Origin of the sequence: Paraburkholderia sp. OAS925, from assembly GCF_040543975.1 — a bacterium.
Lineage (GTDB): Bacteria > Pseudomonadota > Gammaproteobacteria > Burkholderiales > Burkholderiaceae > Paraburkholderia > Paraburkholderia graminis.
This window is the reverse complement of record NZ_JBEUNO010000002.1, coordinates 2,298,658-2,356,001: the sequence shown is the minus strand read 5'-3', so window position 1 is coordinate 2,356,001 and position 57,344 is coordinate 2,298,658. Positions and strand designations below refer to the sequence as shown.

Here is a 57,344-nt window from a genome sequence, read left to right as displayed (position 1 = left end):
CCGCCGACGCCGACGCGGCGGCGCATGCCTGAGTGGTTTCGCGGGGCGCTTGCGCGGCCCGCGCGGGTCGTCGGCGCGCGCCGCGTCGAATTGAGCACCGCGCTGTTTCAGCACAGCACGCAGGGCAGCGCATCGGGGCCCGGGGATCACGCGCCTGGGGAGCGCCGCTTTCCGCCTATCACCACGGCGAGACATGCGCGGCGCGGGACCGATCCGTTGGCGGATATGGCACTGCTGGCCGCGGGTGCTGGTGGTGCTTTGGGTACGCGCGAAGGTGGCGCCGTCGCGCATGACATAGATGAAGCGGATCAGGCAGCGACGTCATCGCGGCGGATTCCGCTCGATGCCATCACGACACGCGCCGGGCTTGTTGGGTATGTGCAGCGGCTATTTAACGACGGCTTCGAGCAGCCAGTCGATGCAGCGGCCCTTGCTGATCGTTTGCATCGACTTTGCTCGGCTGAGGAGCGGGTCGGTGCTGCCTCGCTCTCCGCTTACGGGACGGCCAATGAAACCCTCAGCGGTATCGCAAACCACACCGCCAATGCGACCACCAGCGAGACCGCCAACGACATTGCGAACCGCGCCGCTAACAACACCACCACCAACACCACCACCAACGAAATCGCCAACGAGCTTGCGAACGACATCGCGAACAATACCGCCGACCACGCCACCGATCTCAACGACATGCAAGCGGCGCTGCGGGGCGCACTGTTAGCCGACGCGCTCGCCCAAGCGGGCGCGGCCGATTGCCGATCCGCGCATCTGATGATCGAGCGCATCGGCATGCTCGACTTCGCGGCACCGCATCTGCGGCGTTCGGCGAGCGACGCCGAGCGCGACGCATGGCGCGCGGCGCGCGTGCTCGCGCGCTCCGGCGAGGGCCGCGCGATACTCACCGCGCTGCGCAGCGCGACGCTCAATCCCTACGACAACGACCTCCATCGCTTCGGCGTCGAAGCGTTGTTGACGAGCGCCAATGCACTCAAGCCGATCCACGCAGACGATTCGACCGCAACCGACGATCCCGCGCCCGGCGCACTCGCGGCCCGCATAAGCACGATCGGCGAAAATCCGCGAGCCGCGGCTGCGCCCACAACGAATAGTGCTGGCGCCACGACGCTGGCCGCACGCGCATTCGATGCCGCATCGACCCTGCTGACCCACGGGCGCGACGCATTGACCGCCGATCAGCGAGGCGCGCTGTTCGCGTGGCGTCAGTCGTTCCGTGGCGACGGGCGCCACAGCGAGTTGTCGCAAACGAAGCAGCGCCTCGCGCGCTTCACGGAAAACACGATTCCGCGCGTCGGCGAAAAACGTTGGAAGACGTTGCTGCCGCGCATGTTCCGCGGTCGGCACGGTTCACCGCTTTCCGCGCTGCGTCTCGGCACTCAGGGCGTGCCGCGCCAAACCATCGCCGCCGAAGAGGCGAAGGTCCGCAAGCACTTGCAGGCGGCGCTGCCGCAGTTGCTAGAAAGCCCGGCGATGGATCCGCGCGCGGCGCTCGCTCATGCACGGCCCGAGGCGTCGCTCGCGGAACTCGCGGCGCTAAGCGTCTGGCTGGAGCGCGGCGGCTTTCCACCCGGCCGTCCCGATGACGACACGCTGCGCGCGATCGCGCAGCGCGCTCACGCGATGTGCGAGGAAGCGACGCAGCCGGTGCAGGCTGGCGCGAATTCATCCACATCGGCATCAGCAGCCCACGCCCCGATGCCGCGCCGCCTCCGCGCCAGCCTCCGCCGAACCACCGCCGCCTGGCTCACAATGCCGCCGCAGCAGTTCGCGAAAACGCGGCCATTCCGCTTGATCGCGAAGCGCCCGTTCACCGTCGAACGCCTTGCGGTGTGGGGCAAGGTGGCGGGCCTGCCCGACGACGCGCCGTTCTGGCACACCGTGAACGAGTTGCGCGCGGCCACGCAGCATGCGCCGGACATGCGCGCCGCGAACAATGTCGACGATGTGCGCGAGACGCTGGTCGACGTGGCCGCGAATCTGCAATCCGGGCAGCGTCTGCGCCTCACCGACGGCGGGCGGCAAGGCATCAGCACGCGCGGCCTGAACATCACCGTGGAAACCGTTCTGCGCGGACACGGCATGCCGATTTCGCCGCGCCTCGATCTGCGCGCGTCGCGCACCCGCGAGGCGGTGATCGACATCAGCCGCTCGACGCATGGCGCGGCGCTCTTCATCGGCACTGCGAAGTCGAGCATGCGGCACGTCGGCGCGGGGCTGCTGGTCGGCTATGACGTGAGCACCGCGTTGACGGCGCTGCGCGCGGGACTCGTCGCGAACGCCACGCTGCATGCGCGCGAACTCAGCGAGCCGCGCGGCGTGACGCTGCGCGTCGCGCGGCGGTTGCTTCCCGACGGCAGCGGCTACGACGACGCGTCGCTGCGCGCGAAGCTGGCCGGCATCGTCGAGCATCTGTTCGACGAATCGGCCAGCGCGCACGACGACGGGCCCGAAGGCGTCTGGAATCGCCTCGCGTCGCGCTACTGGGACGACGCGGACGTGTCCATCAGTTGGACCGATGCTCACACGCTCAACCGCCGGCGCGGCGTCACGCTCGACGCGAACGCGACGGCCAGGGTCGCGAGCTTCGGCCGCGACACCGTCGTCGATCCGGGAAGCGGCGAACGCACGCGTCCGTTGTCGGTGCGAACCGGGCCGTCGGCGGGCGGCGGCTGGCAGCGCTCGCGTCAGAGCGCGGAAGTGGTCGAGCGCAGCGGCCGCGTGCAGGTCGAAGAGCATCGTGTCGGCATCGGCAGCCATTGGCAGTTGCGTGGCGGCATCGCGCCGGGCTTTTCTCATCCGCTCGATGGCGAGGGCCGGCACACGGTGGGCCTCTTTTCTATCGACGCGCCCGCCGCGACGATGACCCTGCGCGAGCGCAACCGTTCCGCGAAGCTGCTGCTCGTGCGCGAGGATGGCCGGCTCAATCATCGCGGCTCGATTCTCGACATCGAGTATCTGGACGCGCGGACCTACACGCGCGCCGTCGATGACGCTCGCGGCGAGCTCGTCGCGCTCTTTGCCGCCGAGGCTCTCGCGCGCCGCGAGCGCAACGAGGCGCTCGGCAAGAGGGGTCATGCGAGTCATGTGCGTTACGAACCTTCGCCGGACGCGCAGGCGGCGGAGCGCATCGACGAGCATCTGGCGAGCGTGCGCAAGAACCAGCGGCCGAATTTGACGTATGTGCAGCGCTATCGATTGCGGCGGCAGGCCGCATTGCGGCTCGACGCGAATCACGCGGCGCTCGCGCAGGCGGGCGGCGACGCTCGGCTTCAGACGCGCATCGCCGCGGCTAACGCGACGATCCTGGACGACCCCGCTTCGTGGATGGCCATCGAGCTGAAAGTGAAGGAGCGCAATGCGAGCGCGCGCAGCTTCGGCCCCAACGCCGTGCTGCAACTGACGACAAGGACCGGCGCTGTGGGCGATCGGGAGATTGTGACGGAGGGTGTGCCGTTTGAGGTGCTGGAGGCGTTGGATCGGTGAGGGTGAGCGAGAGCGCGGTGTAGAAGGTGCTGCAAGCGTTGATCGCTGAGTGCGGTCGCGGGCGCGACGTTCCAGACCTTGCAAGCGTGGGATCGATGAGTTCGCCGAGGACGCGACGTCCAGGACGCTGAGCGCGATCCCGCTTCGCGTGTGCGATGGAGGGTTCGCATCGGCGGATATAAGTCCTTCGCAGGAAGACGACAATCCGCTGATTGAGCCGTTCCGCGGCACAGGAGGAATCATGTCGACTCCCGTTGGCGGCAACCCGCCATTCTCCGATCCGCGCATCGGCAACGGTCAGTATGGTCCGCAAGGGCCTGACGATGCACATTCGCCAGCAGGTCCGCACGCGCCAGGCGGCGCTCGGGCCCGGCCGGGCTCGAACTCGCCTATCGATGGTCTTCCGCACGCGGCAAGCGGTACGTCCGGGGACGGTGCGCGAAGGGTGCAATGGGGCGCGAGCGGGGGTGGTGGTGCTGCAAGCGTCAGTGGTGCCGGTGTTGGTAACGCCGGCGCCGCTGGCCCCTCTCCCGGCGCTTTCGGCGGGCCGAGTTCCGCCGCTGCCGGGCAGCCTCACCCTCCGTATCCGCCGCATCCACCGCACCCGCCGCACGCCCCGAATTACCAGCCGCCCGCGCAAGGTCTTACCCAGCCGTGGCAAGGCAGGTCCAGCATGAAGGGTTGGGCCGTGGTCGCGGGGCTGATGACGATACCCTCGGTGCTGTCGCTCGGAATGATGGGCGGCGGCATGTCGTTCGGCGCGATGAGCGCGCTGTTCGGACTGAGTTCGATTGCGGAGATGGGCGTGCTCGGCATGCTGCTGTTCCGCAGCAGCAGCGGCGCGGGACAACTCGGCGCGCGTTGGCGTCAATATGGGCAGCAGTCGGCGCCGTACGCGCAGCCCTGGCAAGGAGGGCCGCAGGCGCCGTATTCAGGCGCGCCTGGTCAGCCGCCGTTTTCGCCACCGCCTTATGCGCTGCCGACGGGTTGGGAGGGTTATGCGGCGGCGTACGGCTGGCCTTCGCCGGGTGCGCAGCCTTATTCATCGCAACCGATGAACCCCGCGCCGCAGTCTGGATGGGGGCAGCCGCCTCCTGGACATGCGCAGGGCTATCCGCCTGCGTCAGCGCAACCGCAAAGCTATCCGCCCACGGCGGCACAACCGCAAGGCTATGCACCCGCGTCGGCACAACCGCAAGGCTATCCACCCGCGCCCACCCAACCGCCGCCGAGCACTGGCTGGGCGCAGCAGCCGCATGGACATGGCGCCCCGCCACCTATGCGCCTGCCGTACCGGCCTCGGCCTGCGTTGCCGCCCGGTCCGAACGCAGGTGGAGATGACGTTACTGGTTGAGCGTTCTGGCCGCTAGGCAAGCGGGTGCCTGGCGACTCCCAAAGCGGGAGCGGCATCGAAATCGGCTTACGCATTGGCACTGTGGTCGGCTTGAGCATTCGCAGCGGCTTCAGCTTCCACTTCGGTATCGGCGTTCGGTTTCGCTTCGGCTTCGGCTTCGGCTTCGGCTTCGGCTTCGGCTTCAGCTTACGTTTCGGCTTCGGCACCCGCTTAGCTTCCGGCTTCACTTCGCATCGCATCGGCATCGCCCCACTCCGCCCCCCCCACTTCGCATCCCCACTTCCCCCTTCGCGCCTGCAAGCCATCTGCATGGACCGGTTTCTACGCTCGATCAGGTCATCCCCGACCGGACGAAGCCATGTCGCTTGCCCCCAGCGTGCAGCAGTTCCTCGCGCGTCGCACGAGCGCCGGCGCGCAGACTCTCGACGCCCTCGAGCTGCGCACCGCGCGGCAGCGCTTCGATTACTACACGCCGCTCGGCGACGTGCCGCCGCGCGCGCTCGCGGCCGTCGAAGACCTGACGATCGAAACGCGCGACCACGCCCGGCTGGACGCGCGCGTCTACTATCCGGCGCCGCCGTGCTGGGCCGATCCGCAGCCCGCCTTGCTGTTCTTTCATTCGGGCGGCTATGTGGTCGGCAGCGTCACGACCGCCGACGCGCTATGCCGCGCGCTCGCCGACGAAGCCGGCTGCGCGGTCGTCTCGGTCGGCTATCGGCTCGCGCCGGAATACCGCTTCCCGCATGCCGTCGACGATGCATTCGACGCCCTCCGCTGGCTGCATGCGAACGCGGCGTCGCTGGCCATCGACGGCACGCGGCTCGCCGTCGGCGGCGAAAGCTCCGGGGCCACGCTCGCGACAGTCTGCGCGGTCGGCGCGCGTGACAGCGGCATCCGTCTCGCGCTGCAACTGCTGGTTTATCCGGCGCTGTCGGCGGGAATGGAAACCGAAGCGCATCGTCAATATGGCGACGGCTATTTTCTGTCGCTCGACATCATCCGCTGGATTCAGCGGCATTACCTCGCCACTGCGGATGACCGCCGCGACTGGCGCTTCGCGCCGCTCGACGGCGAGCGCGACGCCCCGCGCGACTGGAGCGGCCTCGCGCCCGCATGGATCGTCTCGGCGGAATACGACCCGCTGCGCGACGAACACGCGCGCTACGTCGACAAACTGAAGCGCCACGGCAACGAAGCGAGCGTCGTCTATTACCCAGGCATGATCCACGGCTTTTTCTCGATGGGCGGCATGATTCCCGAGGCGTCGCTCGCGCATCGCGATGCCGCCCGCATGCTGCGCTCAGCGTTGGGCATCCCGTGAATCGGACACGCGCTCGATTCCCGCGCCACTATCTCGCCGCTCGGGCAGCACGTTCCAGCCGCGCAGGATCGCCGCGATCTGCCGCGCGTAGCGGTCGCGCAATGCCGGCGTCGCCGAATGGTAGGCGCCCACCGCCGCCCACGTATTGCCGTACCTGACGATCTGCCGCCGCAATTGCCACGCGGCGATGTAGATGTTCTTGCACGGCGTCATCAGTTCGTCGCGCGTGATGCCGTAGCGCGACAGCGTGCGCAAATGAATCGAGTTGATCTGCATGACGCCGTAATCGGTCGAGCCGTTCGCGTTCGCATGCGTCGCGCCAGGCTGGTTGCGCGACTCCTGCCACGCGATCGCGCGCAGAATCAGCGGATTGACATGCTGATAGGCGGCGGCATCGTCGAAACAGTTGGCCTGCGCGGGCGTTGCGGCGCTCGCCGCGCACGCAATCGCCAAGCCGACGGCACACGCATGCACGCGCGATGCAGCATGCGCGCGCAGGGCTCGCGCATCGACGCGACGAGTCGGGCAGAAGGCGGAAAGCACTGACGTCACGATTAAAACGCGTCTGGTGAACCGGGGCTCTCATCATGCCCGGAGCACCGTGCGCCGCGTTCCGTTCGCGCGAACCCGCGCGCGGCGATGCGAAGCGCGCCGTCGCGTCTATTCCATCCGCGCTGATTTGCTTACGGCGAAAGATCGGTTCGTCAGGCTCGCGCCCGCGGGTACGATGGATCGGCCCATGCATCCCTAACTTTCTCGCCTGCCATGTCCACGACAACAAATCGAAACCACCGCCGCTCGTTCATCAAACTCTCCGTGGGCGCCGCCGCGGCAGCCGCATCGGTCGCCGTCTCGCCACTGGTATCGCCGCTCGCGTTTGCGCAGGGGCCGTCGCAAGGCGCGCCGCGCTCGCTGCGGATCGGCAATCAGAAGGGCTACCTCAATCTGCTCAAAGGCCGCGGCACGCTCGAAAAACGGCTCGCGCCGCTGAATGTATCCGTGAGCTGGACGGAGTTTGCCGCCGGTCCCGTGCAACTGGAGGCGTTGAACGTCGGCTCGATTGATTTCGGCGATGTCGGCGAAGCGCCGCCCATCTTCGCGCAAGCCGCAGGCGCGCCGCTCGCCTATGTCGCGGCGACCGTGCCGCGCCCGCAATCCGAAGCCGTGCTGGTGCCGCCGGGCTCGTCGATCCGCTCGGTGGCGGATCTCAAGGGCAAAAAGATCGCGCTCAACCGGGGCAGCAACGTCCACTACTTTCTCGTCAAGCTGCTGCGTCAGCATGGCCTGCAATACTCCGACGTGAACGTGGCTTACCTCGCGCCCGCCGATGCGCGCGCCGCGTTCGAACGCGCCTCCATCGACGCATGGGTGATCTGGGACCCGTTCTTCGCCGCCGCGCAGAAGACGCTCGGCGCGCGCGTGGTGGCGGATGCGAGCGGCGTCGTCGGCAATCGCGGCTACTACTTCTCGTCGCAGAGCTATGTGGCGAAAAATCCCGACGTGATCCGGATCGTGATCGAGGAAATCGAGAAGGTCGACCAATGGGGCAGCCGCAACAAGGACCAGTTGTCGAGCGAACTGGCGCAGCTTTGGGGCTTGCCGAAACCGGTCGTGGATGCCGCCGTGGCGCGTCAGCAGTTCGGCACCGAGCGCATCACGCGCGCGATTCTCGGCGAACAGCAGCAGATCGCGGACGCGTTCCTCGACCTCGGCCTGATTCCGAAACACGTCGACGTGCTGAGGGCCGGACCGCCGAATCTGGCCTGAGCAGGAGCTTGCAGACACTGCGGCCAGCGCTTAAAAGCCGTGTCCCGGGATAGCTTCCTGTAAAGCCCGGCGAAACTCCGGGTTGCTCTCGCGGCTGCGGTGGACTAAATCTAAAGCCGGGGCGCGCTCGGTGGATCCAGCGCGCACAGCGCAACGCGGCGGTCCCACGCCGCGCCACGCCCCGAGCCAGACAGAGGAGATACCGTCATGGGCATGCGCCCCGATCCCACGTTCCACGCCTCGCCGCGTCTCGCGATGGATGCGCCCGCGGAAGAATACGCGTACACGCTGCTGCTCAGCCCCGACTTTTCGCAGCCGGACGCACTCGCCGTCATCGACGTGAAGCCCGGCTCGCCGACTTATAGCCAGGTGGTTCACACGGTGCCCGTGCCGAACAAAGGCGACGAATTCCATCATTTCGGCTGGAACGCGTGTTCGTCGGCGCTCTCGCCGCTCACCGGCCACGCGTTTCTCGAACGGCGCTATCTGATCATTCCGGGCATGCGCTCGTCGCGCATTTACATCGTCGATACGAAGCCGCATCCGACCGAGGCGAAGATTCACAAGATCATCGAGCCCGAGGAAATCTTCCGCAAGACCGGCTATTCGCGTCCGCACACGGTTCATTGCGGACCCGAAGGCATTTACGTGAGCACGCTTGGCGGCGCAGGCCCGGACGGCACCGACGGCCCTCCCGGCATCTTCATCATGGACTGCGAAACGTTCGAGGTGCTCGGGCGCTGGGAAATCGACCGCGGTCCGCAGCAAAAGCACTACGACTTCTGGTGGAATCTGCCGCGCGACTACATGGTGTCGAGCGAATGGGCGTTGCCGCCGCAGTTCGAAAACGGCATCGTGCCTGAGGACCTGCTCGCGAACAAATACGGCCACGCCGTGCACTTCTGGGACCTTCGCGCGCGGCGCAATGTGCAGACGATAGATCTCGGCGCGAATCACCAGATGGCGCTCGAAGTGCGGCCCGCGCACGACCCGAGCCGCGAGTACGGCTTTATCGGCGTGGTGGTCGACACGACCAATCTCGAAGGCTCGATCTGGACCTGGTGGCGCGAAGGCGGACAGTTTCACATCGAGAAGACGGCGACGATTCCACCGGAGCCCGCCGACCCGGCATCGCTGCCGCCGCTGCTGCAAGGATTCGGCGCCGTGCCGCCGCTCGTCACGGACATCGATCTTTCCATCGACGATAAATTCCTTTACGTCGCCTGCTGGGGCACCGGCGAAATGCGCCAATACGACGTAACGGAGCCGCGCAAGCCCAAGCTCGCCGGCTCGGTGCATCTTGGCGGCATCGTGCGGCGCACGCCGCATCCGAACGGCGAGGCGTTCACGGGCGGCCCGCAGATGGTCGAGATCAGCCGGGACGGCAAGCGCGTCTACTGGACCAACTCGCTTTACTCGACGTGGGATAACCAGTTCTATCCGAACGGCGTGCCCGCCGCGCAGGTGATGGCGCATGCGGACCCGGCAGGCGGCCTCGCGCTCGCGGACGATTTCTGGGTCAGGTTCCCCGACGGCTACCGCGCGCATCAGATCCGTCTGGAAGGCGGCGACTGCTCGACGGATTCGTTCTGCTATCCGTCGGTGGGCGTTTGAGCGCAGGCTGGTCGCACGCGGGCCTGTGGCTCGCGGTCGTCGCAAGCGGTTGTTATCACGGCGCAAATCCGGCGATTGGGATGGCCGCTCGCCGTATCGAGCGCATTGATGCAACGGAAAGCGTGCGCGCTTGTTAGCGCGCTGCTGTGGCTCGCGACCGGCCATGTGCTGGCGATCTTCCTGATGGTGACGCCGTTCGCGATGCTCGGCGCGCTGCTCGCGTGGCAGCGCGAAATCCAGGCCGGCGCGAGCGCGCTCGTGATCGGCTTCGGCGTTTTCCTGCTGCTGTGGCGGCGTCATCCGCGAGTGCTCGCGCGCATTGCGCCGTCGCGGCTCGCGCTGTGGTCGTTCGCAATCGCGCTCGCGCACGGCGCGGGACTGATGCTCGTGCCGATCTACCTGGGCCTGTGCAGCGCGAACGATCTCGACCGCGCGCACGAAGCCGCGCAGACGCTGATGCAGTCGCGGCTCGGCATGGCGCTCGTCGTGTCCGGCGTGCATGCTGCGGCGATGGTGCTCACGGGCGGAGTCATCGCGTGGCTTGTCTACCGTTATCTCGGGCTCAGGTTCGTGTCGCGAAGCTGGTTCAATCTCGACGCGATATGGGCGTTCAGTTTTATTCTCGTCGGCACGCTTGCGCTCATGCTGAATGCGCGCGATTTTGCGTGGTCGTGAATGGATGGACCGCGCGCCGAAACGCGCGGCGCGGTCCATTCACGTTATCGCGCTACTACGCTGCTGCGAGCGCCGCATCACGACCGCAGGGACGCAGCGACGCATCATGGACGCAGCACAGCCGCCCTATTCCACGTTCGAAGCCTCCCGAACCACAGACGACACACTGTCGAAAGAGCGATCACCCATTCGTTTGAGCACGGCCAGAACTTCGCCGTCCGCGCCATTGCGCTGCGCAAGCTCGACCAGCTTGTCGCGGGTGGTCGGAAACTCCGCCCCTTCGAGCGCGCGTTCGATTTCCTCCATGCGCGGTTCGTCGGGATGGCGGTGGTTCTGCGAGCGAGCGGGATGCTGAGCCATATTCATCTCCTTGCCGGTGGAAAAGCCTGGTCTCAACGGTTTCGCATAATGTGTGCCGCGCGCTTATTTGCCCGCCGCGCCCTGCGTTCTGAAACGCCACTCGGTGACTTCGTGGAACGTCTCGCCGGGCCGCAGCACCGTCGACGGAAACGCCGGCTGGTTCGGCGCATCCGGAAAATGCTCGGCCTCGAGCGCGAACGCGTCGCCCTGCCGGTAGGTCTTGCCCGATGTGCCGACCACGCTGCCGTTCAGGCCGTTGGCGGTGTAGAACTGCAAGCCGGGCTGCGTCGTATAAAGCTCGAGCACGCGGCCGCTTGCCGGATCGACGGCGCGCGCCGCAAAGCGCGGGGGCGCGTTTTCGCTGGACTTGTCCGCCGCGTTGCTTTCCTGCCGCGCCGCATCAAGCACCCAGTTCTGATCGAAGCCGTGCGCGTAGACCAGTTGCCTGAACGACGAACGCAGCCGCTCGCCGATCGCGGTCGGCTTGCGCAAGTCCATCGGCGTGCCGGCCACGCTCGCGAGTTCGCCGGTTGGGATCGACGTCGAATCGGTCGGCGTGTAGCGCGACGCCCCGATCTGGATCGTCTGCCGCTCGATGCTGCCGCTGCCCTCGCCCGCCAGATTGAAATACGAGTGATTGGTGAGATTGACGACGGTCGGCTTGTCGGTGCTCGCCTGATAGTCGATGCGGAACACGTCGTCGTCCGTCAGCGTGTAGGTGACCCGCGTGGTGAGCGTGCCCGGAAACCCATTCTCGCCGTCGGGGCTCACGTAGCTCAGTTCGGCACTCGCGCCGTGGGGCGATTCGACCGGCTTCACGGTCCATATCTTCGCATCGAAACTCGACGGACCGCCGTGCAGCGTGTTCGGCGGATCGTTGACGGGCAGCGTCCACGTCTGGCCGTCGAGGGTAAAGCGTCCGTTCGCGATGCGGTTCGCATAGCGGCCGATCAGCGCGCCGAAATGGATGTTGCCGTTGAACTTCTCATAGTCGGCAAGACTCGCGAAGCCGAGCACGATGTTGGCCATGCGGCCATGACGGTCCGGCGTGCGAAGCTCGCTGATGACGCCGCCATAGCTCAGAAAGCTCACCGTCAAGCCGTGCGCGTTCGTGAGCGTGTAACGCGTGACGGGATGACCATCGGCGGTAACGCCATACGGCGCCTGCGTCAGCGAGCCCGCGACGGACACGCATGGCAGCCACGCGCACGACAGCGCCACGAGCGTCGCACCGCCAAATCTCGCCGTGCCCGCTTGCACGCGGTTTTTTGCGCTGCGGGGCGCGCCTTCGCCGGATCGCGCGACGACATGCGGTGCCTGCGAATTCATGCACGACTCCTGGAAGCAAATAGGTGGCCGGTTGCAAAGCGCATGCCTCGCGCGTGCGCAAGGCCTCTCGCGAGGCTTTAAACGGTCGCAGCATTATGTCTGCCAAATTTTCAATGGACGTAGAGCAAATACACGCCGCCCGCCGCTTGCAATAGCGGCGAGCGCTGTCACACGCGGTCGAATGCACCCGGCTGACATGCCGTGGAATGCGACTTGCATGCCGGTTGCCACTGACCGTCGCACGAACCCGCTGCCCGAACCTGTAACACGAACCCATTGCACAAACCCGCAGCACACAAACCCGCCGCACGCGCCGCCATGAGTGAACCCGACCCGATGCAATCCGAACTGCTCGACCCGCCGTCGCGCGATACCGCCGACGCGCCGCCCGCCGTCCCGAACGGCGCGGTGATGGACACCGGCTCCACCTGCGAATGGATTCTCCAGGCGCACCGCGCAAGCGTGCTGATCGACGCGGCTTCGTACTACGCGGTCCTGCGCAAGGTGATTCCGCGCGCGCGTCATTCGGTGTTCATCCTCGGCTGGGATATCGACAGCCGCATCGAGCTGGTTCCCGGCGGCGTCGACGACGGCTTTCCGCCGAAACTTTCCGAGTTCCTATGCGCGGTGCTCGACGCGAATCCGCAGTTGCGCATCTATCTGCTCGGCTGGGATTTCGCGATGCTGTATGCGTTCGAGCGCGAATGGCTGCCCTCGTACAAACCGGCGTGGCATGCGCACCGCCGCTTGTGGTTCCGGCTCGACGGCCGGCATCCGCTCGGTGCATCGCATCACCAGAAAATCGTCGTGATCGACGACAGCCTCGCGTTCACCGGCGGCATCGACCTCACCGGCTCGCGCTGGGACACGCCCGAGCATCGGCCCGACGATCCGCTGCGCAAGAATCTCGGCAAGACGAGCTACGAGCCGATGCACGACGCGCAACTGATGTTCGACGGCCCCGCGGCCGCCGCCATCGCGCATCTGGCCCGCGAGCGCTGGCGCCGCTCGCGCCGCAGCGGCAAGGCCGGCCGGCCGTTCAACGGCAAGTCGCCGCCGCGCACGGATTTGTGGCCGTCCGACATCGAGCCGGATTTCGCCGACGTCGATCTGGGCATCTCGCTCACGGAGCCGGCCTACGACGGCCGGCCCGCGATCCAGCAGGTGAAGGCGCTGCATCTGGCCGCCGTGGCCGCCGCGCGCCGCAACATCTATATCGAGAACCAGTACTTCACGGCGAATTCGGTCGGCTCGGCGCTGCAAAAGCGTATCGCGGAACCGGACGGCCCCGATCTCGCCGTCGTGTGTCCGTACCGGCAGAGCGGCTGGCTTCAGGAAGCGACGATGGGCGTGCTGCGCGCCCGTCTGCACAAGCTGCTGAAAACGGCGGACAGCAACGGCCGCTATGCGATGTACGCGCCCGCCGTCGATGCGCCGAACGGCCGCTTCATCAACGTGCACAGCAAGATCATGATCGTCGACGAGCGGCTGCTCGTGATCGGCAGCGCGAACCTCAACAATCGTTCGATGGTGCTCGACTCCGAGTGCTGCATCGTGATCGACGCCCGCGACAATCCCGAGCGGCAAGCGGCGATCGCGCGGATTCGCAACCGCCTGCTCGCCGAACATCTCGATTCGAGCGAAGCCGACGTGGACGAGGCGCTCGCGCGGCATGGCCGGCTCAACGCGGCGATCGCGAGCATCAAGAGCAACAGCGATTCGGTGCGCACGCTCGAACCGTTGACGCCGGAAGTGCCGCCCGAACTGCGCGACATCGCGGATGGCGTTCACGTGCTCGACCCCGAAGCGCCGATCGCCGCCAATGAACTGCTCGCGCAGTTCCTGCCGGAGCCGACACATCGTCCGGTGATTGCGAAGTTGCTGGTGCTCGGCGCGCTGGCGCTCGGCGTCGTCGCGCTCACTGTCGTCTGGCGCTTCACGCCGTTCGGTCACGAACTCAGCTTCGCGAAGCTCACCTCGGAGACGCAACGGCTCGCGGCCACGCACTTCGGCCCGATTGCGGTGGTGGCGATGTACGTGGTGGCCGCGCTGCTTTCGGTGCCGGTGACGTTGCTGATCGCCGTGACGGGCCTCGTGTTCGGCGCGATAGCGGGCGCCGCCTATGCGCTCACGGGGACGCTGATCGCCGCGGCGGCGGGCTGGGCGGTGGGCGCCTGGCTCGGCCGCGACGCCGTCCGCGAACTGGCCGGCGCGCGCCTGAATCAGCTCAGCGAACGCTTGCGCAGCAAGGGACTCGTCGCGGTGATCCTGTTGCGGCTCGTGCCGGTCGCGCCGTTTTCGATCGTCAATCTCGCGGCGGGCGCATCGCATATCCGCTTCTGGGATTTCATGGCGGGCACCGCGATCGGCATGGCGCCGGGCGTCTTGCTGGCGACGTCGTTTGCTCGCCAACTCGTCACGGCGGTCAGGCATCCGACGCCGCTTTCGTTGCTGCTGGTGGCCGCGATCGGCGTGGCGCTGGTGTCCATGTCGCTCGTCTTGCGGCGCATGCTGATGAGGCGGCAATGAGTGGCCGCGCCAACGAAACCGTGACCCTCGAAGAAGCGCAGCCCGTGCCGCGCGTGCGTACAACGTCGGCTCATACACGCGACGCGGGGGAGCCGCTGCGCATCGTCACGTACAACATTCACGGCGCGGTGGGCACGGACGGCAAACGCTCGGCGGCGCGCATCGCCGAAGTGATCGCGGCCTTGAACGCCGATGTGGTCGCGTTGCAGGAAGTGCCGCTCGGCGGCGCGGCGAGCATCGACGTGCTGCGCGAATTGCAGGACCTGACCGGCATGCACGCGGTGCCCGGCCCGACGCTCGACGGACCCGACCGGCGCTTCGGCAACGCGGTGCTGACCAATCTGCCGGTGCGCGCGGTGCGCACGCTGGACCTGTCGTTCGGCAGCCGCGAAGCGCGCGGCGCGCTCGATGTCGACATCGACACCGGCAATGGGTTGATGCGGATCGTCGCGACGCATCTCGGCCTGTCTGCGCGCGAACGACGCGCCCAGGTGCGGCTGCTGCTCGAAGCGTTCGATACGCCCGATCTTCCCGTGATCCTGCTCGGCGATCTGAACGAATGGTTCGTGTGGGGATGGCCGCTGCGGGCGCTGCTCACGCGCTTTGGCCGGGTCGCCGCGCCGCGCACGTTTCCGTCGCGCTTTCCGGCGTTTGCGCTCGACCGCGTGTGGGTGCATCCGGCCGCGCGTCTCGTCGATATTCAGGTGGATAGAAGCAGGCCGGCGCGTATTGCGTCGGATCATCTGCCGCTGGTCGCGCGGGTGTTGCGCTGAATTGAATGCTTGTGGCGAACGGCGGGTTGTTGTCGTTGTTGCGAGGGCTTGATGGAACGGCGCGTGCTGCGTTTGCCGTAGACATTGCGATTGGTGTCGTTCGCTACGGACTGGCACCGCCCTCAGCTTGCAATCTCAGCCAGGAGATCCCTCATGACCGAGCAGCCCGACCGTTCTTCCACTTCGCGTTCTTCCAGTCCGAATAACGAGCCTGCCGCGCCGCCCTCGCCGTCCACGCCTTCACGGGAGGGCATGTCGGGGCCGGGGCCGGCTCAGCCGCAACCGATTCCGTCGCCCGCGCCCGGCACGCCGCGCACGCCAGGCGGCAATCAGCTCGACGCCATCGACGAAGCCGACGCCGACAAGGTCGTGCCGAAAGATCCCAAAGAGACGCAACTGCGCGACACGATCTCGCCGCCGGGCGCGGGCAGCCATAGCGTCGACGACGACGGCTCGCCGCCCAAGCCGTTATAAATCGGCGCGAGCGGCGCGGTCAGTCCGTCAGTCGATCAGGCCTCGATCTTCGACATCACCGCGGTTGCCGGATCGTAGCGATAGCCCTTCTGCTCGAGACGTTCGGCGAGCGTCGCGCTGATGAATTTTTGCTGCGCGTCGCGTGAGATCAGATCGTGGTCCGGCTTCAGCCGCTCCAGTTCCGACGAGAGCCTGCGCAAGAGCGCGACTTCGGCGGCGCTGCGGGCGTCGAGGAACGTCACTTTCTGATTGGTCGCGCTCAGGCGCTGCTTGAGTTCCTTGGCATGCGCGATCCACTGCTCGGCGAGCGTGCGCAGTTCGGCGTAGGCCTTTTCGTGAGCCTTCGCCTGACTCGTCATCTGGCGGCGCAGCGACGCGATCTCGTCGGCCATTACGGCTTCTTTCGACTCATCGTCGGCGGACAGTCCTTCCGGCGACGCGCCCTGCTGCTGCGCGTGCGCCGTTTCGAGTTCGGCAAGCTGACGCTCCAGTTCCGCGACGCGCTGTTCGGCCGCCTGCGCGCGGCTCGTTGCCGCCGACGCATCCTGGGCGAGCCGGGTCGTTTCAGCCGTCGCCGCCGCGTTGGCCTCGCTCATCGCCGCAAGCTGCCCGCGCGCGGCGGCGAGTTCGTGCTGCACGCGCTCGACTTCGGCGCGCTGAGCCGCGGCTTCGTCGCCGTGAGCCGCGTGGGCGTCGCGCTCTGCCGCCAGTTCGGCGCGCGCCTGGTCAAGCTCGGTCTGCAGCGCGGCGAGTTGCGCGAGACTTTCGCTGGCTTGCAACGCGGCGTCCTGTGCACGCGATGACGCCGCGTTCGATTCGTCCGTCCATCGTTGCACTTCTCTCGCGTGGGCCTCGCCGGCTTCGCCCAACGCGGCCGCTTTCTCGTGCGCGGCGTCGCGCTCGGCGATCAGCCGCGCGATTTCTTCGTCCCTGGCGACGGTCGCGGCGTTCAGCGCTTCGCGTGCGCCGCGCTCTTCGGTCAGCGACGTTTCAGCGGCTTCGAGGCGCGCTTGCACAGCCGACGCGTGTTGCTCGGCTTCGGCAAGGCGAGCTTCCGCCGTCGATGCGCGTTCCTCGGCGTGAGCCACGCGGCTTTCGGCGTCACGTACGCGCTCGTCGGTCTCGGTCGCGCGAGCCTCGGCGGCCGATGCGCGTTCTTCGGTTTGCGCGACGCGAGCTTCAGCAGTGGATGCTCGCTCTTCAGCTTCCGCGATCCGCGCTTCAGCGGCCAACGCCCGCTCTTCCGTTTGCACGACGCGCGCTTCGGCCGCCGATGCCCGCTCGTCAGCCTCCGCAATACGCGCCTCCGCAGCCAACGCCCGCTCCTCCGCCTCCCCGACACGCGCCTCGCTGGCGGCCTCGCGTTCCTCCGTCTGCGCAACGCGCGCCTCCGCCGCCGCGGCGCGGTCCTCGAGTTCAGCGACGCGATCCTCCGCGGTCTTTGCACGGTCCCGCAGCGCCGACAGTTCGCTCGCGAGGCGATTCACGGCCTCTTCGGAAATGCTCAGCGCGTTCGTGAGCGTCGCGACGCGTTCGCGCGCGAGTTCGGCCTCGGCGAGCGTGTTCTGATACTCGGCGAGCGCCTCGTCACGCTCGGCGGCGAGCGCCTCCGCGTGGCCGCCCGCCAGCGCGAGACGCTGATTGACGACCCGCTCGGCTTCCTCGCGCGCGCTCGCCCACAGATTGCCGGCAGCGCTCAGCATGGTTTGCGCGACGTCGTCCGGCAAGCCCGTCATGACCGAAGCCGGCGCCTCCGCCGACGCTGGCTGGCGCGCTTGCCGCCAACGCTCGACGGCCGCCGACACGGCGACGATCGAACCGCAGCGCAGTTCGCCCCAGATCGCCAGCGCGGACACCTTCTTGCCTTCGCCGGCCATGCGGTCCGCGATTTGAGCCACCCGTTCGTCGGTGACGATGTCTGTTTCCATGGACATGAACGCCTCGAAAATCAAAGTAAGCAGGCGGGGATGGAGCGTTCCGCGCCGTCGTGAGTGGCAGGTATTTTACCGGGCAATGCGGCAATGCCGCGAGGCCGCGGCGGCCTGAGCCGCGCGCGCGCCGCGGCTCGAACAGGCCGCATCGTCACTTGCCGCTATACACCACCTTCCAGACCACGTTGCCGACATCGTCGGCGACATACAACGCGCCGGCCTTATCGACGGCGACGCCGACGGGCCGCCCGAGCGCGTGGCCATCGGCGCTGAGAAAGCCGCTCAGGAAAGTCTCCGGCATGCCCGCCGGCCGCCCGTGCTCGAACGGCACGAAAACGACCTTGTAGCCGCTGTATTCCTTGCGATTCCACGAGCCGTGCTGGCCGACGAAAGCGCCGCCCCAGTAATGCTGTGGAAAGCTCCTGCCGGTATAAAACGCGAGTCCGAGCGATGCCGTGTGATTGCCGAGCGCATAGTCCGGCGTGAGCGCGCTCGCCACCTTGTCGGGCCGCTGCTCCTTCACGCGGGTATCGACGTGCTGGCCGTAATAGCTGTAGGGAAAGCCGTAGAAGCCGCCGTCCTTCACCGCGGTCATGTAGTCGGGCACGAGGTTGTCGCCCAATTCGTCGCGCTCGTTGACGGCGGCCCACAACGCGCCGCTCTCCGGCTGCCAGTCCATCCCGTTCGGATTGCGCAGCCCCGCTGCGAACACGCGCGAGCGCCCCGTCGCGGGCGTGAATTCGAGGATCATCGCGCGGCCCTCTTCGGCCTCGATGCCGTTTTCCCCGACGTTGCTGTTCGAGCCGACCGTCACATAGAGACGCTGCCCGTCGCGGCTCGCCACGACATTCTTGGTCCAGTGATGATTGATCGGCCCGGCCGGCAGATCGGCCACCTTCTCGCCGGGTGTTGTGATCTGCGTATCGCCCGCGCGATAGGGGAAGCGCAACAGCGCGTCGGTGTCCGCGACATACAGCGAGTCGCCAACGAGCGCCATGCCGAACGGCGAATGAAGCCCCGAGATCAGCACGCTGCGGCTTTGCGCGGTGCCGCCCTGGCCGCGCAGCAGCACGATCCGGTCGGGACTCGGCACGCCCGCGCCCGCGCGCTTCATCACGAACTTCATTACCTGCTTGCGAACCCAGCCGACAATGCCGCCGTGCTCGTCGTGCTGCGCGGGCGCATTGCTTTCCGCGACCAGCAGATCGCCGTCGGGCAGCGGATACACCCAGCGCGGATGCTCGAGCCCGCTCGCGAATGCCGTCACCGTGAAGCCCGGCGGCGCGGTGGGGATGCTCTGGCTCGGGCGCGTTTGCACGGGCGCGATGTTGATGGTCGGCAGCAGCGAGGTTTGCGGCGACGGCAGTTCGGGACGCGGACCCAAACCCGTGTCGCCGATGTCCTCCGTCGTCGACGCGCAGGCGGCCAGACTCAGCGCGAGCATCGCGGCGACTGCGCCGAGGCGCGCTTCGGCCCATCGCGTGTGAAGCTTGTTCATTACATTCGCCTCGCAGGTTGCGGATTTTACGCGCGTGCCTAGACCTCGCCGCGCCGTAGCAGATAATCGAGCCCGCCGACCCGAAACCATCGATACCCATACGGCTCGAGCACGACCGCATGACGGCCGTCGTCCTTCTCCTCGCTGTGATCGTCCGAGAGCAGGTTGATGAGCCGGTTCTGTTCCGGCTCCTTGCAGCCCGAGCGGAATTTCACCGTGCATGCCTGCGCGCCGAAGTTATGCAGGCATATCACCGAGTTGTTGCGCCAGTCGTAGCGAAGCGCGAGCACATCGTTGCGCGAGGTGCGCAGCACGGCGAAGTCGCCCCAACTGATTTCCGGCACTTCGCGGCGCATGCGGATCATGCGTTCCATCCAGTTCAGCAGCGAATTCGGATCGCGCCGCTGCGTCGCGACATTGATGCGCTCGAACCCGTAAGCGCCGCCCGTGATCACGCGGCACGGCGGCTTCGGGTGCTTGGTGAAGCCGCCTTCCGGTTCCGTCGACCATTGCATCGGCGTGCGCGCGCATTCGCGCTCGGGCAGGCGCAGGTCGTCGCCCATGCCGATTTCATCGCCGTAACGGAACACCGGCGTGCCGGGTAACGTCAGCATCAGACTGTAGGCGAGTTCGAGCCGGCGCCGGTCGCCCGCGAGCATCGGCGCAAGCCGGCGGCGAATGCCGCGCTCATAGAGCTGCATGTCGGGCTCGGGCGCGAACGCGGCAAACACGGCGTCGCGCTGCTCGGGCGTGAGGCGGCCAAGATCGAGTTCGTCGTGATTGCGCAGAAACACGCCCCATTGCGCGGTCGACGGACGCGGCCGCGTTGCCGTCAGCGCTTTCTTCAGCGGCGCGGTATCGCCGGTTGCCAGCGTGTAGAACGTGTGCTGATTGAGCTGGAAATTGAACATCATCTGCAAACGCTCGCCCTGATCGCCAAAATATTCGAGGTCGGTATTGGGCAGCACGTTGGCCTCGGCGAGAATGATCGCATCACCCTGACGCCATTGCAGGAACTCGCGAAACGCGCGCAGCATGTCGTATTGCTCGACGGGCTTCTTCACCTTCGGGCCTTTCGTCGCGATCACGAAAGGCACCGCGTCCATGCGAAAACCCGACACGCCGAGCTGGATCCAGAAGCCCATGATCTTCAGCAATTCCGCGCGCACGTACGGGTTCGCCGTGTTCAGGTCCGGCTGAAAGTCGTAGAAGCGATGGAAATACCAGCGCTTGGCCTGCTTGTCGAACGACCATGTGGACTTCTGCACGCCGGGGAATACCACGCCGTCTTTCGCGTTCGGCGGCTGCCTGTCCGACCAGACATACCAGTCGCGATACTGCGACTCAGGATCGCTGCGTGCTTCCCTGAACCACGGGTGCTGATCGGACGTGTGATTAATGACCAGGTCGATCATCACGCGCAGGCCGCGCTCGCGGCACGCATGCGTGAACTCGGAGAAGTCGCCGAGCGTGCCGTATTTCGGATCGACGTTGTAGTAGTCGCAGATGTCGTAGCCGTTGTCGCGCCCCGGCGAAGGCTGGAAAGGCATCAGCCACACCGTCGTCACGCCGAGCCCCTGCAGGTAGTCGAGGCGGCGCAGAAGGCCCTTGAAGTCGCCGACACCGTCGCCGTTCGCGTCCATGAACGTGCCTACCGAGAGGCAATACACAATCGCGTTCTTGTACCAAAGGTCATTGAGCATGCAACCTGCGCCTTGCGCCATAACAATCGATCGTTGAGAGGACTTGCAATGTCGGAACTGGCATGGTGGCAACGCGGCGTGATCTATCAGATCTATCCGCGCTCGTTTCAGGACAGCAACGGCGACGGCATCGGCGATCTCGCGGGCATGAACTCGCGTCTGCCGTATCTCGCCGAACTGGGCGTCGATGCAGTGTGGGTGTCTCCGATCTACCCGTCGCCCATGGCCGACTTCGGTTACGACGTCGCGGACTACTGCAACATCGACCCGATGTTCGGCACTCTGGCCGACTTCAAGCAATTCGCGGACCGCGCCCACGGACTCGGCATGAAGGTGCTGCTCGACTTCGTGCCGAATCATTCGTCGGACCGGCATCCGTGGTTCGAGGAAAGCCGCTCGTCGCGCGACAATCCGAAGCGCGACTGGTATGTGTGGCGCGATCCGGCGCCCGGCGGCGGGCCGCCCAACAACTGGCAGAGCCGCATGGGCGGGTCCGCGTGGGAATGGGACGAGCGTACCGGCCAGTACTACTATCACGCGTTCCTGCGCGAACAGCCGGATCTGAACTGGCGCAACCCGCAGGTGCGCCGCGCGATGGACGACGTGCTGCGGTTCTGGCTGGCTGGACGTGCTGCGGTTCTGGCTGGGATCACGGCGTCGACGGCTTTCGTGTCGACGTGCTGTGGCTTCTCATCAAGGACGCGCAGTTCCGCGACAATCCGCCGAATCCCGCCTATGAGCCGGGTCAGCCGGACCATCACCGGCAATTGCACACGTACACCGAAGACCAGCCCGAAGTGCACGACATCGTGCGCTCGATGCGCGCCACGCTCGCCGAATACGGCCAGCGTGTGCTGATCGGCGAGATCTATTTGCCGGTTCCGCAACTCATCCGCTATTACGGCGCGAACGGCGACGGCGCGGACATGCCGTTCAATTTCCAGTTGCTCAACGCAACATGGCATGCCGGCGAAATCGCACGCATGATCCGCGATTACGACACCGCGCTGCCCGAACATGCATGGCCGAACTGGGTGCTCGGCAATCACGACAATCCGCGCGTCGCTTCACGCGTGGGCCTCGCGCAGGCACGCGTGGCCGCGGTGCTGCTGCTGACGCTGCGCGGCACGCCGACGCTTTATTACGGCGATGAAATCGGTATGACGGATGGCGTGATTCCGCCGGATCAGGTGCAAGACCCCGCTGAAATCCGCCAGCCTGGCATCGGCCAGGGACGCGATCCCGAGCGCACGCCGATGCAATGGGACACCTCGCTGCCGAATGCCGGTTTTACAACCGGCAGGTCATGGTTACCGGTAGCGAGCGAGACGAGCGTGCATATCCAGAACGGCGATCCGTCGAGCATGTTGTCGCTTTATCGCCGGCTGCTTAAATTGCGGCGCAACAATGCGGCGCTCGTGCAAGGCGCGATTGAACACGTCGCGGCTTATGGCGATGTGCTGACATACGAGCGGCATCACCGCGGCCAGCGTTTGTTCATTGCGCTGAACATGGGTGCAGCGGATGCCGAAGTCGAATCGCGTGAGGGCGTGGTGTTGCTCTCCACATTTGCGGGCCGCGACGGCCAGCCGCTTGTACAAGGCGCGAATCGTCTTGCTGCGGGCGAGGCGCTGATCGCGTCGGTGTGATGGCTATTCTGCGCTTGCGGCCAGCGCTTCTTCAGGACTCTTCGGCAGCACCACTCTGAAGGTCGAGCCGTGCCCAACTTCGGAGCGCACCTCGATGCGCCCGCCCTGCTTCCTGACGATGCCATACGAAATCGACAAGCCGAGCCCCGTGCCTGTGCCGACCGGTTTCGTCGTGAAAAACGGATCGAAGATGCGGTCGCGATGTTCCGGCTTGATGCCCTGTCCGCTGTCTTCCACTTCGATCCATACGCTCGTTTCGTCATGACCTGTGCGCACGACGATGTGCCCATGCCCTTCGATGGATTGCGCCGCGTTCATCAGCAGATTCATGAAGACCTGGTTGAGTTGCGACGGAATGCATTCGAGCTCGGGAATCGCGCCGAACTCGCGCTTTAACTCGGCCTTGTACTTCAGCTCATTCCAGACGATGTTGATCGTCGTGTCGAGATTGCTCTCGAGATTGGCCCACTGCTTCTCGGCCTTGTCGACGTGCGAAAAGTCCTTCAAGCCCTGCACGATGCGCTTGACTCGCTGCAAGCCTTCCACGGATTCGGAGAGCAGCGTCGGAATATCGCTGCGCAGATAGTCGATGTCGATCTCGCGCTTCAGTTCGATGAGCGCGGCCCGCGACTCCGCAATCAGCTCGGCCTCGCTGCGCTCATAAGCGGCGAGCGCGGTCAACAAATCCGCCATATAGCGTTGCAGCGTGCCGAGGTTGGCATTCACAAAGCCAACCGGATTGTTGATCTCATGCGCAACGCCCGCGGCAAGCTGACCAATCGACGCGAGCTTTTCCGACTGCAACAACTGGCTATGCGCTTGCGCAAGCTCGTTGATGAGCGCTTCCTGACGCGCCTTTTCTTCACGCAGCGCGGCGTACGCATGCGCAAGCTGGCGCCGGTCGTCCTGGAACTGTTCGACGGCGCGCGCCATTTCGCCGATCTCGTCGCGGCCCTTGACGATGCGCGAGACGTGCTGCTCATCGGCCGGGTCGCCGCTGCGCAGATTGCTGCTGACCACTTCGAGCCGCGCGAGCACATGCTTGCCGAGAAACGCATGCGCGACGAGCCACGCAAACAGCAGGCTCACGGCGACGAGGCCGGTAATCCAGCGCTCGTGTCGCGCGGATGTCGCCGCGAGCCGCTGCACGGCCTGCTGAAACTCCTGCGTGCATCGGTCGGATTGAAGCTGCGCCGAGGCGACCATTGCGCTCGCTTGCTGACGCAGGCCGTCGCTGAATCGATCGCGTGAAGCGAGGGTTTGCGAATCGGCTCGCGCGGCCGTGCTGTTTTTATCCGCCACGTTAGGCGCATGCGCAATCGCCGCGCTCAACTCGCTCTCGCGCAACTGCGCGACGATGTTCACCGTGTTGCGAAACAACTGGCTCGCCTGATGAAGGTCGAGCACGCTGACGTCGTCGTCATTGGCGGCGGCGAGCCGGTCCGACAGGCGGTCGAATAGTTGCAGTTGCCTGATGATGTCCGCGTAACTCGCACGCATTGCATCGAGCGAACCGGTGCTCGCGAGCCGCGCCGATTCGCGCTCGATCAGCAACGTGTGCTGCACCAGCGTGTCGGCGGCCTGCATGCGCGTGAGTTCGCCGGTGGCGAGCAGGCGCGTCTCGTTGGTCGCCACCCGCAGCGTGTAGACGGCGGTCAGGCCGCTCGTCGCGATCAGGAGCGTGAGCACGACCGTCGCCAGCGTGAACTGCCGGCGCAATGAGCGCGGCAACAGCTTCAGGCGTCTCGCCGCTAGTCGCATGAACTGCGCTCCGGGTGCGTTGTTTTGTTCATCGGCGCGTTCATCGCCTTTATCGCTTCCAGATGCCGCGATACAGGTTGCGATAGCCGTTGCCAGGATCGAACTGCCCTTGCAATCCGCCATCGAACGCGATGTTTGCGGCCGTCACCAGATGCACCGGCGACACATAACCCGTCACCGGCTGATGCGCGAGCAGCCGATTCAATTCGTCGACGAGTTGCCAGCCTTGAAAGTTGAGCGGCTCGGCGACCGTGCCGGTCTGGAACGTGCCGGCCTGAATGCGCAGGAAAGCGGCCGCGCTGCCGTCGCCCGCGGACAGCATGCTCAGGCCGCGGCCCATGTTGCCCGCGCGCGTGAGCGCGGGCGCCGCGTAGTCGAAGTAGATGTCGTTGATCGCGAGCGCGTAGTTCCAGCTCTTGCCGTATTGCGCGAGCAGTTCGTCGGTGACCGCGGGCATCTGCTCGGCGCTTTTCGAAATCGCCACATCGCGCACCGCAAGCAGACGGCAATCGCGGCATGCGCGAATCACGTCAAGCATGGCTTGCGCCTTCGCGCTTGCGATCTGGAAATTGCCGTCGGTAAACACCACGACGCCCGCGCGCGCGCCTGACTGAATCACCGCGGCCATCGCCGTGAGGCGCGCGACGTCGAGCGGATTGGTCGACACGTTCATCGCGACCGGACTGTTCGTCATTGCGCCTGCAATTGGCCCGACATGCCAGCCGACGAGCGGAATGCGGCGCGCGGCGAACGGCTGTAAGTCCTGCTTCATCTCGCCCGCGTCGACGCCGACGAGGATCGCGCCGTCCGGCTGCAATGAGAGCGCCGCGGCAACGGCCTTGCTGCGGCCTTCGGCGGTTCCGCGCGCATCGTAGACACGCGTATTCCAACCGATCGCGTTGGCGGCTTCCTTGATGCCTTTCGCGACGCCCAGCACGCCGCCGTTACGCAGGTCCTCGCTGATGATCGCGATGCTCGCGCCGGGCACCGCCGACGGTCCGGACTTCGGGCCGCTCCAATGCAACGCCGGTTCGCTCGCGCTATCCACGGCGCGCTGCATCGCGGCGAGGTCGAGCGCGGTGTCGGCTGTCGCGCGATGAGCGGGCTGCGGCGCGCTCTGTCCGCACACGGGACGCATGCACAGGCCGCAGAGCACGAGCAACGCGGCCGTGAGCCCAAGGCGTGAATGCATGAATTCTCCCGATATGCCGAACGATGCGTCATCGCCTCGCGCTCTCCTCAATGCGGAGCGCGCGAGGCGAGACATTCCTCTTGCTCGTGTTAACGGCGGATTCGCGGCCTGCTTGATACGCCATGCATTACGGGAAACCCTTGCATTGCGGTTGGTGTTGCGGTTGCGCTTTTGCGCCACGTTGCATGCGCTTTGGCCCAGGGTAAATACCGCTCCGCGCGCGCCCCTTACGTTCCGTTAATTCATTCATGGCGGCGAAGAGAGCGCCGCATGCTTTGTCTTTTCACGGGCCATTTCTTCGGTGAAAACCAGTCTGTCGGAAGCTATTGTCGAGCGCGTGAACTGCGGTGTCTTCACCGTGGATCGCGACTTACGCATCCTGACGTGGAATCGCTTCATGCAATCGCATAGCGGGCGTTCGGCCGAATCTGTGGTCGGCCAGAACCTGCTCGACGTGTTTCCCGAATTGCCGCGGCAGTGGCTCAGCAGAAAGATCGAAGGCGTGTTCGTGCTGGGCACGCCGGCTTATTCGTCGTGGGAACATCGGCCGTATCTGTTTCGCTTCGAGCATTCGCGTCCGATCACGGGCACGATCGACGCGATGCGCCAGAACTGCAACTTCATTCCGATCGAGAACAGCCGCGGCGAAGTGGTCGCGGTCGGCGTCGCGATCGTCGATACGACCGACGTGTGCATTGCGTACGGCGAGCTTCAGGACCGCGAGAAAGCGGTCACGAACGCGCTGGCCGAGTTGACCGTGCGCAACCAGCAGCTTACTTCGCTCAACGATGCGCTCGCCCATGCGCATCAGCAATTGCTGCAATCGGAAAAGCTGGCCGCGATCGGTCAACTCGCGGCGGGCGTCGCGCACGAGATCAACAATCCGGTCGGCTTCGTGCTGTCGAACCTGAATACGCTCGACGGCTACGTGAAGACGCTGATCCGCTATGCCGCCGACGTTCAACGCATGGTGAGCGAAGCCGCGCCCGCACTGAAGCATGACATCGAGGCGCTCGCGGAACAGGCGGACCTCGACTATCTGCTCGGCGACGCACCGACGCTCGTGCACGAATCGAAGGAAGGACTCGCGCGCGTGCGCACCATCGTGGTCGATCTGCGCGACTTCTCACGCGTGGACAGCACGCAGGTATGGGAACTCGCGGACATTCATCGCTGCATCGAGTCGACGCTGAACATCGTCCATAACGAAGTGAAGTACTGCGCGCATCTCGTGCGCGAATACGCGGAGATTCCATTCGTGCGCTGCATTCCGTCGCAGATCAGCCAGGTCGTGCTCAACCTGGTCGTGAACGCGGCGCAGGCTTACGGCGGCAATCACGAGCAGCACGGCGCGCCGCGCGGCACCATCACCGTGCGCACTGGCATGGATGCGGCCGACCCGTCGCGCGTGTGGTTCGAAGTCGCCGACATGGGCTGCGGCATCCCGCCCGAACTGTTGAAGCGCATTTTCGATCCGTTCTTTACGACGAAACCCGTGGGCCAGGGGACCGGCCTCGGTTTGTCGGTGACCTATGGAATCGTCAACGCGCATCGCGGCACGATCTCCGTGGCGAGCACCATCGGCGAAGGCACCACCTTCCGCGTCACGCTGCCCGTCGACGGAGCGCAGCCTGAAGACAGCAACACCGAAGCGCTCGCGCAAAGCGGTTCGCTCGATGCAATCGCGTTGCCGGCGCAGTCGCCGGCAGCCACATGAGGTAGACCTATGCCATTGCCTGTACTCGTTGTCGACGATTCGACACTCGCCCGCAAACTATTGATCCGCTCGCTGCCCGAGGAGTGGGACATCGAGATCACCCAGGCGTCGGACGGCGCGGCCGCGCTCGAGCTGTATCGCGCCGGCAAGGGCGCCGTGATGTTTCTCGATCTGACGATGCCCGTCATGAACGGCTTTCAGGTGCTCGAAGCGATCCAGCACGAGGGCCTCGATACGTTTGTGATCGTCGTGTCGGCGGACGTGCAGTGCGGCGCCGTCGAGCGCGCGAAGTCGCTCGGCGCGATCGGCTTCATTTCCAAGCCGGTATCGCCCGAAGCGATCCGGCCGATTCTCGCGGAGTACGGTCTCCATGAATGAACAGTTTCTGAACGAAGACCAGCGCGACGCGTTGCAGGAGATCTGCAACGTCGGCATGGGCAAGGCCGCCGCCGCACTGGCCAAACTGCTGGGCGCTTTCGTCACGCTGTCGGTGCCGAATATCCGCGTCGTCGGCGTCGAGCAATTGCGCGTCGCGCTCGGCGCACAGGACGACAGCGAATTGCGGCCGGTGCGCCAGGCGTTTCAATCCGACATATCCGGCGAGGCGATCGTGCTGGTCGGCAAGGACGGCCAGCGCGAACTGCAACAACTGATGGGTCATGACGTCGGCGAGCCCGACACCGAAGTCGAAGTGTTGTGCGACATCACGAACCTGCTGGTCGGCGCCTGCGTGCAAAGCGTGTTCGAGCAGTTGGGGCGGCACATCTGCTTCTCGCAGCCGACGCTGTTGCCTTGTGCGACGAAGACGCAGGACGGACTGCTGCCCGGCGGACGCTGGGACGTCGCGCTGCTGCTCGAGATTCACTTCACGCTCGAGCAAGGCGGCTTCGGCGCGCGCATGGTGCTGTTGCTGCCGGATGCGGCGATCCGCGGAATGAAGGAAGCGCTCGACCACTTTCTGGAAGCGCTGTAATGCGGGCCGATGCAAAGCGCGCTGTAAAACGCGCTGTTATTTGCGCTAACCACGAGGTTAATCATGGCTGAGCTTCAGGCAACCGGCAATTCCATCGAGCCCGCTCGCGATGAACCGGCGCAGCAAACACCGCTGGCTTCTTTCGATGCCGTTGCGGATGCAGCGCCCGCGCCAGTCCCGACACTGCTGCTCGTCGACGACGAGCCCGGCGTGATCTCGTCGCTCAAACGCCTGCTGCGCCCGCTGAAGTACGAGGTGCTGAGCGCGAACAGCGGCGCCGAAGCGCTCACGCTGCTCGAATCGGCGCGCGTCGACGTGATCATTTCCGACATGCGCATGCCGAACATGGACGGCGCGGAGTTTCTGTCGCGCTCGCGCAGCATGGCGCCCGACGCGATCCGCATTCTGCTCACCGGCTATTCCGAAGTCGATGCGGTCGTGCGCGCGGTCAACGAAGGCCACGTCTATCACTATCTGCACAAGCCGTGGGACGACCAGGATCTGCTGCTCACGATCCAGCGCGCGCTCGAACAGCTCGCGCTGCAACGCAAGACCGAACGGCTCGCCGCGCTGTTGCAGGAACAGAACGAGAAGCTCTCGTCGTTCAACATGGAACTCGAGCGCGAGGTCGATGCACGCACCGAGGAAATACGTCAGACCGTGATGTTTCTCGAAGGCGCGCAACAAGACCTCAAAAGCAACTTCCTGACGATGGTGAAGGTCTGCGCGAACATGGTCGAAATGCGCTGCGGGCTGCCCGGCCATTCGGCGCGAATCGGCGAGACGGCAAGACAGCTCGGCGCCGCGCTCGGCCTGAGCGACTACGCGTGCAATGAACTGCTGATGGCGGGCTTGCTGCACGGCATCGGCAAGCTGTTTCTGCCCGATGCGCTGCTGAAGACGCCTATCGCCAAGCTGCAGCCGCAGGAAGCGAAGCTCTATCAGCTTCATCCGTTGCATGGGCAGATGGCGCTCACGCCCGTCTCGCAACTGAGCGGCGTGCAGGCGATGATTCGCCATCAGTATGAACGTTACGACGGACGCGGCACGCCGGATGGCCTGCTCGGCGGCCTGATTCCGCTCGGGGCTCGCGTGCTTGCGCTGGCGCGCGATGCGGAAGATCTGCGCATCGGCGTGATTGCGCCGCAAAAGATGAACGACGCGCAGATCATCTCGACCGTGCGCGCGCAAAGCGGCATTCGTTACGATCCGGCGATTGCGGAGAAGTACATCGAGTTGCTGATGAAGCACGCGGAATTGACGCCGGAAGGCGTGCCCGACCGCGTCGACGCATCGCATCTGAAGGAAGGCATGAAACTCGCCGACGATCTGCGCACGTCGCGCGGCACGCTGCTGATGACCAAGGGCAAGGTGCTGTCCGCCGAGCAGGTCACGCAGATTCGCCGCTATGAAATCCACGAGGGCGAGCCGTTCGTGATTCTGGTCGAGCGCGCGGCGGAGGTGCGGAAAGCGGAAGTGGCGTGAGCGGGCCGGATGAGGTCACGTCAGCTCATTCGTTGCTGTTGCTGTTGCTGTTGCCATTGCCGTTGCCGCGGCACAGCGCGGCGGCCGCGAAACCTGCTGCGAGCGCCGCATACACGTAGAACATCGAGCGCTTCGTCAGATGCGCTTCAAAGCCGGGCGTGAGACGGCGCGGCACCATGTGATAGTCGACGGTATAAGCGACGGCCGCAGTCGTAACCGCACTCGCCGCGATGTCCGCGACACCGGCGCGGCGTTTTACATGGCACTGCCAGCGGTCCAGTAATCCTTCGAACAGCACGCCCCAAAAAATCGCCGACGCCTGATGGATCGCGAGACCCGTCAGCGTGAAGCGCGCGCTCGGACCCGTTTCGCTGAACGCGCGGCGCGGCCACAAGCAATGCGTGACGGCGTTGAGCGGCGCGTACGGCGTGCTGCCGTCGGCGCGCGCTCGCGCGGCGGCCGCGACGGCTGCGGCGCTGCCCGCTGCGGTACCCGACACCGTCGCGCGGCACACGAGATTGGCGAGACGGTTCATCAGTCGCCTCCCGATCCGTGCGCTGAATCTTCGAGGCCGTGTCCGGCCTTGCTTCGCTCGACCAGATAGCAGCCGCGCTCGACGCCATCGCGTAACGCCTCGGCATGCGTCGTCCATTCCGGTGTGACCGGTTCGACGTCGGGCAGCGCGAACGGCTTGCCGTCCACGGACGCGTCGATTCGCGCGACCCAGGCGCCCCGATCGTTCTGCTTCGCACTGACGACGATATCCACGCCGCGATGCGTCACGCGCATCGTGCCGTCGCTTTGCGTCTCGAGGTCCGTGCTGCGGAAATCCGTGCCTGCCATGCGTGCCTCCAATGCATCGTCCGATACGGCGGATGCAGCAACGTGCGTGCCGTCCGATGGCACAACCCTTGCTGCGCCCCAGGGTCATAGACAGACGTCAGACATTTGGGCATCGACGTGAAAAGCACATCCGGCGAGATTCACATCGGCATTTCAGGCTGGCGCTACAAAGGGTGGCGCGGGACGTTCTATCCGAAGGGCCTGAAGCAGGACAGCGAGTTGCAGTACGCATCGGGCCTCATGCAGACGATCGAAATCAACGGTACGCACTACAGCCTGCAATCGCTCGACAGTTGGCAGCACTGGTACGCGGAAACGCCACCCGGTTTTGTTTTCAGCGTGAAAGGCGCGCGCTATCTGACGCACCTTCTGCGCTTTCGCGACGAGACAGCCACCGTCGCGTGCGCGAATTTTTTCGCGCAGGGACTGCTCGCGCTGAAGGACAAGCTCGGGCCGATACTGTGGCAATTTCCACCGTCGTTGCGTTTCGATCCTGAGCACATGGAGCGCTTCCTGAGCCTGCTGCCGCGCGATACCGAAGCGGCGCTCGCGCTCGCGCAACAGCACGATCAGCGCGTGAAGACGCCGTATGTGGAGATCGACCGCAAACGCAAATTGCGTCACGCGATTGAAGTGCGTCACGACAGTTTCGTCGACCCCGCGTTCGTGAAGCTGCTGCGTCGTCACAAGGTCGCGCTCGTCGTGTCGGATTCGACTGAGGCATGGCCGCAGTTCGAGGATCTCAGCGCGGGCTTCGTCTACATCCGTCTGCACGGCACCGAGACCAAGTATTCTGGCGAGTACTCCGATGCGGCGCTCGAACGATGGGCGCGCAGAATCGAATCGTGGAGCCAGGGTTCGCAGCCCGCCGACGCGCGTCTCGCCGCGCCGGCCCTGCAGCCGCCTCGCGCGCAAACGCGTGACGTGTACTGCTATTTCGACAACGACGCCAAAACCAACGCACCGTTCGACGCGCAACGATTGATGGAGCGCCTCGGGCTGCACGCGCAGCAAGCGGCGGCGTGAGAGCACGCCACGCCCGCTTCTATTTGCGCCGCTGCGCGAGTTTTTTCGCGTCCTGCAGCGCGGCGACGATCGCTGCATACGCGCGATGACGCGTCTCGGGATCGGGCGCACGCAAGGCGAACGAAGGATGATACGTCGCGACCACGAGCCGGTCGCCATGTTCGATGACCTTGCCGATTGAATCCTGCAAGCGCGACTTCGGATCTTCGAGCACGGCCTTCAGCGCGGTCGCGCCCAATGCGACGATCACGTGAGCGCCGACGCTCTCGAGTTCCTGATCGAGCCAGTAGCGGCACGCGTCCACCTCGCGTTGCCCCGGCGTTTTATGCATGCGGCGCTTGCCGCGCGGCGTCCATTTGAAATGCTTCACCGCGTTCGTCACATAGACTTCCTTGCGACCGACGCCGGCTTCGACGAGCGCGTCATCGAGCAACGCGCCGGCTGGTCCGACAAACGGCAAGCCTTGCAGATCCTCCTTATCGCCCGGCTGCTCGCCGACCATCATGATCGGCGCGCGGCGTGGACCGGCGCCCGGCACGCCTTGGGTCGCATTGGCCCAGAGCGGACAGCGGCGGCAATCGTCGAGCGTCGCGGGATGCTGGTCGGGATCGACCTCGGGCGCGGCGGGCTCTTCGCCTTCCGTGGATGATGGGCGCTTGGGTGTGCGCTTCGGTGTGCGCTTCGTGGTAACCATAGTTCGTCGCGTTGCGCTGCTCGCTTCGCGTTTTTGCATGGGGCGGATATGCACGCGAAGCAAGCAAGCCGCGTTCCGACGATTGGCCACGCACTGCATCACGAAGCCAGGCGCGCAATGTGCTTGGGAATAAGCCTGCCGATGGCCCTTGCGTTAGCGGCGTCATAGGCAACCATCGGAGCGCACGGTAAATTTTTCACGGCGGGCAACCGGCGCCATGAGCCGACAACAGAAGGAGCAAAACGATGACCCTGCTTATATACCTGGTCGGATGGATCATTTTTATCGGCGGCGTCGCGTGGGGATTGATGGCGCTGCACGTCGCGCAGCACATCATCGCGATCGTGGCCGTGATTCTGTTCGGCATCGCGGTCATCACCGGTGCGACGAGAGCGCGCAATCGGGATCGGTCGTGACAGGAGTGGACTTGCGCACGCGTCCACAGCGCGTGCCGTCCATGCACGCACTAAATCCATTCCTCTCTCCCTGCTAAGAATCAGCGAAATCCTTCGTTGCTCCCCGCGCGCCGTATGTCTTACCGTTGCCGGATTGCGCATTGCGCGTCCCATACGGAGAACCCATGTCCGCGCCCTCTTCACACGACAACCCGCCGCATGCGGCCGGCCTTGCCGATGCCGCGCAACTTTTTGACGACAACGCGCTGACGCGCCGCTTCGCGCCCGTGTTCGCGCGCATCGCAGAAGGCGCGGTGCATCGCGAACGGCATCGCGAGCTTGCCTACGAACCTGTCGAATGGCTGCGCGAAGCCGGCTATACGAAGCTGCGCGTACCGGCGCAATACGGCGGCGAAGGCGTGTCGCTGAGCGAGTTCCTCGGCCTCGTCACGCGCCTCGGCGAAGCGGATTCGAACCTGCCGCAAATCCTGCGCGTGCATGGCGGCTTCATTGAATCACTGCTGGAATATGGCGACGACGCGTTGCGCGACCGCTGGCTCACGCGCGTCGCGCAAGGGCAGATCATCGGCGGCGCCGTGGCCGAACGCACCGCCGTCACCAACAACAGCCTGCGTCTCACGCAGACCGACGGCGCGTGGCATCTCGACGGAGAGAAGTACTACACCACCGGCACGCTCTACGCGGACTGGGTCGACGTCACCGCGTACGACGGCGAAAGCGACCTGCGCGTGCTCGTCAAGACCGACACGCCGGGTCTCGAACGTATCGACGATTGGGACGGTTTCGGCCAGCGCCTGACGGGCAGCGGCACCACGCGCTTTAATCATGTGCCCATCTCGCGCGAGAACGTGTACCGGCGCTATGACGCGTCGGCGCCGCGCCGCAACAGCGTGCTCACGTCGTACTATCAGGCGCTGCATATCGCGAATCTGGCCGGCATTAGCCGTGCCGCGCTGCGCGACGCCGTCGCCTTCGCGCAGGCAAAAACGCGAACCTTCGGTATCCCAGGCGAATCGAGTCCGCGCGACAATCCGCTCGTGCAACGCGTCGTGGGCCGGCTCGCGAGCCTCGCCTATTCGACGCAAAGCATCAGTGCATCGCTCGCACGCGCGATCGATGAAGTGCTCGTCGCACGGCACGAAGGCCGCACGACCGAAGAGACCTATTTCCGGCTCGACATCCAGACCTTCCAGGCGCAGCAGATCGCCATCGAGCAAACGTTGCAGGCCGCGACGCTGCTGTTCGAAGTGGGCGGCGCATCGGCGACGAGCGAAACGCGGCGCTTCGACCGCTACTGGCGCAATGCGCGCGTGCTCGCGTCGCACAATCCGGCGATCATCCGCGAGGCAGCCATCGGCGACTTCTATCTGAACGGCAGGCCGCACAATGAGCGCTTCGGCATAGCGCGGCCGGCCGCGCAGGCGGCGTGACACGCGCGGCTCCAGGCCGCGCCTTCTGTGGCACAGTAACGTCATCGGTGCACGCGCGCGGAGCGCGGCACGCCACTGCCCTGACGAGCCCCATGAAGAATCTGCCTGCCTACGAGCCGCCCGTCGACGAACAGCAGCTTCTGCTGAAATGGATCCGACGCGCGCGCGAATCCCAGATGAGTCACTACGACATGGCCGATCTGCTGTCCGCGCGCGACCGGCAGATGGGCTGGCTCGTCACTGTGCTGGCCGCGTTCGTGGGCACGGCCGTGTTTGCCTCGCTGAATTCGAGCGCCGTTTCGTTCGAGGTCAGGATGCTGGTCGGGCTCGTGAGCGTGGTTGCCGCGGTGTCGGCGGCGCTGCAAACGTATCTGCGGTATGCGGAACGCGCCGAAAAACATCGCGCGGCGGGCGCGCGTTATGGCGCGGTGCGGCGGCGTCTCGAATCGGTTTTCGCGGGCGACCCCGACGCGCGCGACGGCCACTATCTGACCGCTATTCGCGACGAGCTTGACCGGCTCGCACAAGACTCGCCGAATGTGCCGCCGCGCAATTTCTATCGCACGCAGCGTGCGTTATCCACCGATCCGCGCCGCGGCACCGACACCTGAGCGTCAAAGCTCACGCATCTAGATCGTTCGCGTCGATGCCCAGTTCGGCGGCCATGCGCCGCACCACCACCTGAAGCCGGCTGACTTCGTCGGCGAGTCTTTTTTGCTCGGCTTTCAGCGCCTCGAACGCGGAGAGCGGCACGCTTTCGTCCGCGCTGCCGCCCGGCTGCGCGAACTCGCTCAGGTTCACTTCGCCGCACAGCAAATGCATCCAGCGATGTTCGCGCTCGCCTGGCGTGCGAGGCAGTCTGACGACGCGCGGCGGATCGTTCGCGGCGAGTTCGTCGAGAAACGCCTCGACCGACGAAATATCGGCGAATCCATGAAAGCGCGCGCTGTTCAAACGCAATTCCGCGGCCGTCTGCGGGCCGCGCAGCAGCAACGTGGTGAGCAACGCAGCCGATTGACTCGGCAATCCAAGCACGCGATTCATGTTGTGCTCGAAGCGCGGCACGCGGCTGCTGCTGCCCTCCATGACGAGGCTGAGCCGCTTGAGGCCGTCGAGCGCGGTCAGCACTTCGGCTTCGGTCGCGTTCAGCACCGGCGAGCGGCCGGTCTTCTGGTTGCAGCCCAACGTCAGTGCGTTGAGCGAAAGCGGATAACTGTCGGGCACCGTGTGCTGTTTTTCGACGAGCACGCCAAGCACGCGCCCCTCGAGCAGCGTCAACGCGCGGATCGAAGGACGGGAGGGAACATCGGGAGTCGAATTCATGTGGTGTAGCGGCATGGCTGCCGTGGTGATCGGTGAAACGCCTTGCCGCGCTCAGCGCGGCGGCACTTTTCTGGTTGTGGGCACTATGATAAACGGCCTGGGCGCCGGCGGTGCATCTATCTCGCCGCAGCGGGTCGTATCGCGCGCCGCTGGGCATGTCGCCTGCCTGGCTTTCTGCTTTTTCACATGGAGTATTCAACGCCTATGCGTTTGCAGCCGGTCCTGCGCGTGAGCGCCGTGTCGCTCGCAGTGGGTGCATCACCCACGCAACAACGCACGGCAATGCCTCGCAATCTGTTTCTCCTCTTCCGTATGAACCGCCCTCACCTTGCCCGAAGCATCGCCCTCCCGAAGGCCAAGAAACCCCAGTCCCTCGCAAATGCGCTTGCGAATCTCCGCGCTATGCTCGCCAATGCCCCCGGTGAACACCAATAGATCGATGCCGCCCAGCAAAGCCGCATATCCGCCGATGGTCTTGCGCACCGCCGTGGCGAACGCGTCGAGCGCGAGGGACGCATTCGCGTCGCCGGCCGCCGCGCGTTGTTCGAGCGCCTGCATGTCGCTCTCGCCATCGGCGTAACCGGCCAGACCGCTGTGCCGGTTCAGCAGCGTTTCGAGCGCGTCGGCGTCGAGCTTTTCCACCCGCATCAGATACAGCAACACGCCCGGATCGAGGTCGCCGCAGCGCGTGCCCATCGGCACGCCGCCGGTCGGCGTCATGCCCATCGACGTATCGATCGATCGTCCGTCGCGCAACGCGCACACGCTCGAACCGTTGCCGAGATGCGCGAACACCGCGCGCGGCGGCAGCGCCGCGCCCAGTTGCGCGACGAGCGATTCGTACGAAAGCCCGTGAAATCCATAGCGAATCACGCCGGCATCCGCATAACGGCGCGGCAACGCGAGCTGCGCCGCGCGCGGCGGCAGCGTCGCATGAAACGCGGTGTCGAAGCAGGCAAAATGCCCGGCGTCGCCGAAGATGGTCTGCGCCTCGTCGATCAACGCAAGCGCCGGCGGAATATGCAGCGGCGCAAAATGCACGGCATCCTGCAAACGGCGGCGCACCTCGGGCGTGAGCCGCTGATGCGTGCGCAGATGCGGCCCGCCATGCACCACGCGATGCCCGACCGCCGTTGGCTGCGCATAGTGCTGAGCGGCAAGCACGGCCGAGAGCTTTTGCAACGCATCGGTCTGCGATTCCAGCACATGCTGCTCGTGCACCAGCACGCGTGCGTCCGGCGCAGCAATGCGCAGGCTGCCGTCGCCGCGGCCGATGCCTTGCGCGCTGCCTTCGAGCAGCAGCGATTCGTCGTCGCCCGAATGCGCGAACAGCCCGAACTTCAGCGATGACGATCCGCTGTTCAGCACGAGAATGGTTGGCGGCGAAGCGCCGTGCTGCGTGTTCATGGCGCGCCTCGCTCAGTCTTTCCACGTCCAGTTGCGGATTTCTTCCTTGTCGATGCCCTCGGCATGCGCATAGGCGAGATGCTCGATGATCTGCCCGCGCAGCCATTCCTTCGCGTGATCGCCGACGCCGCGCAGCTTCGGCACGCGATCGATCACGTCGATGGCGAGCGAAAAGCGGTCTACCTGATTGATGATCGCGAGTTCGAGCGGCGTGTTGATGTTGCCCTTCTCGTGATAACCGTGCACGTGCAGGTTGTCGTGATTCGTGCGGTTATACGTCAGCTTGTGAACCAGCGACGCATACGAATGGAAGTTGAAAATCACCGGCTTGCTCGTCGTAAACAGCGAATCGAAATCGCGGCTCGACAGGCCGTGTGGATGCGCATGCTCGGGCATCAGCCGGAACAGATCGACGACGTTGACGAAGCGGATTTTCAGATCAGCGAAATGCCCTTTCAGGAGCTGCACGGCGGCGAGCGCCTCCATTGTCGCGATGTCGCCCGCGCACGCGATCACCACATCCGGCTCGGCGCCCTGGTCGGTCGACGCCCAATCCCAGATGCCGATGCCCTTCGTGCAATGCGTGACGGCCGCATCCATGTCGAGATACTCCAGATGCGGCTGCTTGTCCGACACGATCACGTTCACGTAATCGCGCGAACGCAGGCAGTGATCTGCCACGCTCAACAGACAGTTTGCGTCGGGCGGCAGATAAATGCGCACCACGTCCGGGCTTTTATTCGTCACGACGTCCAGAAAGCCGGGGTCCTGATGCGTGAAGCCGTTGTGATCCTGACGCCATACAAGCGAAGTGATGAGCAGGTTGATCGACGGCACTGGCTGGCGCCAGCCGAGTTCGCGCTTGGCTTTTTCGAGCCACTTTGCGTGCTGGTTGAACATCGAATCGATCACATGCACGAACGCTTCATACGTCGCGAAGAGACCATGCCGGCCCGTCAGCACATAACCTTCGAACCAGCCTTCGAGCGTGTGTTCGCTCAGCATTTCCATCACGCGGCCATCCGCCGATAGCGCGCCGCCGTCCGCGTCGTTCGGCTGCAAGTCGGCGAGCCAGGTCTTGTCCGATGCTTCATAGATGGCCGTGAGCTTGTTGCTCGCTGTCTCGTCGGGGCCGAACACGCGGAAGTTGGTCATGTTCCTGCGCATCACGTCGCGCAAAAATTTGCCGAGCGTCTGTGTGGGCGACGAGTACGCGGATGCGGGCTTTTTCACTTCGACCGCATAGTCGCGAAACACGGGCATGTCGAGCATCTTGCACAGCACGCCGCCGTTCGCATGCGGATTCGCGCTGATGCGGCGCGTGCCCTTCGGCGCGAGTTCGCGCAATTCCTCGACGAGCCGCCCGCTTTCGTCGAACAGCGACTCGGGCTCGTAACTGCGCAGCCAGCCTTCGAGCAGTTTCAGGCTCTTGCTGTTGGTCGCCGGATCGGCAATGGGCACCTGGTGCGAGCGCCACGAACCTTCCACCTTGTGACCGTCCACTTCTTTCGGACCGGTCCAGCCTTTCGGCGAACGCAGCACGATCATCGGCCAGCGCGGACGCGTCGTGTCGTTGCTGGCGCGCGCATGTTGCTGGATCGCCCTGATTTCGCCGATGCATTGTTCGAGCGTCGCGGCCATCTGCTGATGCATGACGTTTGGATCGTCGCCTTCGACGAAATACGGCTTGTGGCCGTAACCGGTCAGCAACGCTTCGAGTTCTTCGCGCGGAATGCGTGCGAGCAGCGTCGGATTCGCGATCTTGTAGCCGTTCAGATGCAGCACCGGCAGCACCGCGCCGTCGCGCACCGGGTTCAAAAACTTGTTCGAATGCCATGACGTGGCGAGCGGCCCGGTCTCCGCTTCGCCGTCGCCGATCATCACCGCGACGATCAGGTCGGGGTTGTCGAACGCCGCACCATAGCCATGCGACAGGCTGTAGCCGAGTTCGCCGCCTTCGTGAATGGAGCCCGGCGTTTCCGGCGTGCAGTGCGAGCCGATGCCGCCGGGAAACGAAAACTGGCGGAAAAAGCGCCGCAGGCCGGCTTCGTCTTCGCTGCGGTCCGGATAGATTTCCGAGTAATGTCCCTCGAGATAACAGTTCGCGAGCGTCGCGGGTGCGCCGTGCCCTGGACCGGAAATGTAGATCATGTTCAGGTCGAGCTTGTTGATGAGCCGGTTCAGATGCACGAGCAGGAAGCTCTGTCCAGGGTCCGAGCCCCAATGTCCCAACAGACGATTCTTGATGTGCTCCGGCTTCAGCGGTTCGCGCAGCAGCGGGTTGTCGCGCAGATAGATCATGCCGGCGGACAGGTAATTGCATGCGCGCCAGTAGCGGTCCATCTTGCGCAGCGTGTCGGGGTCGAGAGTTTGCGGCGGGGCGGGACGGGAGATTGCTTCAGCCATGACATCACTCCTCGTAAGAACTGTCAGGCGGGTTAGCGGACGTTGCGAAGTGTTTTGCCGATGCGTGTCATGCGCGTGACATGACGGGGGTGAGGCGTGTTGCGAAGCGCGGTCGTCTGCGGTGTGACCGTATGCGCGCATCATGGTTCGGGAATGCGGACAAATGCTTGCGCGTGGTCAAGCGTCACCATCACCGCACGCCGCACGCCCCGCTGCAAGTCCTGCGCCACCCACGCTGCACGCATCCACCGAAACGCTTAAGCTGCGCGAAGCGACTGCGCATATCGTCGCGCACCCGTATTACTCGCTCTTAACCATACACATTCATCATGCCGACTTCCAACCGTATCAAAGCGCCGCTCGTTCTTCTTCTCACGCTCGTGGTGCTGTGCGCGGGCCTGGCTGTCCTCGTCGGCATATTCGGGCTGCTCGTGAAGCTGTTCGGCCACGTGTGATGGGACGTGCCGCTGCGCGCGTCGACGGCGCAAACTGTGTATGCTGCCGGTGTTCATGCGCCGAGCGGCGCAGCGTTCCTGCAAGGAGATTTCATTGACCAATCCGGCCGACTCTTCCCCGCCTTCCGGGCAGCCCATCGACCCGCAAGTGCTCGAACTCGCGCGGCAGGTGTTCGACCTCGCGCGCCAGGGCGATGCCGCGATGCTCGCCGCCGTGATCGAAAAAGGCGTGCCGCCCAATCTGCGCAACGACAACGGTGACAGTCTGCTGATGCTCGCGAGCTATCACGGACATGTCGACGCGGTGCGCACGCTGCTCGAACGCGGCGCCGATCCCGACTTGCGCAACAATAACGGCCAGACGCCTATCGCGGGCGCGGCTTTCAAGGGTTTCGACGCCGTGGTCGAAACCTTGCTCGCGCATGGCGCCGATGTGGAAGGTGCATCGCCCGACGGACGCACCGCGCTGATGGTCGCCGCCATGTTCAACCGCACCACGATCATGGATCTGCTGATCGCGCACGGCGCGAATCGCGATGCGCGCGACGCGGCAGGCACGAGCGCACAGGATGCGGCAGGCAGAATGGGCGCCGCCGACGCGCAGGAAAAACTGCGCAACGTCTAGGGCTTTTCCGCCAGCAGCGCTTTCACGTCAAACTGCGCGAGGTCGCCGATCCGCTCGATCGTGACGTCCGCGGGCGGATTGCCGAGTATCTCCTTCGGGTCCAAAGCGTAGTGACCCTGGCGCGGAAATACCGTGGTGAGCCGCCCGCCCCAGGCATTCTTCATCGCGGTGAGAATGCGCAGCTTGTCGTCGACCATCACGTAGTGGCGCGCGGGGTAGCATTCCATCACCTGATCGAGCATCAGCTCCTTGTGGATGTAGATCAGCACGCGGCCTTCGACTTCGTCCCACAGGCCCGAACGCGCGACCTTGCGCGGCTGAAACACCACGTCCCCGTCCGACAGAATCACCGTGGGCCCGTACTCGCCCACGTGGCGCAACGCGTCGAGCGCGCCTGGATAGAGCCGGTTCGCAAACGGATAATCGATCAGAAACGACGACATCAGCAACAGCCGCGTGTCCCGCGGATGCTCCGTGCGATACCGCTGCAACGCGCCCAGGTAGTCGGCATAGCCGAGCTCGCCGCGCAATTGCTCGAAAATTTCCCAATAGCGCGTGCTGTTGTCGGTGCCGAACTCACGCATCATGTGGCTGCGCAAGTCGGAGAGCACATGGTCGTTGTCGAGCAGCGTGTTGTCGCAATCGAAGAGGAAAACGACGTCGTGCGGTGCAGTGCGGGTGGCGGGTGCGGCTGGCATGTGCGGCTCCGTGGATTCGGCTGTGCTTGTGCTCTGTGCTCTGTGCTTGTGCTGCTTGGGCTGCTCGGGCTGCTCGGGCTATTAGCGGACGATCAACCCTGCGAACTCGCGGGCGGCGCAGCGGGTTTTTCTGCATGGCCGCCGAAGTCATGACGCATCGCCGACAACACGCGGTTCGCGAAGTCCGCTTCGCCGCGCGAACTGAAGCGCGCGAACAGCGCCGCGCTCAGCACGGGCGCGGGCACGCCTTCGTCGATGGCCGCCGACATCGTCCAGCGTCCCTCGCCCGAATCGGATACGCGGCCCGCGTACTGTTGCAGATCGGCATCGCCCGCGAGCGTGCCCGCGATCAGGTCGAGCAGCCACGAGCCGATCACGCTGCCGCGCCGCCATACTTCGGCGATATCGGCCAGATTGAAATCGTATTGATACAACTGCGGACGACGCAGCGGCGACGTCTCGGCGTCCGCCTCGCGCGCGTGCTTGCCGGCGTCCGCGTGACGCAGAATGTTGAGGCCCTCGGCATACGCGGCCATCAAGCCATATTCGATGCCGTTGTGGACCATCTTCACGAAATGCCCCGCGCCGAGCGGACCGCAATGCAGAAAGCCCTGCTCCGCCGTGCTGTTGCCCGGATTGCGTCCTGACGTCGCGGGCGCGGCGGCGGCGCCTGGCGCGAGCGTCGAAAAGATCGGCTCAAGCCGTTCGACCACCTGCGCTTCGCCGCCGATCATCAGGCAATAACCGCGCTCGCGGCCCGCGACGCCGCCGCTCGTACCGACGTCGACGTAATGCAGTTTGCGTGCGGCGAGGTCGGCGCCGCGGCGAATGTCGTCGTGATAGTACGAGTTGCCGCCGTCGATCACGATGTCGCCCGGCTCGAGCAACGGCACGAGTTTTTCGAGCGTGCCATCGACGACCGCGGCGGGCACCATCAGCCACACGGCGCGCGGCTTGTCGAGCCTGGCGACGAGGTCTTCGAGCGACGACGCGCCCGTCACGCCCTCCTGCGCGAGCCGCTCGACAGCCGCAGGCTGTACGTCGTAGACGACGCATTGCTGCGCACCCTTCGTCAGGCGCCGCACCATATCCGCGCCCATGCGTCCCAATCCAATCATGCCTAGCTGCATTTTCACCGCTCCCGAAAGTGCCTTGTGATGCTGCCTGGTTTCAGTCAGATGGTCATGCTGCGTTTGTTGCGTCGGCCGCGTCCGGCAGCATGCGTGACGACAACGATACGCCTCCTTGCCGAAGTTGTGCGCGACGTAAGGTCCCTGTCATTCAGCGCGTGGCAAACCTGCCCGCCGCACATGAAACGTGTGCCGTGCCTGCTAAAGCTCGCGGCCGCCGCGCAGCGCACGCCTCGATTGAAGCTTCGCGTATTGCGTGCGGGCGAAACGCCGCACGGCTCGCCACATCAGCGGATAACGATAGCCCGGCACGGCAAACAGCACGAGCGCGCACAGCGCGAGCAAACCGCAAAAGAGAAACGTGCCGCGATAGCTGAACGCCTGCACCAGCAGGCCGGACAACACGCCGGAAAGAATCGAGCCGACCCGCGCCGCGTTGAAGAAGAGCGCGGTGGCGCGGCCTGGCGCATCGGGCATCAGGTCCTGCACGTAGGTCATGCCGAGGCATGAAGTCACGGCAACGACGAACGCGTTGAGGATCTGCATCGGAATCAGCACATGCACGTTTCCGGCGAGCGACATCGCGACGAAATAGGCCGCGTGAACCGCCGCGCAGGCGGCAAGCCAGTTCGGCTTGTGCAGGCTCGAAGACTTCGCGCCGAGCGCGAGCATCATCGGAATCTCGGTCAATGCGCCGAGGCCGAGCATCACCGATACGTCCAGATGCGTGCCGTTCAGGCCATGCACGATGTAAAGCGGCAACACGATCATCGTGGCGTTGGCCGCGAGCCCGAGCAAGGTCAGCGCGGCGACCGCACGGCCAATGTCGTTCGCCGATGCGACGCCGGGCAGGTCCTCGTGCGCGTCGGCGCCAGGTTCCCTGAGCGGCGGCACGGTAATCGACGACGACGGCTCCGATGCGGTGTCTTCTACCGTATGGTCGCCGAGATGCCCTTGCGGCTCGCGCATGCGCCACACGATGGCCGCGCACGCCGCAAAGCTCGCCGCGGCGAATAGAAAGAGTCCGGTGAAACTCGTCGCCGCGAGCACCAGCGCGCCCACCGACGGCCCGAACACCCACGCCGCCGAGAGAATCGTGCGCAGCGTCGCGCTGGCAAACGCGCGTTCGGACGCGTCGGGCACGGGCAGCGCCGCGCGGCTGAACGAGAACACCATCGAAATAGCCGAGCCGCCGACGCCGATAAACACAATGCCGACGACGAGCAGCAGCCTGTAATCGCGCACCACGCATAACGACAGATAGCCGAGCGCGGCCAGCACGAGCGCGACGAGCAGTAACGGCCGATGCCGTCCGCTTGCATCGCTCCAGCGGCCGGCGAAGGTGCTCGCGAGCACGCCGCTTGCCGCGATCAGCGTCATGAAGACGCCGAGCCGGAACGGCGTCATGCCCGCGCGCTCGACGCCGAACAGCGACAGATACGGCGCGGTGAACGACATGGCCACACCGAGCATCAGCGTGGCGGCGGCAAGCGGCTTGAAGCCGGGAATGTGCAGCAGACCAAAAAAACGTGAGTTTTTCGACACGGGCGGCTGTGAGTTCAGGAGAAGCGAGTCTGCGAGGCGCGGCGCGCACGGCAGGCTTCGTGGCGGGAATGAACGGGGCATTATCGACCGCTCGCGCGGGCGCGTAAAGGTGGGGAGGCGTGTCCCAAATCTCACTCCCGACCGCACTGGCGCGTGAACTACAGCACCGCATACCCCCGTTTCTCCAATACCCGTCGATGCCAGCCATTGCCATACTTCCCGCAGGCGATGCCAAACAGGATCGACAGGAGCAAGGTCACTATGTCGCCCCGGTCTAACCACAAGCTGGGTAAGTACAGTGCCAGCTCCACAGCCACCATTGCAAAGGCCGCAAACCACATGCGCCTCGACAGAGCCCAGATCGGGCCCAGCAAGAATGCGCCCCAACTGAAACCAGTGGGGACGCCAATGGTGTCGTCGGTGCCGGGGCGCCCCAGATAAATCCTGTCCGCCATTTTTCCTTCCTCAAATCCGCCGGCAGATTGCCGACGATGTCAGGCATTGTTTAACAGCCGCGCGTGACGAACTTGTACGTTTCTGTCAAATCCCCGTTCCGCCAGTCTGAACCCCGAACCAATAGCTGATACTCTTATCCAAGCAAAATGCGGCGCGTGCCGACCGCGGCGATTTCCGCAGCGATTACCGTAGCGACCCGCGCAACGGCCACAGGATCGCCGCGCGCCGCGGCAACCCCACACCGCACAACCCGATCCACAGCGGAGCATGCATGGCAATACGGACGCCCTATTCCACCAAAGCCCCGTCGCGAGCCGAAGTCGACGCCCTGCCCGGCGCCACCGTCATCGAGTTCGGCACGGACTGGTGCGGCTACTGCCAGGGCGCGCAGCCTTCGATTGAAAAAGCCTTCGAAGCGCATGCCGGCGTCAGGCACCTGAAGATCGAGGACGGCCCCGGCCGGCCGCTCGGCCGCTCGTTCAAGGTCAAGCTGTGGCCCACGCTGATCTTCATGCGCGACGGCGCGGAAGTGGCGCGCGTCGTGCGCCCCACCAGCGTCGAGCAGATCACAGACGCGTTCGCGTCGCTATAAACCGTAGACGAGCGCTTCCATCATGAAGCAGGCCATCCACCATCTAAGCGTCAAGGCGCGCACTCGCGGACTTGCCGAATTCACCGACGAAGCGCGCCGCTTCGTCGCGGCGCAGCACATCGACACGGGACTGCTGACGCTCTTTTGCCGTCACACGTCGGCATCGCTGCTGATTCAGGAAAACGCGGACCCGTCGGTGCAGCGCGATCTGGAGCGCTACTTCGCGAACCTCGCGCCCGAAGACGAGCAACGCTATGAGCACGACGCCGAAGGTCCCGACGACATGCCCGCGCATCTGCGCACCGCGTTGACGCAAGTGCAATTGAGCGTGCCCGTCGAACATGGACAGATGGTGCTCGGCACGTGGCAGGGCCTGTATCTATTCGAGCATCGGCGCCATGCGCAGCATCGCGACATCGTGTTGCATCTGATCGGCGAATAAGTCATAACCCGGGCGCAGCCGCACGCGCCGCGACGGCAGGTTTTCTTCCGCAACCCGAACAAAGGGAGCACATCTCATGGATACCCGCAGCGAACTGCAAGCCACCGTCGACGCCATGGTTCAGCCCGGCAAGGGTCTGCTCGCCGCCGACGAAAGCGGTCCCACCATCGCAAAACGCTTCAAGACGATCGGCATCGACTCCACCGAGGAAAACCGCCGCGCGTATCGCAACCTGCTGCTCACCACGCCCGGTCTCGGCGAATTCGTGAGCGGCGTCATTCTGTATCAGGAAACGCTCGGTCAAAAGGCCGACGACGGCACGCCGTTTCCACAACTCGCCGCCCGAAACGGCATCGTGCCGGGCATCAAGGTCGATCTCGGCAAGATTGCGCTCGCCCATGCTCCAGGCGATGAAATCACCGAAGGCCTCGACGGCCTCGCACGCCGCTTCGTCGATTACAAGCAACAAGGCGCGCGCTTCGCGAAGTGGCGCGCGGTCTACAACATCACGGCCAATCTGCCGAGCCGTCTCGCGATCGAAGCCAATGCGGATTCGCTCGCGCGCTATGCGGCGATCTCGCAGGAAGCGGGCATCGTGCCGATCGTCGAACCCGAAGTGCTGATGGACGGCGATCACAGCATCGAGCGCAGCGCCGAAGTCACCGAAGCGGTGCTGCACGAGGTGTTTGATGCACTGCATCGGCATCGCGTCGTGCTCGAACATATTCTGCTGAAGCCGAGCATGGTGCTCGCCGGTTCGGAGAACGCGCGGCAATCGTCCACCGCGGACATCGCCGCTTATACCGTGCGGATTCTGAAACGCACGGTGCCTTCGGCCGTGCCCGGCATCGTGTTTCTGTCCGGCGGACAATCGCCCGAGGAAGCCACCGCCAATCTCGACGCAATGAATCGCCTCGGGCCGTTGCCGTGGAATCTGAGCTTCTCGTATGGGCGCGCGTTGCAGGAACCGCCGTTGCAGGCATGGAAAGGCGCGGCGGGCAACGTCGAGGAAGCGCAGCAGGCGTTGCTCAAACGCGCGCGTTTGAACAGCGCCGCGGCGCTCGGGAAATACGACGCAGCGCAAGAGAAAAGCTAGGCTGCGTTAGCCAGAACAAACGCGAAAGTAAAAACAACAGCGCGGTGTAAATGAGTGACGCGCACACGGGCGCGTCACTCGCGAAAACTTAGGGAAGCGTGCGCGAACTCTACGCACACGACGCACGCATTACTTACCCTTCGTGTCGCTGCTCGCGTTCGCGCCCGGCATATTCGTGGTGTCGGTCGCGGGCTTGGTCGTCTTCGACGAATGCTTCTTCGTCTTCGAATGCGACATCGTGCCCGATCCCGTGTCGCCGCCTTCGCGCGTCGACGTATTCGCGCCGGCGCTCGTGCTCGGGTCGTTGCCGGCCGGGCCCGCGCCGCCACCTCCGCCGGCGCCGCCACCACCCGCACCGCCTGTGCCTTGCGCCAAGGCCAGCGACGACGCTGCGAGCAGTGTGGAAACGAGCAATGCCTTCTTGATCTTCATAACTGTTCTCCTGTCGGGATGAATGCGGAATAGAAGCGGATTGCGCAAGCGGACGCGCCGCCTGCGCATGCCTCGTCAGGAGTTCAGCAAGGGGTGTGCCGCAAAACGGCGTGGCTTACGATTCGCAAGCGACGAGCGCGTGCAGTTCCTCGATATCGAATGGCTTCGCGAGAATGGCGACGCCGATGCGGCGCGCGCGTTCGAGCTCGTCGGCATAGCCCGTCATCAACGCGATTTTCTGCGAAGGCCAGGTGCTGCGCACTCTTTCCGCGAGGTCGATCCCGTTCAGCTTGCCCGGCATCTGAATGTCCGACAGCACGAGTTCGAAACGCTCCCCGCCGTTGAGCACGTCGAACGCCTGGTCGGCGGTCGGTTCGTGCCGCACTTCGCAGCCGAACGTCTCGAGCACCGCTGCGACGCCCGCGGCGACATCCTCGTTGTCTTCCACCAGCAGCACCATGCCGGCATGCCGCAGCGCGGGCTGTTCGACCACGGTCTGACTCGCCGCGTGCGTCGCGCGGCGCTCGCGATAGCGCGGCAGATACAGCCGCACCGTCGTGCCGCTGCCAGGCACGCTGTCGATCTTCGCGGTGCCGCCCGCCTGTTCGCACATCGACAGCACCTGCGCGAGACCGAGGCCCGCGCCCGAGCCGCTCAGCTTGGTCGTGAAAAGCGGCTCGAAGGCGCGCCGCGCGACCGATTCGGGCATGCCCTCGCCGTCGTCCGAACAGGCGATCAGCACATACTCGCCGTCGGGCAGCAAGGTATCGCTGCCGACCAGCCGGTTGTTCTGGCAACGAATCACAAAGCGCCCGCCGCGCGGCATGGCATCGCGCGCGTTGACCGCGAGGTTCATGATCGCGAGTTCCAGGTCGGTCGGATCGGCGAGCACGGGCCACACATCGTCGACGATGCTGAGCGCCAGTTCGATCTTGTCGCCGAGCGCCGCTTCGATGAGCGGCGCCGCGCCCGGCATCCATTTCCTGAGGTCGATCGGCTCCTGCTTGAGCGGCTGCTTCTTCGCGACACTCAAAAGCCGGCGTGTCAGCGATTCAGCCGTTGCGGTCGCACGCTGCACGGCGGTCATCTCCTTCTCAAGGTTGTTGTAGCGCTTTAGCCGCGCCAGTTCGATATTGGCGGACACGACCATCAACAGATTGTTGAAGTCGTGCGCCACGTTGGCAACCAGATTGCCGAGCGCGCCCATGCGCTGCAATTGCCGGCTCGATGCTTCCGCCGACAGCCGCATCGCGACCTCGCCCTGCCAGCGTTCCCACGCGACGCGCTCGCCGTCGAGCTGACGCAGCGAGTACAGCACCAGCATCCAGATCGCGATGCACGGCACCGCGGTCAGCGCGGCGATCACGATGAAGTGCCGGCGCCATGCATCGACGATCGAGCCCGTTGCATAAGCACTCGACACGTAGAGCGGATAATCGCCGACGCGCCGAAACGCAACGAGCCGCTCCACGCCATCGACCGGCGATTTGACGCGCACGTGGCCCGACAACTGTTTGTCGCGCAAGGCCGCGCCAAACGCGTTCGCCGCGGGCGGCTGCACGCCGCCTGGCCACGGCGGATAGCGCACCAGCAGACTGCCGTCCTGCCGATACAACGAGAGCGCAAGCGACGGATCGCCGTTCGTCAACTCGCGATAAAAGCGCGAGAAATACTCGCTGCGCAATGCGACAGAAACGACGCCGAGAAATTTGCTGTCCGCCCCGATACGCCCGATCGATGTGTTGAACACGTTCGTCTGCGACAGCGTGCCGAGCATCGGCAGCGAGAAGTAAGGATGCGGGCGCATAGCGCGCGCGGCGATAAAGTCTTCGCGCTGACTGACAGACACGGTTGGCGCCGGATAAGCACGGGTCGACACGAGCAGATCGCCATTCGCGCCGATCAGATAGATGGACGCCACTTGCGGGAAGTCTCCGCCGATCTCGCGCAACTGCCGGTTCAATTCCGCCTCGCGCGCGCGAATCTGCGCGTCGTCTTCGGTGCCGATCAACTCGACGATGCGCGACGCCATCTGCTGATTGAGGTCGAGCACCTTGACCGCCTGTTCTTCGGCGACGCGCACGAGCCGGTCGATCACATCGTTTGAATCGGCGATACGGCGCTGGTAATCGAAGTAGCCATAACCGGCGAGGCAGGCAAGCGGGAACAGAATGGAAACGGCAAGAACAATAAGGAGCATCCGCCGCGTCGCCGCAAAGTTGCGCGACGGCATCGGAAAATCAACTGCGACTCGCTCCGCACGCTGCACGGCCCACGCTCCATCAAAGGTCATACAAGTTAGGCAATCGGACGCACGTATCGTGCCGCGGCGTTCGCGCGCTAATTCCTTAGTGAGGAATCTACCCCACTTTCGGCCATGTACATAGCGACGCGCGAAGAAACGCGAACGTTTCTGCTTAACTGATTTATCAGGGCGTGTTGGGCACATGAATTGCTGCTCACGCAACGAGTTTCGCATTCTCCCGAGTCGCCGAATCGCTGCGGCATCCTGCCGCGCCGAATCCTGCTGATTACGTTCACGGAAACCAGCATGCCCACCACCGCCCGACACGTTGGCCAGCTTTCGCAACTGCGCGAAGACCGGGGCCAACGCGTTGTCGTGGACGGTGAAAAGATCATGCTGATCCGCGACGGCGACGTGGTGCGCGCGTATTCCGCCGACTGTCCGCACGCAGGCGGACCGCTCGAAGAAGGCGCGCTATGCCGCGGCAGGATCATTTGTCCGTGGCACAAAGGCACTTTCGATGCGGCCACCGGCAAGGTGCTGGAGCCGCCGCCGCTGGTGCCGCTCAAACGTTACGCGGTGATCGTCGACGGCGACGACGTCATGGTCACACGCCCGACAAGCTGCCGGACGAAACCGAACCCGCCGCGACGCAAGAGCCGCACTTCGCGGTGATCGGCGCGGGCGCGGCCGGCGCGGCCGCCTGCGCGGCGCTGCGCGAATATGGCTTTACGGGGCGCCTCACGCTGATCGGCGATGAACCGCACGCGCCCTACGACCGCACATCGCTTAGCAAGTTTGTCCCGTCCGCCGAAATGCCTCCCGCCGACGTGCCGCCGCTGCTCGCGCCCGAGTGGTACGAGCAGCACCGCGTCGAGCGCATCGTCGCGAAGGTCGCGCGGCTCGACGTGCGCAATCGCACGATTCATCTGGAAAGCGGCGGCGAACTGACCTACGACACGGCCTTGCTCGCCAGCGGCAGCACGCCGAAAGTGCCGCGAATTCCGGGCTGCGAACTCGGCGGCGTGCATGTGCTGCGTCATCTCGACGACGCCACCGCGATTGTCGAGGCGCTCGGCGACGCGGATGCCGGCGGCCCCTCGGAAAACGCCGGGCTCCGTGCAAGTCGCGATTCTCGGCAGCAGTTTCATCGGGCTCGAAACCGCAGCCGCGCTGCGCAAACGCGGCGTGCAGGTCACGGTTATTTCGCCGGATAAGGTGCCCTTTGCGAAGCAGTTCGGCGAGCGCATCGGTGCGATGTTTCGCGAGTTGCATGAACGCAATGGCGTCAAGTTTCATCTGCAAGCGAAGGTTGCTTCGCTGGAAGGCGAAGAAGGCAATGTGCATGAAGTGATGCTCGAAAGCGGCGAACATATCGCCGCGGACCTCGTGCTGTTGGGCACCGGCGTTACGCCTGCGACCGGCTTTATCGACGGCTTGCCGTTGCAGAAAGATGGCGGCGTGATCGTGAATGCGGGCATGCAGGCCGCGCCGGGTCTCTACGCCGCAGGCGACATCGCCGTGTTTCCGCTGCGCGAAAACGAAGAGCCGTTGCGGATAGAACATTGGCGCGTCGCGCAGCAACATGCGCGCATCGCGGCTCAAAACATGTGCGGAGCGCGCAACCGTTACAGCGGTGTGCCGTTTTTCTGGACCTATCACTTCGGCAAGAACTTCGAATACCTCGGGCATGCAAGCGAGTGGGACGAGCTTGTCGTCGACGGCGATCTGGATCGTCACGATTTTGCCGCGCTTTATGTGAAGGACGACAACGTGGCCGCCGTGCTTGCCTGCGAACGCGACACGCAGACCGCACATCTGATCGACGCGATGCGCCGCGGCCCGCTCACATGCGCGCAGGCATTGCGGATTGTCGGGCGCGACTCGTGCGACAGAAGCTGAACCAAAGTGGAACACAGGCTGCTTCGAATCGAAGCGTACCGGCTTATCGTTCAACTCTACATGCTCATGTAAAAAGCACCGCACGTGGGCCGCGCGAACCGCGTGTCTTTTTCGCGCACACCATTCGTTAGCTAAAGGAGAAGCGCCATGCCAGAACCCAAGGAACAACATCCGAACGCCGACAAGACGGAGAAGCAGATCGACAAGGAAGTTGAAGACACGTTTCCGGCGAGCGACCCGCCCTCTACCGGCGGCACCACCAAAATCGTGACCGACGACGAAGATTCTTCGTCCGACGACGGGGAAGCTACCGGCAAATAAATAGCATCCGCATCGCGATGCAGCGATGCACAACGCACAACGCCCGGACGCGCAAGCGCCGGGCGTTTTTTACATGCGCGGGTTGCACCCGTTGCTATCCGTTGGCCACCGCGAGCGATTCATCGCGCGTCGTGCTGCCGCACACATGGCAAGCGGCCAGCATCTCCTGCAACGAAGTCACGTAGCATTCGGCGCCCATCGCGTTTTGCAGATCGACGCTCCACTTTTGCAGATCTTCGGGCGTCCATAGTCCGACGATAATCGACACGTTCGGCAAGCGCGCGCGAATGCGCCGGACCATGTAGCGCAAATGCGAGGGAATGCCGTCTATCTGCAGATAGAGAAGGCACACGATACCGACATCGTCGGCGTCCATCCGGTCGATCGACGCACGCGATGCCGCTTCATGCGGCAATGCGCGCGCCGTGAAGCCGTGCTTGCCGAGCAACTGCAGCATGATCGTCGTCGCAAGCGGATCGAGCGGTCCGCGCCCGGGAATGCACAAGACGCGTTGATTCCCGACGCGCGGCATTGTGTGCGCCTGCGGCAGTTCGGGCGCGCGTTGCAAGGCTTGCTCGCGCGTATCGTCTTCCGCGCTGTCGGCGGCGGTTTCGCGTGCTTCATCGGCCGCGCCGCGTGCCTGGTTCGCGAACAGCATATGCGTTGCCGTCGAAGCAGGCGGGCCTTCACGCGACGGCGCGACCGGTCCGATCTCAGCGCTTGCGTTTTCTGCTGCGTGCTGCGGCGGCTCGTCGGCGTAACTGTCGAGGCCATCGACCAGATCGTTCGTGGTCGACTCGATGCGCGCAAGCTGCACCGCCGTGACGCTGCCGCGCACGACATCGTTCGCGGCCAGTTGCAAACCCTTGATCGCCACCTCGTCGTAGTAAGCCGATAACGAACGCTCGCGCAGCAGCGCTTCGGCTTGCGCGATGGCTTCGTCGGGATCGCCCGCAAGGGCGCGCTGATAAAAATTTTCGACCGGCGTGAGCGCGGGCTGATCGCCCAGCATCACGTCGAGAAATTCCAGTCGCCTGATATGGCGGCCGAGCACGAGCAGGCAAAGCGTCAACGGCGTCGACAGGATCAGGCCAATGGGCCCCCAGATCCAGCTCCAGAAGATTGCCGCGACGACCACAGAGAACGGCGAGAGCCCGGTGCTGCGTCCGTACAGCAACGGCTCGACTACCTGGCCCACCAGCAGTTCGACCGTCACGAAGAGCGCAATCGACCAGATCGCCATGTCCCAGCCCGGACTCACCGCGGCGGCGAGCGCAGTGGCCAGCCCGCCGGCGATCCAGATGCCGACATACGGCACGAGCCGCAGCAAGGCCGCGAGGATGCCCCACAGAATCGGACTCGGCACGCCGATAAAAAAAAGCCCCGCGCCAATCGCAACGCCGAGGGCCGCATTCAATCCGAGCTGCGAAACGAAGTAGCGGCTCAAGCGCCGCGCGGCTTCGTCCATCACCATCGTCGTGCGGTGCAGATCGCGCGAACCGAACAGACGAATCGCGCGGTCGCGCAAGTCGTCGCGTTGCAGCAGGATCACCACCATCACGACGAATACGATGAACGCCGTCTCCAGCGGACTAATGGCCGGCGACAACACGCGGCGCGCGACTTCGAGCGGCGTCGGCACCGGCTCGCGCACTTCGACGGGCACGGCGGCAGGCGCGCGGCCATCGGAAGAAGACGCATCGTGGCGCGGCTCCGGTTGCGGCGGCTCGACGGTCGCGCGTTGCAACGCCTGGCCCGCGGCTTTCGCAAAACGGTCGAGCTTGCCCACCGTCAGCGTGTGCGCCGCTTCCATCTTGCGCTCGATCGTCGCCTGATAACGCGGCATGCCCGCGGCGAGGTCGCTCAACTGCATCGTGATGACCGCGCCCAGCACACCGATCACCGAGATCGACATCACGACGGCCGCAAACACCGACGCAACGTGGCCGAGCTTCAGTCGGCCCAACCATTTGACGAGCGGCGCGACGAGAAAGCTCAGCAGAATCGCGAGCGTCATCGGAATCAGGACGGCGCGCGCGAAGTACAGGCACGCGACGAAACCGGCGCCGACCGCGAGTGCGATCAGCGCATCGAGACCGAACGCGGCAGGCGGCGCGTCGATGCGCGTGGGCGTCCCGCCGCGCGACGGTTCCGGAATGTCCTTCATTGCGCTACGTGCTTCTTGTTGCTTGTGATCGTGGTTGTGATTGTGGCGCTCCCTGTCATCACGCTATTTTTTCGGCTCTTCTGCAATCGGCCCGCTTTCCACTGGCGGCGCTTCCTTCTCGATCTCGCTGCGGGCCTGTTCCCAGTACTCGTCGGGCGTGCCCTTCGGCTCCGGCGCATGCTCCCACAGGTAGTACGCGCGCGTGCGGATCTGGTCCTCCTGGGGGAGGTCTGCTCCTGTTCCATATGAGTCCCCTACGGTTTAGGTCTCGCGGATGCCGGCATGGCGAAGCCGCGCGCATCGTCGTGACGAATGCGCGTGGCCATCCACGCAAAGCAAGTGCTATTCCCGCTCAGCTAGCGGGCGGCGTTTCGCTTTCATCCGAGGTGAGTTGCTGTTCGAGTCTGTCGAACACGCGTTGCGTCGCGCGGCTCGGCGCTTCGAGTGCGAACAGCAGCAGCGAACGCGCGGTGACCTGATACTCGTCGCCGGCGCTGAACTGCGGCAAGTCCGGGCGCACCGGCATGTTGGTATCGAGCAGGCAGGTCCAGCGCTCGCCCTCGGGCACGTCGGGCAATTTAAAGTTGACGACGTCATGGTGTGCATTGAGCACTAGCAGCAACGTCGCATCCGACGCGGGACGGCGGATGCCGCTCGCCTGCGCGCGGCCGTCGATCACGAGACCGAAGCAGCGCATCAGCGGATCGGCCCATTGCTCGGCGGTGAGATCGGTGCCGTCCGGCGCGAGCCAGCGCGCATCGGTCACGTCGAGCGCCTCGTTGTATTCGCCCGTCAGAAAGCGGCTGCGGCGCAGCACCGGCAAGCGGTGGCGAAGCGTCGTCAGGTTTCTGACGAACTCGGTGAGCGCGCGGCCGTCGTCGTCGATACCTTCCCAGTCGACCCAACTGATTTCGTTGTCCTGGCAATACGCGTTGTTGTTGCCCTTCTGCGTGCGGCCGAACTCGTCGCCGGCAAGGATCATCGGCGTGCCTTGCGAGAGCAGCAGCGTGGCAAGCAGATTGCGCTTCTGACGCTCGCGTTGCTGGCGAATCTCGGGGTCGTCGGTCGGACCTTCGACGCCCATATTCCACGACTTGTTATCCGAGTGGCCGTCCTTGTTGTCCTCGCCGTTCGCCTCGTTGTGCTTGTCGTTGTACGAGACGAGATCGTTCAGCGTGAAGCCGTCGTGCGCGGCGATGAAGTTGACGCTCGCCCACGGGCGTCGGCCGCGATGATTGAACTTGTCCCCCGATCCGGTGAGACGTGTCGCGAGATCGGCGACCATGCCCTCGTCGCCCTTCCAGTACGCGCGCACGGTATCGCGAAAGCGGTCGTTCCATTCGGCCCAGCCCGGCGGAAAGCCGCCGACCTGATAGCCGCCGGGGCCGCAATCCCACGGCTCCGCAATGAGCCGCACGCTCGAGAGCACCGGGTCTTGCCGGCAACTGTCGAGAAAGCCGCCGCCTTCGTCGAAGCCGTGCGGCTCGCGACCGAGAATCGTCGCGAGGTCGAAACGAAAACCGTCGACCTTCATCTCCGTCACCCAGTAGCGCAGGCTGTCGGTCACCATCTGCAGCACGCGCGGATGCGAGAGATTGAGCGTATTGCCCGTGCCCGTATCGTTGATGTAATAGCGCGGCTCATCGGGCATCAGCCGATAGTACGACGCGTTGTCGATGCCCTTGAACGAGAGCGTCGGCCCGCGTTCGTTGCCTTCGGCGGTGTGGTTGTACACCACGTCGAGAATCACTTCGAGATTCGCGTTGTGAAACGCGTCCACCATGCCCTTGAACTCGCTGACGGACTCGTTGTTCGACGCGAAGAAACGCGGATCGGCCGCGAAGAAGCCGATGGTGTTATAGCCCCAGTAGTTCGTGAGGCCCTTGTCGAGCAGATAGCTGTCGTTGACGAAGGTCTGGATCGGCATCAGTTCGACCGAAGTCACGCCGAGGCTCCTGATGTAGTCGATCACCGCCTTCTGCCCGAGTCCGGCGAAGGTGCCGCGCAGATTCTCCGGCACTTGCGGATGACGCTTCGTGAAGCCGCGCACATGCGTTTCATAGAAGATCACGCGGTCCCACGGCAACGGATTGCGTTCGGGATGAATCCACGAAAAGTTCGCGTCGACGACCTTGCATTTCGGCACGAAGGGCGCGCTGTCGCGCTCGTCGAACGACAGATCCGCGTCTTCCGAATCGAGCGTGTACCCGAAAATTTCCGGCGCCCATTTCAGTTCGCCGATATGCGCCTTCGCGTAAGGGTCGAGCAGCAGCTTGTTCGGATTGAAGCGATGACCCTTCTCCGGCTCATACGGACCATGCACGCGATAGCCGTACACAGCGCCCGGTTTCAGGTTCGGCACGAACACATGCCAGACCTCGTCGGTATATTCCGGCAATTCGATGCGCTCGATTTCATGCTGACCGGTTTCATCGAACAGACACAGTTCGACTTTCGTTGCGTGCGCCGAGAACAGCGCGAAGTTCACGCCGTTTCCGTTCCATGTCGCACCAAGCGGGAAAGGCGTGCCTTCCGCGATACGCGTCGAGTAATTGGCCGGGGATGACATAGGTTTTCCTGTGAGAAGCATGGGCGCGCACGCGCCTTTTTAGTGTAGGCGATACGGATAAGAGGCTCGCTCCTGTAGCAATCCGCGGGCCTGGACGTCGCGCGCCACGGGGCGACGCGGCATGCAATTTGCGGTAACGCGTTTGAAAGCCGACTCGGCTCGACGCGCCGCGACCGGCGCGAGACATAACAAGGAGAAACCATCATGCGAAGCATGCAATCCAAGGCGCTGCTCGCGGCAGCGCTGCTCGTCAGCACGCTCGTGCCGCTAACGCCTTTTTCGCTCTCCGGCAACGCGCATGCGCAAGGCGCGCCGCAGGCGATTACCGAAAAGCGCACGGACGTCGTGCAACTCGCGAGCGGCTATCGCGCATCGAAGCTGACCGGCGCGGACGTGTTCAACAAGAACAAGGACACCATCGGCACAGTCGACGATCTGATCGTCTCGCCAGGCGGCGACCGCAGCACTTACGCGATTCTGTCCGTCGGAGGATTCCTCGGCATCGGCAAGCATCTCGTGGCCGTTCCGTTCAACGATCTGCAGATTACCAACCGTCGCGTGGTTTTGCCGGAGGCGACCAAAAAGTCGCTGGAGGCATTGCCGGAATTCAAGTACGCGGATTGAGGCTGCATTTCGCGCGCCTCGAAGTGGCGAGAGCGCGCGGCGCGGCCAATGCACCGCGGCACGGCGCTACGCTCCTCGCCATAGCGAACTCACGCGAACAGTTTATCCAGCGTAATCGGCAAGTCGCGCACGCGCTTGCCCGTTGCATGCCAGATCGCGTTGCTCACCGCGGCCGCCACGCCGACCACGCCGATTTCACCCACGCCCTTCACGCCGAGCGGATTCACGATCGTGTCGTGCTCCTCGACAAAGAGCACCTCGATGTCGTGAATATCCGCGTTGACCGGCACGTGATACTCGGCAAGGTTATGGTTCATCTGACGGCCTATGTCATGATCGAACTGCCCTTCTTCATGCAGCGCCATGCTGATGCCCCACACCACGCCGCCCGCCACCTGGCTTGCCGCGGTCTTCGGATTGACGATGTGCCCCGCCGCAACCGCGCTCACCACGCGCGTTACGCGCACGGTGCCCAGCGCTTCGTCCACGCGCGCTTCCACAAAGATCGCCGAATGCGTGCCCATCGAATACGCCTGCTGCTTTTCGTGCGGCTTCACGGTGGCCTGTTCTTCGAGCTTGTCGAGGCCGGCGCGCTCAAGCAACGCGTCGATGTCGATCGCGTCGGCCGTGCCATGACCGCATACGAGGCGCTTGCCCATGCGTCGTATGTCGTCGCGATCAATGCTTGCGAAACGTCCGCCGCCATATTGCCGCGCCAGTTCGACAAGGCGATTGCGCAGCCGCTTGCACGCGGCATCGACCGCACTGCCTACCGACGATACCGTCCACGATCCGCCTTCTATCGGCGCCTTCGGAAGGCGCGTATCGCCGAGTTCGAACACGACGTCCTGCAGCGGCACGCCGAGTGCATCCGCTGCGATCTGTGTCATCGCG

General features: G+C 64.8%; 46 protein-coding genes and 4 pseudogenes (2 of these 50 only partly in view). 26 read left to right on the top strand and 24 right to left on the bottom strand.

Annotation, left to right across the window (positions count from 1 at the left end):
* The 3 genes from ABIE53_RS29320 to ABIE53_RS29310 form a co-directional block, all read left to right on the top strand.
* Positions 1-3,501 carry the 3' portion of an autotransporter gene (locus ABIE53_RS29320; protein WP_192698971.1) on the top strand. Its footprint begins 93 nt before the window's first position, so 3,501 of the gene's 3,594 nt are visible here — the last part of the coding sequence; its start codon lies off the left edge, out of view; the stop codon is at positions 3,499-3,501.
* A gap of 673 nt (positions 3,502-4,174) precedes the next feature.
* Positions 4,175-4,855, top strand: coding sequence for a hypothetical protein (locus tag ABIE53_RS29315; RefSeq protein WP_310075114.1), 681 nt, complete (start codon positions 4,175-4,177; stop codon positions 4,853-4,855).
* A 358-nt stretch (positions 4,856-5,213) separates the two neighbouring features.
* Complete coding sequence (locus ABIE53_RS29310) at positions 5,214-6,176, top strand: alpha/beta hydrolase (protein WP_192698973.1); 963 nt, start codon at positions 5,214-5,216, stop codon at positions 6,174-6,176.
* Here ABIE53_RS29310 and ABIE53_RS29305 read toward each other — a convergent pair.
* Positions 6,156-6,650: a lytic transglycosylase domain-containing protein gene (locus tag ABIE53_RS29305; RefSeq protein WP_006047103.1), complete on the bottom strand. Its 495-nt coding sequence runs from the start codon at positions 6,648-6,650 to the stop codon at positions 6,156-6,158. The two genes, ABIE53_RS29310 and ABIE53_RS29305, sit on opposite strands and share 21 nt — an antisense overlap.
* Before the next feature lie 291 nt (positions 6,651-6,941).
* Here ABIE53_RS29305 and ABIE53_RS29300 point away from each other — a divergent pair, with 291 nt between their 5' ends.
* The 3 genes and pseudogenes from ABIE53_RS29300 (at position 6,942) to ABIE53_RS29290 (ending at position 10,232) form a co-directional block, all read left to right on the top strand.
* Positions 6,942-7,943, top strand: coding sequence for a sulfonate ABC transporter substrate-binding protein (locus ABIE53_RS29300; protein WP_192698974.1), 1,002 nt, complete (start codon positions 6,942-6,944; stop codon positions 7,941-7,943).
* 207 nt (positions 7,944-8,150) lie between these two features.
* The gene (locus tag ABIE53_RS29295; RefSeq protein WP_006047101.1) at positions 8,151-9,557 is read left to right on the top strand and encodes a selenium-binding protein SBP56-related protein; all 1,407 of its coding nucleotides are present in this window, start codon (positions 8,151-8,153) and stop codon (positions 9,555-9,557) included.
* A pseudogene (locus ABIE53_RS29290) lies at positions 9,554-10,232 on the top strand (hypothetical protein). The gene ABIE53_RS29295 and the pseudogene ABIE53_RS29290 overlap by 4 nt, the downstream one beginning before the upstream one ends.
* A 126-nt stretch (positions 10,233-10,358) precedes the next feature.
* On the opposite strand, the gene ABIE53_RS29285 reads toward ABIE53_RS29290, so the two are convergent.
* Positions 10,359-10,592: a DUF2795 domain-containing protein gene (locus tag ABIE53_RS29285; RefSeq protein WP_006047099.1), complete on the bottom strand. Its 234-nt coding sequence runs from the start codon at positions 10,590-10,592 to the stop codon at positions 10,359-10,361.
* 63 nt (positions 10,593-10,655) lie between these two features.
* Complete coding sequence (locus ABIE53_RS29280; protein WP_192698976.1) at positions 10,656-11,921, bottom strand: aldose epimerase family protein; 1,266 nt, start codon at positions 11,919-11,921, stop codon at positions 10,656-10,658.
* A gap of 318 nt (positions 11,922-12,239) precedes the next feature.
* On the opposite strand from ABIE53_RS29280, the gene ABIE53_RS29275 reads away from it, so the two are divergent.
* The 3 genes from ABIE53_RS29275 (at position 12,240) to ABIE53_RS29265 (ending at position 15,697) form a co-directional block, all read left to right on the top strand.
* Positions 12,240-14,450, top strand: coding sequence for a VTT domain-containing protein (locus ABIE53_RS29275; protein WP_006047097.1), 2,211 nt, complete (start codon positions 12,240-12,242; stop codon positions 14,448-14,450).
* Positions 14,447-15,223 carry an endonuclease/exonuclease/phosphatase family protein gene (locus ABIE53_RS29270; RefSeq protein WP_192698977.1) on the top strand — a complete coding sequence of 259 codons (777 nt, stop codon included), beginning with the start codon at positions 14,447-14,449 and terminating at the stop codon, positions 15,221-15,223. Before ABIE53_RS29275 ends, ABIE53_RS29270 begins: the two co-directional genes overlap by 4 nt.
* A 153-nt stretch (positions 15,224-15,376) precedes the next feature.
* Positions 15,377-15,697 carry a hypothetical protein gene (locus ABIE53_RS29265; RefSeq protein ID WP_029970628.1) on the top strand — a complete coding sequence of 107 codons (321 nt, stop codon included), beginning with the start codon at positions 15,377-15,379 and terminating at the stop codon, positions 15,695-15,697.
* A gap of 35 nt (positions 15,698-15,732) precedes the next feature.
* Here ABIE53_RS29265 and ABIE53_RS29260 read toward each other — a convergent pair whose 3' ends face one another.
* The 3 genes from ABIE53_RS29260 to ABIE53_RS29250 all read right to left on the bottom strand — a co-directional run bounded on the left by ABIE53_RS29260 (position 15,733) and on the right by ABIE53_RS29250 (position 20,829).
* Positions 15,733-17,631 (bottom strand): DNA-binding protein, encoded by a 1,899-nt coding sequence (locus ABIE53_RS29260; protein WP_192698978.1) that lies wholly within the window; start codon positions 17,629-17,631, stop codon positions 15,733-15,735.
* A 148-nt stretch (positions 17,632-17,779) separates the two neighbouring features.
* Complete coding sequence (locus ABIE53_RS29255) at positions 17,780-19,126, bottom strand: PQQ-dependent sugar dehydrogenase (protein ID WP_029970626.1); 1,347 nt, start codon at positions 19,124-19,126, stop codon at positions 17,780-17,782.
* A 38-nt stretch (positions 19,127-19,164) separates the two neighbouring features.
* Entirely contained in the window at positions 19,165-20,829 is a 1,665-nt protein-coding gene (locus tag ABIE53_RS29250; RefSeq protein ID WP_029970625.1) for an alpha-amylase family protein, read from the bottom strand.
* 48 nt (positions 20,830-20,877) lie between these two features.
* On the opposite strand from ABIE53_RS29250, the pseudogene ABIE53_RS29245 reads away from it, so the two are divergent.
* A pseudogene (locus ABIE53_RS29245) lies at positions 20,878-22,478 on the top strand (alpha-amylase family glycosyl hydrolase).
* A gap of 3 nt (positions 22,479-22,481) precedes the next feature.
* Here the strand turns inward: ABIE53_RS29245 and ABIE53_RS29240 are convergent.
* Positions 22,482-24,239, bottom strand: coding sequence for an ATP-binding protein (locus ABIE53_RS29240; RefSeq protein WP_192698980.1), 1,758 nt, complete (start codon positions 24,237-24,239; stop codon positions 22,482-22,484).
* A gap of 49 nt (positions 24,240-24,288) precedes the next feature.
* On the bottom strand, positions 24,289-25,431 hold the full coding sequence (locus ABIE53_RS29235) for a substrate-binding domain-containing protein (RefSeq protein ID WP_192698981.1): 1,143 nt from the start codon (positions 25,429-25,431) through the stop codon (positions 24,289-24,291).
* A 301-nt stretch (positions 25,432-25,732) separates the two neighbouring features.
* On the opposite strand from ABIE53_RS29235, the gene ABIE53_RS29230 reads away from it, so the two are divergent.
* The 4 genes from ABIE53_RS29230 (at position 25,733) to nosR (ending at position 29,606) form a co-directional block, all read left to right on the top strand.
* A complete protein-coding gene (locus ABIE53_RS29230; RefSeq protein ID WP_192698982.1) occupies positions 25,733-27,148 on the top strand; it encodes an ATP-binding protein in 1,416 nt (471 codons plus the stop codon).
* Between the two features lie 9 nt (positions 27,149-27,157).
* Positions 27,158-27,526 (top strand): response regulator, encoded by a 369-nt coding sequence (locus ABIE53_RS29225; RefSeq protein WP_006047087.1) that lies wholly within the window; start codon positions 27,158-27,160, stop codon positions 27,524-27,526.
* Complete coding sequence (locus ABIE53_RS29220) at positions 27,519-28,121, top strand: chemotaxis protein CheC (RefSeq protein WP_006047086.1); 603 nt, start codon at positions 27,519-27,521, stop codon at positions 28,119-28,121. The genes ABIE53_RS29225 and ABIE53_RS29220 overlap by 8 nt, the downstream gene beginning before the upstream one ends.
* Before the next feature lie 63 nt (positions 28,122-28,184).
* Positions 28,185-29,606 (top strand): response regulator c-di-GMP phosphodiesterase, NosR family, encoded by a 1,422-nt coding sequence (nosR, locus tag ABIE53_RS29215; protein WP_192698983.1) that lies wholly within the window; start codon positions 28,185-28,187, stop codon positions 29,604-29,606.
* 25 nt (positions 29,607-29,631) lie between these two features.
* Here the strand turns inward: nosR and ABIE53_RS29210 are convergent, their stop codons facing one another.
* Both ABIE53_RS29210 and ABIE53_RS29205 read right to left on the bottom strand, forming a co-directional pair.
* On the bottom strand, positions 29,632-30,141 hold the full coding sequence (locus ABIE53_RS29210; protein WP_192698984.1) for a hypothetical protein: 510 nt from the start codon (positions 30,139-30,141) through the stop codon (positions 29,632-29,634).
* The gene (locus ABIE53_RS29205) at positions 30,141-30,449 is read right to left on the bottom strand and encodes a DUF6566 family protein (protein WP_006047083.1); all 309 of its coding nucleotides are present in this window, start codon (positions 30,447-30,449) and stop codon (positions 30,141-30,143) included. Before ABIE53_RS29205 ends, ABIE53_RS29210 begins: the two co-directional genes overlap by 1 nt.
* A gap of 117 nt (positions 30,450-30,566) precedes the next feature.
* Here ABIE53_RS29205 and ABIE53_RS29200 point away from each other — a divergent pair, with 117 nt between their 5' ends.
* Positions 30,567-31,475 (top strand): DUF72 domain-containing protein, encoded by a 909-nt coding sequence (locus ABIE53_RS29200; RefSeq protein WP_114158038.1) that lies wholly within the window; start codon positions 30,567-30,569, stop codon positions 31,473-31,475.
* Positions 31,476-31,494: 19 nt separating this feature from the next.
* Here ABIE53_RS29200 and ABIE53_RS29195 read toward each other — a convergent pair whose 3' ends face one another.
* Positions 31,495-32,169, bottom strand: coding sequence for a UdgX family uracil-DNA binding protein (locus ABIE53_RS29195; protein WP_107709786.1), 675 nt, complete (start codon positions 32,167-32,169; stop codon positions 31,495-31,497).
* 245 nt (positions 32,170-32,414) lie between these two features.
* On the opposite strand from ABIE53_RS29195, the gene ABIE53_RS29190 reads away from it, so the two are divergent.
* The 3 genes from ABIE53_RS29190 (at position 32,415) to ABIE53_RS29180 (ending at position 34,626) form a co-directional block, all read left to right on the top strand.
* Entirely contained in the window at positions 32,415-32,585 is a 171-nt protein-coding gene (locus ABIE53_RS29190; protein ID WP_165919844.1) for a hypothetical protein, read from the top strand.
* A 164-nt stretch (positions 32,586-32,749) separates the two neighbouring features.
* Entirely contained in the window at positions 32,750-34,015 is a 1,266-nt protein-coding gene (locus ABIE53_RS29185) for an acyl-CoA dehydrogenase family protein (protein WP_192698985.1), read from the top strand.
* Between the two features lie 92 nt (positions 34,016-34,107).
* Complete coding sequence (locus ABIE53_RS29180; protein ID WP_006047078.1) at positions 34,108-34,626, top strand: SLATT domain-containing protein; 519 nt, start codon at positions 34,108-34,110, stop codon at positions 34,624-34,626.
* A gap of 10 nt (positions 34,627-34,636) precedes the next feature.
* Here the strand turns inward: ABIE53_RS29180 and ABIE53_RS29175 are convergent, their stop codons facing one another.
* The 3 genes from ABIE53_RS29175 to ABIE53_RS29165 all read right to left on the bottom strand — a co-directional run bounded on the left by ABIE53_RS29175 (position 34,637) and on the right by ABIE53_RS29165 (position 39,151).
* Positions 34,637-35,338, bottom strand: a complete 702-nt coding sequence (locus ABIE53_RS29175; RefSeq protein ID WP_192698986.1) for a YceH family protein — start codon at positions 35,336-35,338, stop codon at positions 34,637-34,639.
* Positions 35,339-35,596: 258 nt separating this feature from the next.
* A complete protein-coding gene (locus tag ABIE53_RS29170; protein ID WP_192698987.1) occupies positions 35,597-36,745 on the bottom strand; it encodes an acetate/propionate family kinase in 1,149 nt (382 codons plus the stop codon).
* Between the two features lie 12 nt (positions 36,746-36,757).
* A complete protein-coding gene (locus ABIE53_RS29165) occupies positions 36,758-39,151 on the bottom strand; it encodes a phosphoketolase family protein (RefSeq protein ID WP_192698988.1) in 2,394 nt (797 codons plus the stop codon).
* 329 nt (positions 39,152-39,480) lie between these two features.
* Here ABIE53_RS29165 and ABIE53_RS29160 point away from each other — a divergent pair, with 329 nt between their 5' ends.
* Both ABIE53_RS29160 and ABIE53_RS29155 read left to right on the top strand, forming a co-directional pair.
* Positions 39,481-39,606 (top strand): hypothetical protein, encoded by a 126-nt coding sequence (locus tag ABIE53_RS29160; RefSeq protein WP_307259030.1) that lies wholly within the window; start codon positions 39,481-39,483, stop codon positions 39,604-39,606.
* A gap of 94 nt (positions 39,607-39,700) precedes the next feature.
* A complete protein-coding gene (locus tag ABIE53_RS29155) occupies positions 39,701-40,231 on the top strand; it encodes an ankyrin repeat domain-containing protein (RefSeq protein ID WP_053860703.1) in 531 nt (176 codons plus the stop codon).
* Here ABIE53_RS29155 and ABIE53_RS29150 read toward each other — a convergent pair.
* The 4 genes from ABIE53_RS29150 to ABIE53_RS29135 all read right to left on the bottom strand — a co-directional run bounded on the left by ABIE53_RS29150 (position 40,228) and on the right by ABIE53_RS29135 (position 44,059).
* Positions 40,228-40,929, bottom strand: coding sequence for an HAD family hydrolase (locus tag ABIE53_RS29150; protein ID WP_044020110.1), 702 nt, complete (start codon positions 40,927-40,929; stop codon positions 40,228-40,230). The two genes, ABIE53_RS29155 and ABIE53_RS29150, sit on opposite strands and share 4 nt — an antisense overlap.
* Before the next feature lie 92 nt (positions 40,930-41,021).
* The gene (gene gnd / locus ABIE53_RS29145; RefSeq protein WP_029970605.1) at positions 41,022-42,059 is read right to left on the bottom strand and encodes a phosphogluconate dehydrogenase (NAD(+)-dependent, decarboxylating); all 1,038 of its coding nucleotides are present in this window, start codon (positions 42,057-42,059) and stop codon (positions 41,022-41,024) included.
* Between the two features lie 201 nt (positions 42,060-42,260).
* The gene (locus tag ABIE53_RS29140; protein ID WP_053859121.1) at positions 42,261-43,604 is read right to left on the bottom strand and encodes a sugar efflux transporter; all 1,344 of its coding nucleotides are present in this window, start codon (positions 43,602-43,604) and stop codon (positions 42,261-42,263) included.
* 158 nt (positions 43,605-43,762) lie between these two features.
* Complete coding sequence (locus ABIE53_RS29135) at positions 43,763-44,059, bottom strand: DUF2628 domain-containing protein (protein WP_053859122.1); 297 nt, start codon at positions 44,057-44,059, stop codon at positions 43,763-43,765.
* 272 nt (positions 44,060-44,331) lie between these two features.
* Here ABIE53_RS29135 and ABIE53_RS29130 point away from each other — a divergent pair, with 272 nt between their 5' ends.
* The 3 genes from ABIE53_RS29130 to ABIE53_RS29120 all read left to right on the top strand — a co-directional run bounded on the left by ABIE53_RS29130 (position 44,332) and on the right by ABIE53_RS29120 (position 46,190).
* Positions 44,332-44,652, top strand: a complete 321-nt coding sequence (locus ABIE53_RS29130) for a thioredoxin family protein (RefSeq protein WP_006047069.1) — start codon at positions 44,332-44,334, stop codon at positions 44,650-44,652.
* A gap of 22 nt (positions 44,653-44,674) precedes the next feature.
* Positions 44,675-45,094, top strand: a complete 420-nt coding sequence (locus ABIE53_RS29125; RefSeq protein ID WP_006047068.1) for a secondary thiamine-phosphate synthase enzyme YjbQ — start codon at positions 44,675-44,677, stop codon at positions 45,092-45,094.
* A gap of 76 nt (positions 45,095-45,170) precedes the next feature.
* Entirely contained in the window at positions 45,171-46,190 is a 1,020-nt protein-coding gene (locus ABIE53_RS29120; protein WP_192698989.1) for a class I fructose-bisphosphate aldolase, read from the top strand.
* A gap of 129 nt (positions 46,191-46,319) precedes the next feature.
* On the opposite strand, the gene ABIE53_RS29115 is transcribed toward ABIE53_RS29120, so the two are convergent.
* Complete coding sequence (locus ABIE53_RS29115; protein ID WP_192698990.1) at positions 46,320-46,622, bottom strand: hypothetical protein; 303 nt, start codon at positions 46,620-46,622, stop codon at positions 46,320-46,322.
* A 115-nt stretch (positions 46,623-46,737) separates the two neighbouring features.
* Positions 46,738-48,891 (bottom strand): hybrid sensor histidine kinase/response regulator family protein, encoded by a 2,154-nt coding sequence (locus ABIE53_RS29110; protein WP_029970598.1) that lies wholly within the window; start codon positions 48,889-48,891, stop codon positions 46,738-46,740.
* Positions 48,892-49,173: 282 nt separating this feature from the next.
* Here ABIE53_RS29110 and ABIE53_RS29105 point away from each other — a divergent pair.
* Together ABIE53_RS29105 and ABIE53_RS29100 are read left to right on the top strand one after the other, a co-directional pair.
* A pseudogene (locus ABIE53_RS29105) lies at positions 49,174-50,769 on the top strand (FAD-dependent oxidoreductase).
* A gap of 147 nt (positions 50,770-50,916) precedes the next feature.
* Positions 50,917-51,090 (top strand): hypothetical protein, encoded by a 174-nt coding sequence (locus tag ABIE53_RS29100; RefSeq protein ID WP_006047063.1) that lies wholly within the window; start codon positions 50,917-50,919, stop codon positions 51,088-51,090.
* A gap of 94 nt (positions 51,091-51,184) precedes the next feature.
* Here ABIE53_RS29100 and ABIE53_RS29095 read toward each other — a convergent pair whose 3' ends face one another.
* The 3 genes and pseudogenes from ABIE53_RS29095 to glgX form a co-directional block, all read right to left on the bottom strand.
* The gene (locus tag ABIE53_RS29095) at positions 51,185-53,257 is read right to left on the bottom strand and encodes an AI-2E family transporter (protein ID WP_192698992.1); all 2,073 of its coding nucleotides are present in this window, start codon (positions 53,255-53,257) and stop codon (positions 51,185-51,187) included.
* A gap of 63 nt (positions 53,258-53,320) precedes the next feature.
* Positions 53,321-53,502: pseudogene (locus tag ABIE53_RS29090) on the bottom strand (DUF2934 domain-containing protein).
* A 107-nt stretch (positions 53,503-53,609) separates the two neighbouring features.
* On the bottom strand, positions 53,610-55,826 hold the full coding sequence (glgX, locus tag ABIE53_RS29085) for a glycogen debranching protein GlgX (protein ID WP_107709799.1): 2,217 nt from the start codon (positions 55,824-55,826) through the stop codon (positions 53,610-53,612).
* A gap of 204 nt (positions 55,827-56,030) precedes the next feature.
* On the opposite strand from glgX, the gene ABIE53_RS29080 reads away from it, so the two are divergent.
* Positions 56,031-56,450 (top strand): PRC-barrel domain-containing protein, encoded by a 420-nt coding sequence (locus tag ABIE53_RS29080; RefSeq protein WP_192698993.1) that lies wholly within the window; start codon positions 56,031-56,033, stop codon positions 56,448-56,450.
* An 89-nt stretch (positions 56,451-56,539) separates the two neighbouring features.
* Here ABIE53_RS29080 and ABIE53_RS29075 read toward each other — a convergent pair whose 3' ends face one another.
* Positions 56,540-57,344, bottom strand: partial view of a xanthine dehydrogenase family protein molybdopterin-binding subunit gene (locus ABIE53_RS29075; RefSeq protein ID WP_192698994.1) — the end only. Its footprint extends 1,445 nt past the window's final position; the window shows 805 of its 2,250 coding nt (coding positions 1,446-2,250); its start codon lies off the right edge, out of view; its stop codon occupies positions 56,540-56,542.

What these genes read in the sequence shown, in the direction of transcription:
- ABIE53_RS29240 (WP_192698980.1), bottom strand. Translation starts at nt 24,239, where the DNA reads ATGCGACTAGCGGCGAGACGCCTGAAGCTGTTGCCGCGCTCATTGCGC.
- ABIE53_RS29205 (WP_006047083.1), bottom strand. Translation starts at nt 30,449, where the DNA reads ATGGCAGGCACGGATTTCCGCAGCACGGACCTCGAGACGCAAAGCGAC.
- ABIE53_RS29300 (WP_192698974.1), top strand. Translation starts at nt 6,942, where the DNA reads ATGTCCACGACAACAAATCGAAACCACCGCCGCTCGTTCATCAAACTC.
- ABIE53_RS29190 (WP_165919844.1), top strand. Translation starts at nt 32,415, where the DNA reads ATGACCCTGCTTATATACCTGGTCGGATGGATCATTTTTATCGGCGGC.
- ABIE53_RS29220 (WP_006047086.1), top strand. Translation starts at nt 27,519, where the DNA reads ATGAATGAACAGTTTCTGAACGAAGACCAGCGCGACGCGTTGCAGGAG.
- gnd (WP_029970605.1), bottom strand. Translation starts at nt 42,059, where the DNA reads ATGCAGCTAGGCATGATTGGATTGGGACGCATGGGCGCGGATATGGTG.
- ABIE53_RS29175 (WP_192698986.1), bottom strand. Translation starts at nt 35,338, where the DNA reads ATGAATTCGACTCCCGATGTTCCCTCCCGTCCTTCGATCCGCGCGTTG.
- ABIE53_RS29115 (WP_192698990.1), bottom strand. Translation starts at nt 46,622, where the DNA reads ATGAAGATCAAGAAGGCATTGCTCGTTTCCACACTGCTCGCAGCGTCG.
- ABIE53_RS29100 (WP_006047063.1), top strand. Translation starts at nt 50,917, where the DNA reads ATGCCAGAACCCAAGGAACAACATCCGAACGCCGACAAGACGGAGAAG.
- ABIE53_RS29250 (WP_029970625.1), bottom strand. Translation starts at nt 20,829, where the DNA reads ATGCTCAATGACCTTTGGTACAAGAACGCGATTGTGTATTGCCTCTCG.
- ABIE53_RS29170 (WP_192698987.1), bottom strand. Translation starts at nt 36,745, where the DNA reads ATGAACACGCAGCACGGCGCTTCGCCGCCAACCATTCTCGTGCTGAAC.
- ABIE53_RS29165 (WP_192698988.1), bottom strand. Translation starts at nt 39,151, where the DNA reads ATGGCTGAAGCAATCTCCCGTCCCGCCCCGCCGCAAACTCTCGACCCC.
- ABIE53_RS29265 (WP_029970628.1), top strand. Translation starts at nt 15,377, where the DNA reads ATGACCGAGCAGCCCGACCGTTCTTCCACTTCGCGTTCTTCCAGTCCG.
- ABIE53_RS29280 (WP_192698976.1), bottom strand. Translation starts at nt 11,921, where the DNA reads ATGAATTCGCAGGCACCGCATGTCGTCGCGCGATCCGGCGAAGGCGCG.
- ABIE53_RS29275 (WP_006047097.1), top strand. Translation starts at nt 12,240, where the DNA reads ATGAGTGAACCCGACCCGATGCAATCCGAACTGCTCGACCCGCCGTCG.
- ABIE53_RS29125 (WP_006047068.1), top strand. Translation starts at nt 44,675, where the DNA reads ATGAAGCAGGCCATCCACCATCTAAGCGTCAAGGCGCGCACTCGCGGA.
- ABIE53_RS29130 (WP_006047069.1), top strand. Translation starts at nt 44,332, where the DNA reads ATGGCAATACGGACGCCCTATTCCACCAAAGCCCCGTCGCGAGCCGAA.
- ABIE53_RS29295 (WP_006047101.1), top strand. Translation starts at nt 8,151, where the DNA reads ATGGGCATGCGCCCCGATCCCACGTTCCACGCCTCGCCGCGTCTCGCG.
- ABIE53_RS29310 (WP_192698973.1), top strand. Translation starts at nt 5,214, where the DNA reads ATGTCGCTTGCCCCCAGCGTGCAGCAGTTCCTCGCGCGTCGCACGAGC.
- ABIE53_RS29270 (WP_192698977.1), top strand. Translation starts at nt 14,447, where the DNA reads ATGAGTGGCCGCGCCAACGAAACCGTGACCCTCGAAGAAGCGCAGCCC.
- ABIE53_RS29195 (WP_107709786.1), bottom strand. Translation starts at nt 32,169, where the DNA reads ATGGTTACCACGAAGCGCACACCGAAGCGCACACCCAAGCGCCCATCA.
- ABIE53_RS29260 (WP_192698978.1), bottom strand. Translation starts at nt 17,631, where the DNA reads ATGTCCATGGAAACAGACATCGTCACCGACGAACGGGTGGCTCAAATC.
- ABIE53_RS29180 (WP_006047078.1), top strand. Translation starts at nt 34,108, where the DNA reads ATGAAGAATCTGCCTGCCTACGAGCCGCCCGTCGACGAACAGCAGCTT.
- ABIE53_RS29120 (WP_192698989.1), top strand. Translation starts at nt 45,171, where the DNA reads ATGGATACCCGCAGCGAACTGCAAGCCACCGTCGACGCCATGGTTCAG.
- ABIE53_RS29235 (WP_192698981.1), bottom strand. Translation starts at nt 25,431, where the DNA reads ATGCATTCACGCCTTGGGCTCACGGCCGCGTTGCTCGTGCTCTGCGGC.
- ABIE53_RS29135 (WP_053859122.1), bottom strand. Translation starts at nt 44,059, where the DNA reads ATGGCGGACAGGATTTATCTGGGGCGCCCCGGCACCGACGACACCATT.
- ABIE53_RS29255 (WP_029970626.1), bottom strand. Translation starts at nt 19,126, where the DNA reads ATGAACAAGCTTCACACGCGATGGGCCGAAGCGCGCCTCGGCGCAGTC.
- ABIE53_RS29160 (WP_307259030.1), top strand. Translation starts at nt 39,481, where the DNA reads ATGCCGACTTCCAACCGTATCAAAGCGCCGCTCGTTCTTCTTCTCACG.
- ABIE53_RS29185 (WP_192698985.1), top strand. Translation starts at nt 32,750, where the DNA reads ATGTCCGCGCCCTCTTCACACGACAACCCGCCGCATGCGGCCGGCCTT.
- ABIE53_RS29095 (WP_192698992.1), bottom strand. Translation starts at nt 53,257, where the DNA reads ATGAAGGACATTCCGGAACCGTCGCGCGGCGGGACGCCCACGCGCATC.
- glgX (WP_107709799.1), bottom strand. Translation starts at nt 55,826, where the DNA reads ATGTCATCCCCGGCCAATTACTCGACGCGTATCGCGGAAGGCACGCCT.
- ABIE53_RS29150 (WP_044020110.1), bottom strand. Translation starts at nt 40,929, where the DNA reads ATGCCAGCCGCACCCGCCACCCGCACTGCACCGCACGACGTCGTTTTC.
- nosR (WP_192698983.1), top strand. Translation starts at nt 28,185, where the DNA reads ATGGCTGAGCTTCAGGCAACCGGCAATTCCATCGAGCCCGCTCGCGAT.
- ABIE53_RS29285 (WP_006047099.1), bottom strand. Translation starts at nt 10,592, where the DNA reads ATGGCTCAGCATCCCGCTCGCTCGCAGAACCACCGCCATCCCGACGAA.
- ABIE53_RS29225 (WP_006047087.1), top strand. Translation starts at nt 27,158, where the DNA reads ATGCCATTGCCTGTACTCGTTGTCGACGATTCGACACTCGCCCGCAAA.
- ABIE53_RS29315 (WP_310075114.1), top strand. Translation starts at nt 4,175, where the DNA reads ATGAAGGGTTGGGCCGTGGTCGCGGGGCTGATGACGATACCCTCGGTG.
- ABIE53_RS29080 (WP_192698993.1), top strand. Translation starts at nt 56,031, where the DNA reads ATGCGAAGCATGCAATCCAAGGCGCTGCTCGCGGCAGCGCTGCTCGTC.
- ABIE53_RS29210 (WP_192698984.1), bottom strand. Translation starts at nt 30,141, where the DNA reads ATGAACCGTCTCGCCAATCTCGTGTGCCGCGCGACGGTGTCGGGTACC.